58 protein-coding genes, 1 tRNA gene and 5 pseudogenes (2 of these 64 only partly in view) are annotated in these 56,110 nt (G+C 69.3%); 36 read left to right on the top strand and 28 right to left on the bottom strand.

Annotated elements, in window-relative coordinates; genetic code table 11:
* The 5 genes from murJ to GA0074692_RS14000 form a co-directional block, all read left to right on the top strand.
* Window positions 1-854, top strand: partial view of a murein biosynthesis integral membrane protein MurJ gene (murJ, locus tag GA0074692_RS14020; protein WP_091644674.1) — the 3' portion only. Its footprint begins 772 nt before the window's first position; 854 of the gene's 1,626 nt are visible here — the last part of the coding sequence; its start codon lies off the left edge, out of view; its stop codon occupies window positions 852-854.
* Window positions 855-883: 29 nt separating this feature from the next.
* Window positions 884-2,044, top strand: coding sequence for a glycosyltransferase family 4 protein (locus GA0074692_RS14015; RefSeq protein ID WP_091644670.1), 1,161 nt, complete (start codon window positions 884-886; stop codon window positions 2,042-2,044).
* Window positions 2,044-4,323 carry an MFS transporter gene (locus GA0074692_RS14010; RefSeq protein WP_091644665.1) on the top strand — a complete coding sequence of 760 codons (2,280 nt, stop codon included), beginning with the start codon at window positions 2,044-2,046 and terminating at the stop codon, window positions 4,321-4,323. Before GA0074692_RS14015 ends, GA0074692_RS14010 begins: the two co-directional genes overlap by 1 nt.
* Window positions 4,324-4,460: 137 nt before the next feature.
* Window positions 4,461-6,221, top strand: a complete 1,761-nt coding sequence (locus tag GA0074692_RS14005; RefSeq protein ID WP_091644661.1) for a CTP synthase — start codon at window positions 4,461-4,463, stop codon at window positions 6,219-6,221.
* On the top strand, window positions 6,218-6,817 hold the full coding sequence (locus GA0074692_RS14000) for an NUDIX domain-containing protein (protein WP_245730303.1): 600 nt from the start codon (window positions 6,218-6,220) through the stop codon (window positions 6,815-6,817). The genes GA0074692_RS14005 and GA0074692_RS14000 overlap by 4 nt, the downstream gene beginning before the upstream one ends.
* Window positions 6,818-6,915: 98 nt before the next feature.
* Here GA0074692_RS14000 and GA0074692_RS13995 read toward each other — a convergent pair whose 3' ends face one another.
* Window positions 6,916-7,173 (bottom strand): TM2 domain-containing protein, encoded by a 258-nt coding sequence (locus GA0074692_RS13995; RefSeq protein ID WP_091644656.1) that lies wholly within the window; start codon window positions 7,171-7,173, stop codon window positions 6,916-6,918.
* Window positions 7,174-7,459: 286 nt separating this feature from the next.
* Between GA0074692_RS13995 and ald the strand changes: the two genes are divergently transcribed.
* From ald to GA0074692_RS13945, 10 genes are all read left to right on the top strand, one after another.
* The gene (ald, locus tag GA0074692_RS13990; RefSeq protein ID WP_091644651.1) at window positions 7,460-8,575 is read left to right on the top strand and encodes an alanine dehydrogenase; all 1,116 of its coding nucleotides are present in this window, start codon (window positions 7,460-7,462) and stop codon (window positions 8,573-8,575) included.
* Window positions 8,576-8,781: 206 nt separating this feature from the next.
* Window positions 8,782-9,723, top strand: a complete 942-nt coding sequence (locus GA0074692_RS13985; protein WP_091653425.1) for a site-specific tyrosine recombinase XerD — start codon at window positions 8,782-8,784, stop codon at window positions 9,721-9,723.
* Window positions 9,724-10,086: 363 nt separating this feature from the next.
* Window positions 10,087-11,010, top strand: coding sequence for a ParA family protein (locus tag GA0074692_RS13980; protein WP_091644646.1), 924 nt, complete (start codon window positions 10,087-10,089; stop codon window positions 11,008-11,010).
* A gap of 34 nt (window positions 11,011-11,044) precedes the next feature.
* Window positions 11,045-12,163, top strand: a complete 1,119-nt coding sequence (locus GA0074692_RS13975) for a segregation and condensation protein A (RefSeq protein ID WP_425413331.1) — start codon at window positions 11,045-11,047, stop codon at window positions 12,161-12,163.
* 5 nt (window positions 12,164-12,168) lie between these two features.
* Window positions 12,169-13,134, top strand: coding sequence for an SMC-Scp complex subunit ScpB (gene scpB / locus GA0074692_RS13970; RefSeq protein ID WP_091653423.1), 966 nt, complete (start codon window positions 12,169-12,171; stop codon window positions 13,132-13,134).
* Complete coding sequence (locus GA0074692_RS13965) at window positions 13,121-13,891, top strand: pseudouridine synthase (RefSeq protein WP_091644640.1); 771 nt, start codon at window positions 13,121-13,123, stop codon at window positions 13,889-13,891. The genes scpB and GA0074692_RS13965 overlap by 14 nt, the downstream gene beginning before the upstream one ends.
* Before the next feature lie 222 nt (window positions 13,892-14,113).
* The gene (cmk, locus tag GA0074692_RS13960; RefSeq protein WP_091644635.1) at window positions 14,114-14,794 is read left to right on the top strand and encodes a (d)CMP kinase; all 681 of its coding nucleotides are present in this window, start codon (window positions 14,114-14,116) and stop codon (window positions 14,792-14,794) included.
* Entirely contained in the window at window positions 14,791-16,194 is a 1,404-nt protein-coding gene (gene der / locus GA0074692_RS13955) for a ribosome biogenesis GTPase Der (protein ID WP_091644631.1), read from the top strand. The genes cmk and der overlap by 4 nt, the downstream gene beginning before the upstream one ends.
* A gap of 210 nt (window positions 16,195-16,404) precedes the next feature.
* Window positions 16,405-16,478: transfer RNA gene (locus GA0074692_RS13950), tRNA-Pro, on the top strand.
* Window positions 16,479-16,672: 194 nt separating this feature from the next.
* The gene (locus GA0074692_RS13945) at window positions 16,673-17,839 is read left to right on the top strand and encodes an MrcB family domain-containing protein (RefSeq protein ID WP_091644627.1); all 1,167 of its coding nucleotides are present in this window, start codon (window positions 16,673-16,675) and stop codon (window positions 17,837-17,839) included.
* Window positions 17,840-17,887: 48 nt separating this feature from the next.
* On the opposite strand, the gene GA0074692_RS13940 is transcribed toward GA0074692_RS13945, so the two are convergent.
* From GA0074692_RS13940 to GA0074692_RS13875, 15 genes and pseudogenes are all read right to left on the bottom strand, one after another.
* Window positions 17,888-19,084 carry a site-specific integrase gene (locus GA0074692_RS13940; RefSeq protein ID WP_091644624.1) on the bottom strand — a complete coding sequence of 399 codons (1,197 nt, stop codon included), beginning with the start codon at window positions 19,082-19,084 and terminating at the stop codon, window positions 17,888-17,890.
* Window positions 19,084-19,353, bottom strand: a complete 270-nt coding sequence (locus tag GA0074692_RS13935; RefSeq protein ID WP_245730302.1) for a helix-turn-helix transcriptional regulator — start codon at window positions 19,351-19,353, stop codon at window positions 19,084-19,086. The genes GA0074692_RS13940 and GA0074692_RS13935 overlap by 1 nt, the downstream gene beginning before the upstream one ends.
* Before the next feature lie 454 nt (window positions 19,354-19,807).
* The gene (locus tag GA0074692_RS13930) at window positions 19,808-21,367 is read right to left on the bottom strand and encodes a hypothetical protein (RefSeq protein WP_091644622.1); all 1,560 of its coding nucleotides are present in this window, start codon (window positions 21,365-21,367) and stop codon (window positions 19,808-19,810) included.
* Complete coding sequence (locus GA0074692_RS13925; protein ID WP_091644618.1) at window positions 21,364-22,344, bottom strand: bifunctional DNA primase/polymerase; 981 nt, start codon at window positions 22,342-22,344, stop codon at window positions 21,364-21,366. Before GA0074692_RS13925 ends, GA0074692_RS13930 begins: the two co-directional genes overlap by 4 nt.
* Entirely contained in the window at window positions 22,344-22,637 is a 294-nt protein-coding gene (locus tag GA0074692_RS13920) for a hypothetical protein (RefSeq protein WP_091644615.1), read from the bottom strand. The genes GA0074692_RS13925 and GA0074692_RS13920 overlap by 1 nt, the downstream gene beginning before the upstream one ends.
* A complete protein-coding gene (locus tag GA0074692_RS13915; RefSeq protein WP_091644611.1) occupies window positions 22,634-22,936 on the bottom strand; it encodes a hypothetical protein in 303 nt (100 codons plus the stop codon). The genes GA0074692_RS13920 and GA0074692_RS13915 overlap by 4 nt, the downstream gene beginning before the upstream one ends.
* Complete coding sequence (locus GA0074692_RS13910) at window positions 22,933-23,208, bottom strand: hypothetical protein (RefSeq protein ID WP_091644607.1); 276 nt, start codon at window positions 23,206-23,208, stop codon at window positions 22,933-22,935. Before GA0074692_RS13910 ends, GA0074692_RS13915 begins: the two co-directional genes overlap by 4 nt.
* A 188-nt stretch (window positions 23,209-23,396) precedes the next feature.
* Window positions 23,397-25,529: an FtsK/SpoIIIE domain-containing protein gene (locus GA0074692_RS36515; protein ID WP_091644603.1), complete on the bottom strand. Its 2,133-nt coding sequence runs from the start codon at window positions 25,527-25,529 to the stop codon at window positions 23,397-23,399.
* A gap of 94 nt (window positions 25,530-25,623) precedes the next feature.
* Window positions 25,624-25,854, bottom strand: coding sequence for a hypothetical protein (locus GA0074692_RS13900; RefSeq protein WP_091644599.1), 231 nt, complete (start codon window positions 25,852-25,854; stop codon window positions 25,624-25,626).
* A 94-nt stretch (window positions 25,855-25,948) separates the two neighbouring features.
* The gene (locus tag GA0074692_RS13895; protein WP_091644595.1) at window positions 25,949-26,413 is read right to left on the bottom strand and encodes a DUF3307 domain-containing protein; all 465 of its coding nucleotides are present in this window, start codon (window positions 26,411-26,413) and stop codon (window positions 25,949-25,951) included.
* Window positions 26,414-26,515: 102 nt separating this feature from the next.
* Entirely contained in the window at window positions 26,516-26,680 is a 165-nt protein-coding gene (locus GA0074692_RS34740; protein WP_176738450.1) for a hypothetical protein, read from the bottom strand.
* Between the two features lie 80 nt (window positions 26,681-26,760).
* Entirely contained in the window at window positions 26,761-27,615 is an 855-nt protein-coding gene (locus tag GA0074692_RS13890) for an ABC transporter permease (protein ID WP_091644592.1), read from the bottom strand.
* A 161-nt stretch (window positions 27,616-27,776) separates the two neighbouring features.
* Window positions 27,777-28,436: pseudogene (locus GA0074692_RS13885) on the bottom strand (NUDIX domain-containing protein); the annotation flags it as partial.
* The gene (locus GA0074692_RS13880) at window positions 28,433-28,759 is read right to left on the bottom strand and encodes a hypothetical protein (RefSeq protein WP_245730301.1); all 327 of its coding nucleotides are present in this window, start codon (window positions 28,757-28,759) and stop codon (window positions 28,433-28,435) included. The gene GA0074692_RS13880 and the pseudogene GA0074692_RS13885, both read right to left, overlap by 4 nt.
* Window positions 28,760-28,784: 25 nt before the next feature.
* Window positions 28,785-29,174 carry a DUF6284 family protein gene (locus GA0074692_RS13875; RefSeq protein WP_091644585.1) on the bottom strand — a complete coding sequence of 130 codons (390 nt, stop codon included), beginning with the start codon at window positions 29,172-29,174 and terminating at the stop codon, window positions 28,785-28,787.
* A 399-nt stretch (window positions 29,175-29,573) separates the two neighbouring features.
* Here GA0074692_RS13875 and GA0074692_RS13870 point away from each other — a divergent pair, with 399 nt between their 5' ends.
* A complete protein-coding gene (locus GA0074692_RS13870; RefSeq protein WP_091644581.1) occupies window positions 29,574-30,404 on the top strand; it encodes a sigma factor-like helix-turn-helix DNA-binding protein in 831 nt (276 codons plus the stop codon).
* 3 nt (window positions 30,405-30,407) lie between these two features.
* On the top strand, window positions 30,408-31,223 hold the full coding sequence (locus GA0074692_RS13865) for a protein phosphatase 2C domain-containing protein (protein ID WP_342672840.1): 816 nt from the start codon (window positions 30,408-30,410) through the stop codon (window positions 31,221-31,223).
* Window positions 31,224-31,451: 228 nt separating this feature from the next.
* Here the strand turns inward: GA0074692_RS13865 and GA0074692_RS33985 are convergent, their stop codons facing one another.
* The 5 genes from GA0074692_RS33985 to GA0074692_RS13850 all read right to left on the bottom strand — a co-directional run bounded on the left by GA0074692_RS33985 (window position 31,452) and on the right by GA0074692_RS13850 (window position 35,781).
* Window positions 31,452-32,096, bottom strand: a complete 645-nt coding sequence (locus GA0074692_RS33985) for a hypothetical protein (protein WP_141725285.1) — start codon at window positions 32,094-32,096, stop codon at window positions 31,452-31,454.
* 200 nt (window positions 32,097-32,296) lie between these two features.
* Complete coding sequence (locus GA0074692_RS36955; protein WP_218106666.1) at window positions 32,297-32,557, bottom strand: AAA family ATPase; 261 nt, start codon at window positions 32,555-32,557, stop codon at window positions 32,297-32,299.
* A gap of 11 nt (window positions 32,558-32,568) precedes the next feature.
* Complete coding sequence (locus GA0074692_RS33980; RefSeq protein ID WP_141725284.1) at window positions 32,569-33,618, bottom strand: hypothetical protein; 1,050 nt, start codon at window positions 33,616-33,618, stop codon at window positions 32,569-32,571.
* Window positions 33,619-34,152: 534 nt separating this feature from the next.
* Entirely contained in the window at window positions 34,153-34,845 is a 693-nt protein-coding gene (locus GA0074692_RS13855) for a site-specific integrase (RefSeq protein ID WP_218106665.1), read from the bottom strand.
* 117 nt (window positions 34,846-34,962) lie between these two features.
* Window positions 34,963-35,781, bottom strand: coding sequence for an NYN domain-containing protein (locus GA0074692_RS13850; protein ID WP_091644568.1), 819 nt, complete (start codon window positions 35,779-35,781; stop codon window positions 34,963-34,965).
* A gap of 8 nt (window positions 35,782-35,789) precedes the next feature.
* Between GA0074692_RS13850 and GA0074692_RS13845 the strand changes: the two genes are divergently transcribed.
* The gene (locus GA0074692_RS13845) at window positions 35,790-36,017 is read left to right on the top strand and encodes a TauD/TfdA dioxygenase family protein (RefSeq protein ID WP_281199118.1); all 228 of its coding nucleotides are present in this window, start codon (window positions 35,790-35,792) and stop codon (window positions 36,015-36,017) included.
* 154 nt (window positions 36,018-36,171) lie between these two features.
* Here the strand turns inward: GA0074692_RS13845 and GA0074692_RS13840 are convergent, their stop codons facing one another.
* Window positions 36,172-36,552, bottom strand: coding sequence for a winged helix-turn-helix transcriptional regulator (locus GA0074692_RS13840; protein ID WP_091644565.1), 381 nt, complete (start codon window positions 36,550-36,552; stop codon window positions 36,172-36,174).
* A gap of 112 nt (window positions 36,553-36,664) precedes the next feature.
* Between GA0074692_RS13840 and GA0074692_RS13835 the strand changes: the two genes are divergently transcribed.
* A complete protein-coding gene (locus GA0074692_RS13835; RefSeq protein ID WP_091644561.1) occupies window positions 36,665-37,084 on the top strand; it encodes a VOC family protein in 420 nt (139 codons plus the stop codon).
* Between the two features lie 48 nt (window positions 37,085-37,132).
* Here GA0074692_RS13835 and GA0074692_RS13830 read toward each other — a convergent pair whose 3' ends face one another.
* On the bottom strand, window positions 37,133-39,193 hold the full coding sequence (locus GA0074692_RS13830; RefSeq protein ID WP_091644558.1) for an FAD/NAD(P)-binding protein: 2,061 nt from the start codon (window positions 39,191-39,193) through the stop codon (window positions 37,133-37,135).
* Window positions 39,194-39,353: 160 nt separating this feature from the next.
* Here GA0074692_RS13830 and GA0074692_RS13825 point away from each other — a divergent pair, with 160 nt between their 5' ends.
* The 8 genes from GA0074692_RS13825 (at window position 39,354) to GA0074692_RS13790 (ending at window position 45,858) form a co-directional block, all read left to right on the top strand.
* Window positions 39,354-40,316: a methionine ABC transporter ATP-binding protein gene (locus tag GA0074692_RS13825; protein ID WP_091644556.1), complete on the top strand. Its 963-nt coding sequence runs from the start codon at window positions 39,354-39,356 to the stop codon at window positions 40,314-40,316.
* Window positions 40,316-40,978 carry a methionine ABC transporter permease gene (locus GA0074692_RS13820; protein ID WP_091644553.1) on the top strand — a complete coding sequence of 221 codons (663 nt, stop codon included), beginning with the start codon at window positions 40,316-40,318 and terminating at the stop codon, window positions 40,976-40,978. Before GA0074692_RS13825 ends, GA0074692_RS13820 begins: the two co-directional genes overlap by 1 nt.
* A 42-nt stretch (window positions 40,979-41,020) precedes the next feature.
* Window positions 41,021-41,839 carry a MetQ/NlpA family ABC transporter substrate-binding protein gene (locus GA0074692_RS13815; RefSeq protein ID WP_091644550.1) on the top strand — a complete coding sequence of 273 codons (819 nt, stop codon included), beginning with the start codon at window positions 41,021-41,023 and terminating at the stop codon, window positions 41,837-41,839.
* A 45-nt stretch (window positions 41,840-41,884) separates the two neighbouring features.
* A complete protein-coding gene (locus tag GA0074692_RS13810) occupies window positions 41,885-42,244 on the top strand; it encodes a tautomerase family protein (protein WP_091644547.1) in 360 nt (119 codons plus the stop codon).
* Window positions 42,245-42,362: 118 nt separating this feature from the next.
* Window positions 42,363-43,361, top strand: a complete 999-nt coding sequence (locus GA0074692_RS13805) for an aldo/keto reductase (protein ID WP_091644544.1) — start codon at window positions 42,363-42,365, stop codon at window positions 43,359-43,361.
* On the top strand, window positions 43,358-44,614 hold the full coding sequence (locus GA0074692_RS13800) for an amidohydrolase (protein WP_218106664.1): 1,257 nt from the start codon (window positions 43,358-43,360) through the stop codon (window positions 44,612-44,614). Before GA0074692_RS13805 ends, GA0074692_RS13800 begins: the two co-directional genes overlap by 4 nt.
* A gap of 27 nt (window positions 44,615-44,641) precedes the next feature.
* On the top strand, window positions 44,642-45,265 hold the full coding sequence (locus GA0074692_RS13795) for a CMD domain protein (RefSeq protein ID WP_091644541.1): 624 nt from the start codon (window positions 44,642-44,644) through the stop codon (window positions 45,263-45,265).
* Complete coding sequence (locus GA0074692_RS13790) at window positions 45,262-45,858, top strand: alkylhydroperoxidase domain protein (RefSeq protein WP_091644539.1); 597 nt, start codon at window positions 45,262-45,264, stop codon at window positions 45,856-45,858. Before GA0074692_RS13795 ends, GA0074692_RS13790 begins: the two co-directional genes overlap by 4 nt.
* A gap of 283 nt (window positions 45,859-46,141) precedes the next feature.
* On the opposite strand, the gene GA0074692_RS13785 is transcribed toward GA0074692_RS13790, so the two are convergent.
* Window positions 46,142-47,710, bottom strand: coding sequence for an ISL3 family transposase (locus GA0074692_RS13785; protein WP_091644536.1), 1,569 nt, complete (start codon window positions 47,708-47,710; stop codon window positions 46,142-46,144).
* A 311-nt stretch (window positions 47,711-48,021) separates the two neighbouring features.
* On the opposite strand from GA0074692_RS13785, the gene GA0074692_RS13780 reads away from it, so the two are divergent.
* The 4 genes and pseudogenes from GA0074692_RS13780 to GA0074692_RS36945 all read left to right on the top strand — a co-directional run.
* A complete protein-coding gene (locus tag GA0074692_RS13780) occupies window positions 48,022-48,801 on the top strand; it encodes an IS110 family RNA-guided transposase (RefSeq protein WP_342672839.1) in 780 nt (259 codons plus the stop codon).
* Between the two features lie 12 nt (window positions 48,802-48,813).
* Window positions 48,814-49,966 (top strand): annotated as a pseudogene (locus GA0074692_RS13775) (IS3 family transposase).
* A 45-nt stretch (window positions 49,967-50,011) separates the two neighbouring features.
* Window positions 50,012-50,134, top strand: a complete 123-nt coding sequence (locus GA0074692_RS36950) for a heme-binding protein (protein ID WP_091644533.1) — start codon at window positions 50,012-50,014, stop codon at window positions 50,132-50,134.
* Between the two features lie 200 nt (window positions 50,135-50,334).
* Window positions 50,335-50,437 (top strand): annotated as a pseudogene (locus tag GA0074692_RS36945) (IS5/IS1182 family transposase); the annotation flags it as partial.
* A gap of 98 nt (window positions 50,438-50,535) precedes the next feature.
* Here the strand turns inward: GA0074692_RS36945 and GA0074692_RS13765 are convergent.
* From GA0074692_RS13765 to GA0074692_RS13755, 3 genes are read right to left on the bottom strand one after another with little or no spacing between them, the layout of a single operon-like run.
* Window positions 50,536-51,270, bottom strand: coding sequence for a hypothetical protein (locus GA0074692_RS13765; protein WP_091644530.1), 735 nt, complete (start codon window positions 51,268-51,270; stop codon window positions 50,536-50,538).
* The gene (locus GA0074692_RS13760) at window positions 51,267-52,055 is read right to left on the bottom strand and encodes an ABC transporter permease (RefSeq protein ID WP_091644527.1); all 789 of its coding nucleotides are present in this window, start codon (window positions 52,053-52,055) and stop codon (window positions 51,267-51,269) included. The genes GA0074692_RS13765 and GA0074692_RS13760 overlap by 4 nt, the downstream gene beginning before the upstream one ends.
* On the bottom strand, window positions 52,052-52,765 hold the full coding sequence (locus GA0074692_RS13755) for an ABC transporter ATP-binding protein (protein WP_091653412.1): 714 nt from the start codon (window positions 52,763-52,765) through the stop codon (window positions 52,052-52,054). Before GA0074692_RS13755 ends, GA0074692_RS13760 begins: the two co-directional genes overlap by 4 nt.
* A 131-nt stretch (window positions 52,766-52,896) precedes the next feature.
* On the opposite strand from GA0074692_RS13755, the gene GA0074692_RS13750 reads away from it, so the two are divergent.
* Both GA0074692_RS13750 and GA0074692_RS13745 read left to right on the top strand, forming a co-directional pair.
* Window positions 52,897-53,769 (top strand): sensor histidine kinase, encoded by an 873-nt coding sequence (locus tag GA0074692_RS13750; protein ID WP_091644525.1) that lies wholly within the window; start codon window positions 52,897-52,899, stop codon window positions 53,767-53,769.
* Window positions 53,766-54,431 carry a response regulator gene (locus GA0074692_RS13745; RefSeq protein ID WP_091644522.1) on the top strand — a complete coding sequence of 222 codons (666 nt, stop codon included), beginning with the start codon at window positions 53,766-53,768 and terminating at the stop codon, window positions 54,429-54,431. Before GA0074692_RS13750 ends, GA0074692_RS13745 begins: the two co-directional genes overlap by 4 nt.
* A 229-nt stretch (window positions 54,432-54,660) precedes the next feature.
* Here the strand turns inward: GA0074692_RS13745 and GA0074692_RS34735 are convergent.
* Window positions 54,661-54,927 (bottom strand): annotated as a pseudogene (locus GA0074692_RS34735) (IS1634 family transposase); the annotation flags it as partial.
* Between the two features lie 175 nt (window positions 54,928-55,102).
* Here GA0074692_RS34735 and GA0074692_RS36510 point away from each other — a divergent pair.
* The 3 genes and pseudogenes from GA0074692_RS36510 to GA0074692_RS13730 all read left to right on the top strand — a co-directional run.
* Window positions 55,103-55,192 (top strand): annotated as a pseudogene (locus GA0074692_RS36510) (TIGR02679 domain-containing protein); the annotation flags it as partial.
* A 6-nt stretch (window positions 55,193-55,198) separates the two neighbouring features.
* Window positions 55,199-55,507, top strand: a complete 309-nt coding sequence (locus GA0074692_RS13735; RefSeq protein WP_281199114.1) for a DUF2399 domain-containing protein — start codon at window positions 55,199-55,201, stop codon at window positions 55,505-55,507.
* A gap of 577 nt (window positions 55,508-56,084) precedes the next feature.
* Window positions 56,085-56,110: the 5' portion of a DUF2336 domain-containing protein gene (locus GA0074692_RS13730; protein ID WP_141725283.1), read on the top strand. The gene runs 883 nt beyond the window's last position; 26 of the gene's 909 nt are visible here — the first part of the coding sequence; its start codon is at window positions 56,085-56,087; its stop codon lies beyond the right edge, outside the window.

The following is a 56,110-nucleotide window of genomic DNA, read 5'->3' as shown; positions in this document are numbered from 1 at the left end:
TCACCGCGCAGCAGGTCGCCCTGCTGGTGATCCTCAACCGGGTCACCGGCGGCCCCACCGGTTCCCCCCAGGTGTTCAACCTGGCGCAGACCATGTACCTGCTGCCCTGGGCGGTGCTGGCGGTGCCGCTCGCGGTGGCCGCGTACCCCACGCTCGCGGCGGCGTCGGCCGGTGGTGACGAGGACGAATACCGGCGGACCCTCGCGCCGACCGTCCGGGGGGTGCTGCTGTTCAGTTGCCTCGGCGCGGCGGCGCTGGTCGGCACGGCCCTCCCGGTGGGGCGGTTCTTCCCGCTCGGCGCGGACGCGACCGCCGCCGCGATCGCCGGGTTCGCGCCGGGACTGCTCGGGTACGGCCTGTTCGCGGTCCTCTCCCGGGCCCTGTACGCACGCGGCGACACCCGGCCCGCGACCGTGGCGATCACCGTCGGGTGGCTCGCCGTGCCGGTGGCCGCGCTGCCGCTGGCAGCGGCTCTGCCGGTCGGCGACCGGGTGCTGGCCGTCGCCTTGGCCAACAGCGCCGGGATGCTGCTGCTGGGCGGGCTGCTGCTGGTCGCCGTGCGCCGCGCGGCGGGACCGGCCGCGCTCGCCGGCAGCCTGCGCGCCGGAGCCGCCGGGGTGCTCGCGGCGACCCTCGCCGCGCTGGCCGGAACAGTGGTGGCCCGAACCCTGGCCGGGACGGGTGCCGGCACCCCGACGACACTCGGGGCGGCGCTGGAGGGCATGCTGTCCGGAGTCGTGGTGGGCGTGGTGTTCCTCGCCGTGGCGTACCCGGCTGACCGGCGGGACGTGCGACCGCTGCTGGCGGGACTGCTGCGCCGGCTGCCCGCTCGAGCCCGCGCCGACCGTCGGTGAACGGGCCCCGGAGGACGGAAGGTGGATCGGTGAGTGCCAGGAGTGGGGCCGGGTGGCAGGGCACGGTTGCCCTCCTCCTCGCGTCGAGCACGGGCGGGGTCGGGCAGCACGTCCGGTCGGTGACCCGGGGGCTGGTCGCGCAGGGCGCGTCCGTGCTGGTCTGCGGTCCGGCCGCCACCCACGAACAGTTCGACTTCGTCGGCGCGGGCGCCCGGTTCACCCCGGTGGAGATCCCGGCGAACCCGACCCCGGCCGACGCGCGCGCGGTGGTCGCGCTGCGCCGTGCCCTGGCCGCCGAGCCGGTCGGCGTGGTGCACGCGCACGGGCTGCGGGCGGGCCTCGTGGCGGTGCTCGCCCGGCCCACCGCTCCGCTGGTGGTCACCTGGCACAACGCCGTCCTCGCCCGGGGGTTGCGGGGGCAGCTCTCCGGTCTGGCCGAGCGGGTGGTCGCCCGTCGGGTCCGGGTCGCGCTGGGCGCGTCGAGCGACCTGGTCGACCGGGCCGCCGCGCTCGGCGCCGCCGACGCCCGGCTCGCTCCGGTGGCCGCGCCGGCCCTGCCCGCGCCGCGCCGCCGGCGCGCCGCCGTCCGGGCCGAGTTCGCCGTCACCCCCGATCAGCCGCTGATCCTCTCCGTCGGGCGGCTGCACCCGCAGAAGCGCTACGACGTGCTGGTCGACGCCGCCGCCCGGTGGCGCGACCGCACCCCGCCGCCGGTGGTGGTCATCGCCGGGAGCGGTCCGGCCTACCTGTCGCTGGCCGCCCGCATCTCGGCGGCCCGCGCGCCGGTGACCCTGCTCGGCCACCGCACCGACGTGGCGGACCTGCTCGCCGGGGCCGACCTGGCCGTGGTGACCAGCGACTGGGAGGCCCGGCAGTTGTTCGCGCAGGAGGCGCTGGGGGCTGGCGTACCGCTGGTGGCGACCGCGGTGGGTGGCGTGCCGGACCTGGTCGGCGACGCGGCGGTGCTGGTGCCGCCCGGCGACGTCGACGCGGTGGACCGGGCGGTGCGCGAACTGCTCGACGACGAGCCCCGCCGGGCCGACCTGGTCCGCCGGGGCACCGTCCGGGCGGCGACCTGGCCGACCGAGGCGGACACCGTCGCCGAGCTGGCCGACCTCTACGCCGACCTGACGGCGGGCAGCACCGGGCCGGCCACCCCGGACGCCGGGGCCACGACGGGGCGTGGTTGATGCTGCGCCGCCTCGCACCGCTCCTGCTCACCCTGCTCGCCGTGGTGCTCGGGGTGACCGCGCTGGCCGCCGAGCCGGACGGCGCGTCGCGCCGTCCGGACGCGGACTTCGTCGTCATCGTCGGCGTGCCCGGACTGCGCTGGGACGACGTGGACCCGGAGACCACGCCGACGCTGTGGCGGATGGCCGAGAACGGCTCGATCGGCTCGCTGTCGGCCCGGTCGGCCCGCCGGCCCACCTGTCCGGTCGACGGCTGGCTGACCCTGGGCGCGGGCAACTTCGCCGCCTGGAACACCAACCGGCCCGCCGGCACCTGCCCCGACGTGGACGTCGAGGTGGAGCAGCCCGACGGGTTCGGCGCCAACCTGCCCGAGCAGGAGGCGGTGGTCCTGCACAACCAGGAACGGCTGGCCTGGGGGGCGGTGCCGGGCGCGTTGGCCGAGTCGGTGCGCTGCACCGTGGCGGTTGGCCCCGGTGCCGCGGTGGCCGCCGCGCGCCCGTTCGGCCGGGTCGACCGGTACGCGCCCACCCTGCCCGCCGACCCCGCGCCCCTGCTGGGCTCCTGCGTGCTGAGCATCGTCGACCTGGGCACGGTCAGCGGCGAGGACCAGGCGACCCGGGACGTCGCCGCGCGCCGTGCCGACGCCGACCTGGCCCGGGTGCTGGCCGCCCGACCGCCCCGTTCGCTGGTGCTGGTGGCGGGTGTCTCGGACACCGCCCAGCCGTCCCGGCTGCACGTGGCGGTCGCCGACGGGCCGGGCTGGGAACGGGGCTGGCTCACCTCGGCCAGTACCGGCCGGGACGGCTACCTGCAACTGGCCGACCTGGCGCCCACCGCGCTGACCGTGCTCGGCCGGCCACTGCCGGAGCGGAACTTCATCGGTCGGGCGGCCACCCCGGTCGACGACCGGCCGACGGACCTGCGGGCCGCCGTCGACGTACCGACCGACGCCGACCGGGAGGCCAGTGCCCAGGGGCGGGTGGCCCGGTGGTTCTTCGTCCTGCTCGCCGCCTTCCAGGTGCTGCTCGCCGTCGCCGTCCTTCCGCTGCTGCGCCGGGCCCGCCGGCACGCCGGCCCGGTGGGGCCGACCCCGGTGCCCCGATTCGTGGTGGGGACCGTCGAGGTGCTGCTGGTCGCCGCCGCGCTGGCCATCCCGGCGGCCCTGGTCGCCGACCTGGTGCCGTGGTGGCGGGGACAGCACGCCGGCTGGCACTTCGCCGTGGTGACGGTGCTGCTGCTCGTCGGCGTGACCACGCTGGTCCGCTTCGCGCCCGGCCACGACCGTACGCTGGGACCACTGGGCGCGGTGGCCGGGCTGACCACCCTCGCGGTCGGCGCGGACGTGCTCACCGGCGCCCGCCTGCAACTCAACGGCGTGGTGGGCTACTCGGCCCTGGAGGGCGGCCGGTACGCCGGGCTCGGCACGGTGGGGCTCGGCGCGTTCCTCGCCGGGGTGCTGCTGACCGCCGGGTGGCTGGCCCAGCGGGTCGGTCGCCGGTGGCGGCCGACCGTGGTGGTGGCCATGGGCACCGCGGCCGTGGTGGTTGTCGGCAGCCCGTACTTCGGCTCGGACTCGGTCGGCGCGATCGCGCTGACCGCCGGTGTGACCGTCGCCGCCGTGATCTGCACCGGCGGCTGGCTGACCCTGAACCGGCTGGCCTGGGCGACCATGACCGGCCTGGCGGCCACCATCGGGCTGGGCCTGCTGGACCTGCGCCGACCCGCCGCCGATCGGGGGAGCCTCGGCCGGTTCCTCGCCGCCCTCGGGGAGGGCCGGGCCGGGTTGACCGTCCACCGGTCCAGCGGCGCGAACTTCGACACCCTGGTCGGCAGCCCGCTGACCGTCATCGCCGTGGTCGGCGCGGTGCTGGTGTGGTTCGCCCTGTTCCAGCCCTGGGGTGGCCTGATGCGGCTCTTCGGGATCTATCCGGCGATGCGGGCGGTGATGGCCGGTACGGCGGTAGCCGCCGTCATCGGCGGGCTGCTCGGCGGTTCGGCGCTGGACGTCGCCGGAGCGGCCGGGGCGCTGGTGGTGCCGATGGCGGTACTGGCCTCGCTGCGGGTGCTCGACCACGCGGCCGACCGTACCCAGCCGCCGGGCAACCGTCCCCAGGACTTCGTCACCGGTACGCGGAGCCCCGAGGACGGTGACGCGGACGACGCCGTCCCGGGCAACCCGCCAGCGGCCGGCGAGGGGCGTACGGCCGGGGAGACCGCCGGTCCGGAGGAGGCGACCGACCGGGTGTCCCGGACGTCGACCGAGGTCGCGACCGCCTGACCGGGGTTCGGTCCGGTGGGTGCGATCCGGGACGGATCTGGGCGAGGTGTTACCGTGGAATCCCGTGGATCGCGTGATCAGTTGGCTGATCGGCACGGCGGTCTGCACGACCGCAACGGACGACACGGGAGCAGGCCTTGGCCCCATCAGCACGGACGACCAGGCACATCTTCGTCACCGGGGGCGTCGCCTCCTCGCTGGGTAAGGGCCTCACCGCCTCCAGCCTCGGCAACCTGCTCACCGCCCGGGGGCTACGGGTGGTGATGCAGAAGCTCGACCCGTACCTCAACGTCGACCCCGGGACGATGAACCCGTTCCAGCATGGCGAGGTGTTCGTCACCGAGGACGGGGCGGAGACCGACCTGGACGTCGGCCACTACGAGCGCTTCCTGGACCAGGACCTCTCCGGCAAGGCGAACGTCACCACCGGGCAGATCTACTCGGACGTGATCGCCAAGGAGCGGCGCGGCGAGTACCTCGGCGACACCGTCCAGGTCATCCCGCACATCACCAACGAGATCAAGTCGCGCATCCTGGCGATGGCCGACCCGGACGCCGACGGCAACGTCCCGGACGTGGTGATCACCGAGGTCGGCGGCACGGTCGGCGACATCGAGTCGCTGCCCTTCCTCGAGGCGATCCGGCAGGTCCGGCACGACCTGGGTCGGGACAACTGCTTCTACCTGCACGTCTCGCTGGTGCCGTACCTGGCCCCGTCGGGGGAGCTGAAGACCAAGCCGACCCAGCACTCGGTGGCGCAGCTGCGCAGCATCGGTATCCAGCCGGACGCGTTGGTCTGCCGCTCCGACCGGGACATCCCGGACAAGCTCAAGCACAAGCTGTCGCTCTACTGCGACGTGGACCGGGAGGCGGTCACCGCCGCCCCGGACGCGCCGAGCATCTACGACATCCCCAAGGTGCTGCACCGGGAGGGGCTCGACGCGTACGTGGTGCGCCGGCTCGGCCTCTCCTTCCGGGACGTGGACTGGACGAGCTGGGACGACCTGCTCGACCGGGTGCACCACCCGCGCCACACGGTCACCGTCGCGGTGGTCGGCAAGTACGTCGACCTGCCCGACGCGTACCTGTCGGTCAGCGAGGCGATCCGCGCCGCCGGGTTCGCCCACCGGGCCCGGGTGCAGCTGCGCTGGGTGCCCAGCGACGACTGCGTCACCCCGGCCGGCGCGGCGGCGGCCCTGGCCGGCGTGGACGGCATCCTCATCCCCGGCGGGTTCGGTGTCCGGGGCATCGAGGGCAAGATCGGCACCGCGCGGTACGCCCGGGAGAACGGCATCCCGCTGCTCGGTCTCTGCCTCGGGTTGCAGTGCATGGCCATCGAGGTGGCCCGTCACCTCGGCGGTCTGGACGGGGCGAACTCGCTGGAGTTCGACGAGGAGGCCGTCCACCCGGTGATCGCCACCATGGCCGACCAGGAGGACATCGTCGCCGGCCGGGGTGACCTGGGCGGCACGATGCGGCTCGGGGCGTACCCGGCGAAGCTGGCCGAGGGGTCGATCGTCGCCGAGGCGTACGGCAGCACCGAGGTCAGCGAGCGGCACCGGCACCGGTACGAGGTGAACAACGCCTACCGGGACACGTTGACCAAGGCCGGTCTGCACATCTCCGGCACCTCGCCGGACGGCCGGCTGGTCGAGTTCGTGGAACTCGACCGCGAGCTGCACCCGTTCTTCGTGGCCACCCAGGCACACCCGGAGCTGAAGAGCCGGCCGACCCGGCCGCACCCGCTCTTCGCCGCCTTCGTGCACGCCGCGGTGACCTACTCCGAGGCCGACCAGCTTCCGGTGGAGCTGGACGGTGGCGCGTCGCGCCGACCGGCCCCGGAGGCGGGCGAGGCGTCCCGGGACGACGCCGCGGCGACCGCGGCCGCCACGTCGTGACCGGGCACCGCTACGAGCTGAAGAACCGGACCGAGCGGTACGCCGGCCGGGTGTTCCAGGTGGTCACCGACGAGGTGGCCATGCCGGGCGGCGGTACCGCCACCCGCGACGTGGTCCGGCACGTCGGCGCGGTCGCCGTGGTGGCGCTGGACGAGGCCGGCCGGGTGGTGCTGGTCCGCCAGTACCGGCACCCGGTCGGCGAGTACCTCTGGGAGCTGCCGGCGGGGCTGATGGACGTCGACGGGGAGGACCTCGCCGCCGCGGCGCTGCGCGAGCTGGCCGAGGAGGCCGACCTGACCGCCGGCCGGGTCGACCTGCTGGTCGACCTGCACAGCTCACCTGGCTTTTCCACCGAGCGGGTGCGGATCTTCCTCGCCCGCGACCTCGTCGAGGTGCCGGTGAGTCAGCGGCACGAGCGGTACGAGGAGGAGGCGGACATGCAGGTCGTCCGCGTCGACCTGGACGAGGCGGTGGGCCGGGTACTGGCCGGGGAGATCACCAACGCCTCCTGCGTGGCGGGCCTGCTCGCCGCCGCCCGGGCCCGGGACGCCGACTGGGCGCCGCTGCGCCCGGCGGACTCCCCGTTGCCCGGCTGATCCGACCTGTGCCGGATCCGGCCCTGGAGCTGAACCGGAGCCCGACGTGACGACGGGGGCCGTGCGGTACGCCGCACGGCCCCCGGCTGTCGGTGGGGTCAGTCGCGCAGCGGTCGGCCCTGGCCGTCCACGCCCCCGTTGATCAGGATCAGGATGCCGTCGACGAAGCCCCAGATGCCGCCGATGCCGCAGGTCACCAGGCTGACGATGAGCTGCCAGACGCCGGTCTTGGTGTCGCCCATGTAGAACCGGCCGGCGCCGAAGCCGCCGAGCACGATCCCGAGGATTCCGGCGACGACCTTGCTCTTGTCGGAGACACCGCCGTCGGGGTACTGGTACTGAGGAGGGTAGGTCATGAGGCGACACCCTAGTGATCGACTTTCCGGCTGTCCGCAGCGAGGTGGGGCTGATCGGACGATAATGGGCGAACACTGTCCCAACGGCCGAGGCCGACTCACGTTGTTGGCCAGGCATGCCTGACACACCGTCAGGAGAGCCGTGCACGGGGTGTCACTCTGTTGGCTCTCCACCAGTGCCGGCGGCCCTAGACTGCGGCCGACAGGAGCGGTGGGCCGCGACGGCAACGGAGCCGTCGCGCACCGAGCGTACGGGGCAGTGCCGCCCCGAGGAGAGGGTGTCGTCGTGAAGGTCGGAATCCCACGCGAGGTCAAGAACCACGAGTACCGCGTGGCGATCACGCCGGCGGGTGTGAACGAGTTCAGCCGCAGCGGTCACCAGGTCCTGGTCGAGTCCGGCGCCGGTGCCGGCTCCAGCATCACCGACGAGGAGTTCGCCGCCGCCGGAGCGAAGATCCTGTCCACCGCCGACGAGGTGTGGGACAGCGCCGACCTCGTGCTCAAGGTCAAGGAACCGATCGCCGAGGAGTACCACCGCATGCGCGCGGGGCAGGTGCTCTTCACCTACCTGCACCTGGCCGCCTCCAAGGAGTGCACCGACGCGCTGATCGACCGGAAGGTCACCGGCATCGCGTACGAGACGGTCGAGCTGCCCGACCGGTCGCTGCCGCTGCTGGCCCCGATGTCCGAGGTCGCCGGCCGGCTCGCCCCGCAGGTGGGCGCGTACCAGCTCCAGCGGCAGGGCGGCGGGCGGGGCATCCTGATGGGCGGCGTCTCCGGCGTGTACGCGGCCAAGACCGTGGTGATCGGCGCGGGCGTGTCGGGCATGAACGCCGCCGCCATCGCCCTCGGCCTACAGGCCGAGGTGCTGCTGCTGGACAAGAACGTCGGGCGGCTACGCCAGGCCGACGCCATCTACCGGGGCCACCTGCAGACGGTCGCCTCCAACGCGTACGAGATCGAGCGGGCCGTGCTCGACGCGGACCTGGTCATCGGGGCGGTGCTGGTGCCCGGCGCGAAGGCCCCGATGCTGATCTCCAACGAGCTGGTCTCCCGGATGAAGCCCGGCAGCGTCCTGGTGGACATCTCCATCGACCAGGGCGGCTGCTTCGAGGACTCCCGGCCGACCACGCACGCCGAGCCGACCTACCGGGTGCACGACTCGATCTTCTACTGCGTGGCGAACATGCCCGGCGCGGTTCCGCACACCAGCACGTACGCGCTGACCAACGTCACCCTGCCGTACGCCCTGGAACTGGCCAACCACGGCTGGCGGGAGGCGCTGCGCCGGGACCCGGCCCTCGCTCTCGGCCTGAACACCCACGAGGGGCAGGTCACCTACGGCCCGGTCGCCGAGGCGCACGGCATGGCCACCCTGCCCCTGGCGGAGGTCCTCGGCTGAGCGGCGGGCCACCGGCCGGCGCGGCGGTCACGGACACCGCCGGTCCGATCCCCGCGCCGGCGGTCACGGACACGGCCGGTCCGGTCCCCGCGCCGGCGGTCACGGACACGGCCGGTCCGGTCCCCGCGCCGGCGGTCACGGACACGGCCGGTCCGGTCCCCGCGCCGGCGGTCACGGACCCGGGCGACCCGGCACCCGCGCCGGCCCTGCGCCGGGCCGTGCGCGGCTACCTCGACCACCTGACCGTCGAGCGCGGGCTGTCGGCGAACACCCTCGCCTCGTACCGGCGGGACCTGGACCGCTACCTGGCCACCCTGGCCGCCGCCGGGGTGACCGACCTCGCCTCGGTCGGGCCGGGGCAGGTCGAGGCGCACCTGGCCGCGCTGCGGGCGGGCGACGCCGGGCACCCGCCGCTGGCGGCCTCGTCGGCCGCCCGGGCGGCCAGCGCGGTACGCGGCCTGCACCGCTTCGCGTTGCGCGAGGGGCTGGTCGGCGCGGACGCCAGCCGGGACGTCCGACCGCCCACCCCACCCCGCCGACTACCCCGGGCCCTCCCCGTGGACGACGTGGTCCGCCTGTTGGAGGCGGCCGGGTCGGTACGGGCGGCCGGCGAGGGCGCCTCCCTGGCCCTGCGGGACCGGGCGCTGCTGGAGTTCCTGTACGGCACCGGCGCGCGGATCTCCGAGGCGGTCGGCGCGGCCGTCGACGACCTGGACCCGGCGGAGGGGACCGTGCTGCTGCGCGGCAAGGGCGGCCGGTCCCGGCTGCTGCCGGTCGGCGGGTACGCCACCGAGGCGCTCCGCGCCTACCTGGTCCGGGCCCGGCCCGGGCTGGTCGCCGCCGGTCGGGGTACCCCGGCGGTCTTCGTCAACGCCCGGGGCGGGGCGCTGTCCCGACAGGGCGCGTGGACCATCCTGCGGCGCACCGCCGAGCGGGCCGGGCTGCCGGTGGACGGGCCGGGCGCGGTCTCTCCGCACACCCTGCGCCACTCCTACGCCACGCACCTGCTCGACGGCGGGGCGGACGTCCGGGTGGTGCAGGAACTGCTCGGTCACGCCTCGGTCACCACCACCCAGGTCTACACGTTGGTCACCGTGGAACGGTTGCGTGAGGTCTACGCCACCGCCCATCCCCGGGCCCGCGGCTGAGCCGGCGCCTCCACCGGCTCCCGCCGGCCGAGCCGTTCGCCGGCTCCCGCTGCCTGCGCTGTCCGTCGGCTTCCGTCGGCCGACTCCTCCGCCGGCTCCTGCTGTCCCGCCCTCCGGTGGCTCCCACCGGTCGCGTCCGCCGGCAGCGACTGTGTCGATCGTCACCCCGGCCTACCCCGGGCCGGTGGCGACCGCCGACCGGCCCGACACGCCGACCCGGTGCCGACCGGCCTGCTCGAACGTGGCGTACAGTCGGGATCGGCGCGGACCTCCTGGGGCGACGGACCGGGGTGCGCAGCGGCGCTGCAGAGGGACGTCGGACGGCTCCGACGCCGGGTGGTCGTCGGGAGGGGGCAACAGGACATGGCTGGCAACGGCGACCGTGCCGAGACGTGGACGTCCGAGCTCCGCGAGCAGCAGGCCGCGCTCGGTACGGACCTCGGTCCGGCGGACCCGGCCGCGTACACCATGCGCAAGCCCATCCCCGAGCCGATGCCCACCGACCGGCACGGTCCGGCGCGGATCATCGCGATGGCCAACCAGAAGGGCGGCGTCGGGAAGACCACCACCACCATCAACCTGGGCGCGGCCCTGGCCGAGTACGGCCGCAAGGTACTGCTGGTCGACTTCGACCCGCAGGGCGCGCTCTCGGTCGGCCTGGGGGTCAACCCGCACAACCTGGACCTGTCCGTCTACAACCTGCTGATGCAGGACGACGTCACCGCCGAGGACGTCCTGATCAAGACGGACGTCGCCGGGCTGCACATCCTGCCGGCCAACATCGACCTCTCGGCCGCCGAGATCCAGCTGGTCAACGAGGTCGCCCGGGAGATGGCGCTCGCGCGGGTGCTGCGTACCATCCGCAAGGAGTACGACTACATCCTCATCGACTGCCAGCCCTCGCTCGGTCTGCTCGCCATCAACGCGTTGACCGTCGCGCACGGCGTGCTGATCCCGCTGGAGTGCGAGTTCTTCAGCCTGCGGGGTGTGGCGCTGCTGCTGGACACCATCGACAAGGTGCGCGAGCGGCTCAACTTCGACCTCGAACTCGAGGGCATCCTCGCCACCATGTACGACAGCCGCACCACCCACTGCCGGCAGGTGCTCCAGCGGGTCGTCGAGGCGTTCGGCGACAAGGTCTACCAGACCGTGATCACCAAGACGGTCAAGTTCCCCGAGTCGACGGTGGCCGGGGCGCCCATCACCACCCTCGACCCGGCCTCGTCCGGCGCGCGCAACTACCGGCAGCTCGCGCGTGAGGTGATCGCCGCCCAGGCGGAGCGGTAGTCGGGGCATCCGGGACGTGGACTACGGTCGTCCGGTGACCGCACCACCGCTCGACCCCGTCGCCGCCGCGCCGGCCGACCCGGCCGCGCCCGCTGCCGGCGCCGCCGTCGCGGTCACCGCCGGTGTCGAGTCGGGGTCTGCTGCTGATGTCTCCGGGACTGGTGTCGGTGTCGAGTCCGGGGCTGCCGGGGAGAGCGGCGGCTTCACGGTCCGGCTGGCCAACTTCACCGGCCCGTTCGACCTTCTGCTGCAACTGATCGGCAAGCACAAGCTGGACGTCACCGAGGTGGCCCTGCACCAGGTCACCGACGAGTTCATCGCGTACATCCGGGCGATGGGCGACCAGTGGGACCTCGACGAGGCCAGCGAGTTCCTGCTGATCGCCGCGACCCTGCTCGACCTGAAGGCCGCCCGACTGCTGCCCGCCGCCGAGGTCGAGGACGAGGAGGACCTGGCCCTGCTGGAGGCGCGGGACCTGCTCTTCGCCCGGCTGTTGCAGTACAAGGCGTACAAGGAGGCGGCGGCGTACATTGCCGCGCTGGAGTCCGAGGGCGGGCGACGCTACCCCCGCGCGGTCAGCCTGGAGCCCCGGTACGCGCAGGCCTTGCCCGACCTGGTGCTCGGCATCGGGCCCGAGCGGCTACTGAAGCTCGCGGTGAAGGCGATGACCCCGAAACCAGTTCCTGTGGTCTCCATCGACCACGTGCACATGGTCCGGGTCAGCGTCCGGGAACACGCCCAGATCCTCGCCAACCGGCTACGCCGCGCCGGGACCGCCACCTTCTCCCTGCTCTGCGCCGACTGCGCGGTCACCCTGGAGGTGGTGGCCCGGTTCCTGGCTCTGCTGGAGCTGTACCGGGAGGGGCTGGTCGCCTTCACCCAGGAGCAGGCGCTCGGAGAGCTGACCGTACGCTGGACCGGCCCGGCCGACGGCGACACCGACCTCCAGATCGACGAGTACGCCGGCGCGCCGTCCCCGGCCGACGGCGCTGCCCCGGCGGACACTGTGGCACCGGCTGAGGCTGTGGCACCGGCCGACAGGACCGTACCGGTCGACGACGCGGTATCGGCCGACGATGCGGCATCGGCGGACGCGGTTGCCTCGGTCGACGGCGGTGGGCCGGGCGTCGCCGGGACGACGACGGAGGAGTGACCGGGATGAGCAACGAGGAGCGCGGCGGATCCCTCGCCGATCAGGCCGCCGCGTGGGTTCCCCCGTGGGAACGTCGCCCCACTCCGGTCCCGGACCCCGCCCCCGACGCCACAAGCGACGCCGACGCCGAGAGCGACGCCGACGCCACCCCGTCCACCCAGCCGCCGGCACCGCGGGCTCCCGCCGAAGCCGAGGTCACCCTGTCGCCGGCCCCCGTCGAGCTGCCCACACCGCCGTCGACCCCCGTCGAGGCCGGGCTCACCCCGCCGGGCGAGCCGTCGCCGCCATCCGCCCCGGCCGCCCCACCGGAGCCGACCGCTGCGGATCGTGGTGGAGAAGCGCCCCTGGCGGGGCCGGTCGCCACCACGACCCCGGGCAGAGGTGGTCGTGCGGCGCGGGAGAGCGTCCCGACGGCGACCCCGATGGACGAGGGAGAGCTACGTGCGGCGCTGGAGGCGATCCTGCTGGTCGTCGACGAGCCGGTCAGCGAACTGACCCTCGCCCAGGTACTGGAGCAGCCGGCCGAACGGGTCGGCGCCGCCCTGGACCGGATCGCGGCCGGCTACACCGAGGCCGGGCACGGGTTCGAGCTGCGCCGCGCGGCCGGCGGCTGGCGGCTCTACACCCGCCCCGACTACGCCCCGTACGTGGAGCGGTTCATCCTCGACGGGCAGACCGTCCGGCTCACCCAGGCCGCGCTGGAAACCCTGGCGGTGGTCGCCTACAAGCAGCCGGTGACTCGTTCTCGGATCTCCGCCATCCGCGGTGTCAACTGTGACGGGGTGATCCGTACCCTGGTCTCCCGCGGTCTGGTCGAGGAGTGCGGCACCGAGCCGGAGAGCGGCGCGTTCCTCTACCGGACGACCACCCTGTTCCTGGAGAAGCTCGGCCTGAACAGCGTCCACGACCTGCCGCCGCTGGCCCCGTTCCTCCCCGACGACGTAGAAGAGTTTGCCGATGCCACGCGATGACCGCGCCCCCCGCCCCGACGCACCCGTCTACGAGGGGCCCGAACGCCTCCAGAAGGTGCTCGCCGCCGCCGGCGTGGGCTCCCGTCGGGCCTGCGAGGACCTGATCTTCCGACGTCGGGTCACCGTCAACGGCCGGGTGGCCCAGCTCGGTGACCGGGCCGACCCCACCCGGGACGTCATCAACGTCGACGGCGAGCGCCTCCAGGTCGACACCCGCCTGGTCTACCTGGCGATGAACAAGCCAAGCGGGGTGGTCTCCACGATGGCCGACGAGAAGGGGCGCACCGCGCTCGCGGACTTCCTCGGCAACCGCGTCGAGCAGCGGGTCTACCACGTCGGGCGGCTCGACGCGGACAGCGAGGGCCTGCTGCTGCTCACCAACGACGGCACCCTCGCGCACAAGCTCATGCACCCGTCGTACGGGGTGCAGAAGACGTACCTCTGCCAGGTCACCGGGCCGATCCCGCGCAACCTGGGCAAGCGGCTGATGGCCGGGGTGGAACTGGAGGACGGCCCGGCGAAGGTCGACTCCTTCAAGGTGGTGGACACCCTGGGCAAGACCGCCCAGGTGGAGGTGACCCTGCACGAGGGGCGCAAACACATCGTCCGGCGGTTGCTGGCCGAGGTCGGGCACCCGGTGAGCCGGTTGGTGCGTACCTCGATCGGGCCGATCCGGCTCGGTGACCTGCGCGCGGGTCGGACCCGGCGGCTGACCAACGCGGAGGTCACCGCGCTGTTCCGCGCGGTGGGTGACTGAGCCGGCGGTTCGGGAAAACGGTCCCGGTAGGCTCCCAGGCGGCCCGCGGGTCGGGCTGTCCGCCGCGTCGCGGCACCTGGGCGGCGGGTGGCGCGGATCGCCCGGTGGCGGTGCCGGCGGGGGCGGGTCGGACCGCCAGGCATGATGGACCACGATGGGTAACCGCTCGTCGAACGTCGGGACAACGACGGTTGGCGGGGTACGGGCTGAGGAGGACACACGGTGGCGGAGAACGTACGGACCGGGCGATGTGTGGTCGCTGTCGACGGGCCATCCGGTTCGGGCAAGTCCACCGTCTCCCGGCGACTGGCTGCCGGGCTCGACGCCCGTTACCTGGACACCGGCGCGATGTACCGGGCGGTCACCTGGGCGGTGCTGCGCAGCGGCGTCGACCCCGCCGACGCCGAGGCGGTGGCCAAGGTCGCCGGTGAGATCGACCTGCGCATCGGCACCGACCCCCAGGGGTACGGGGTGACCGTCGACGGAGTCGCCGTCGACGCCGACATCCGGGGCCCCGAGGTGACCGGCGCGGTCTCCGCGGTGGCCGCCGTACCGGCCGTCCGGGCGCTGCTGGTGGCCCGCCAGCGGGAGATGATCACCCACGCCGGCCGGATCGTGGTCGAGGGGCGCGACATCGGCTCGGTGGTCGCCCCCGAGGCGGAGCTGAAGGTCTACCTGACCGCCTCCGAGGTGGCCCGGGCGCGGCGCCGCAGCGCGGAGGACGCCGCCGACGAGGCCGCCACCGCCGCCGACCTGGCCCGCCGGGACCGGCTGGACTCCACCCGCACGGCCGACCCGTTGCAGCAGTCGGCGGACGCGGTCGTGCTGGACACCACCGAGCTGGGCATCGACGAGGTCGTGGCCCGACTCCGGGAACTGTTGACCGAGCGGGGTGTGGCATGACCGACGACAACGGCTGGGTGGAGCTGCGCGAAACCGACGTCGACGAGGAGGCCCCTTCCGGGCCGCAGCCCGTGGTGGCTGTGGTCGGCCGCCCCAACGTGGGCAAGTCGACGCTGGTCAACCGGATCATCGGCCGGCGGCAGGCGGTCGTCGAGGACGTCCCCGGCGTCACCCGGGACCGGATCCCGTACGACGCCCAGTGGACCGGACGGCAGTTCACCGTGGTGGACACCGGCGGCTGGGAGCCGGACGCGAAGGACCGGGCGGCGGCCATCGCCGCGCAGGCCGAGACGGCGGTCGCCACCGCCGACGTGGTGCTCTTCGTGGTGGACGCGGTGGTCGGCTCCACCGATGTGGACGAGGCGGCGGTACGGATGCTGCGGCGCAGCGCCAAGCCGGTCATCCTGGTGGCGAACAAGGCCGACAACGCGGCCGTCGAGGTGGAGGCCACCTCGCTCTGGTCGCTCGGCCTGGGGGAGCCGTACCCGGTGTCGGCACTGCACGGGCGTGGCTCCGGCGAACTTCTCGACGCCATCATGGACGCGCTGCCCGAGGCCCCGAAGATCGTGGAGGACCGGCCGCGCGGCCCCCGTCGGGTGGCCCTGGTCGGCCGCCCCAACGTCGGCAAGTCCAGCCTGCTCAACCGGTTCTCCGGTGAGGAGCGGGCGGTGGTCGACTCGGTCGCCGGCACCACCGTCGACCCGGTGGACAGCCTGGTCCACATCGGCGGCGAGACCTGGCACCTGGTGGACACCGCCGGACTGCGCAAGCGGGTTGGCAAGGCCAGCGGCACCGAGTACTACGCCAGCCTGCGCACCGCCTCGGCGATCGAGGCGGCCGAGGTGGCGGTGGTGCTGCTCGACGCCAGCGAGCCGATCAGCGAGCAGGACCAGCGGATCCTGTCGATGGTCAGCGAGTCCGGCCGGGCGCTCGTCATCGCCTTCAACAAGTGGGACCTGGTCGACGCGGACCGCCGGTACTACCTGGACAAGGAGATCGAACGGGAGTTGCGCCGCATCCCGTGGGCACTCCGGCTGAACCTGTCGGCGATGACCGGGCGGGCGGTGGACAAGCTCGCCCCGGCGTTGCGTACGGCCCTGGCGAGCTGGGAGACCCGGGTGCCCACCGCGCACCTCAACTCGTGGCTCACCGCGCTGGTCCAGGCCACCCCGCACCCGGTGCGCGGCGGGCGGGCCCCGAAGGTCCTCTTCGCCACCCAGGCGGGCACCTGCCCGCCGCGCTTCGTTCTCTTCACCACCGCGCCGCTGGACGCCGGTTACCAGCGCTTCGTCGAGCGTAAGCTCCGCGAGGAGTTCGGCTTCGAGGGAAGTCCGGTGGAGATCTCGGTACGCCCGCGTAAGAAGCTTGGCCCGGGTGGCCGGGGCAAGGCCCACGGCTGACCCTTCCTCGTCAACAGCGATACCGAACGCCGGGCCGGGGACCCTCCCGACCCGGCGTTCGCCGTACCCGCCCCTGGTTCCCGCACCCACCTATCCTCCTAGGACGCCTAAGAGGGTGTGGCGGCGCTCGCCGAAGGGGCCCATGCGTACCTCGGGAAGATCCTGCGCTAAGCTGTACCGGCTGCCGCAGGGGAGACCTGGCGGTGGCATCGGGACGTGGCGCAGCTTGGTAGCGCACTTGACTGGGGGTCAAGGGGTCGTCGGTTCGAATCCGGCCGTCCCGACAGTAGACGAAGGGTCGTCACTGGGGTTATTTTCCCAGGTGGCGGCCCTTTTCTCGTGAGTGCAGCAGGCTGTTACGTCGGGCAACTACCTCCCTGGTTGGGGACCATCTGGGGACCAACGAGCGCCGAAGGCGGCTGGATCGCAAGCGATCGGTGGACCTTTCATGTCGTCCACCGCTCTAGGATCCGCTGTTATGGATCTCGGGGAAGCCCTGCGCGGTGTTCACATGCACGCTTACGGACACCTGAAGGGGAAAGAGCAGCCAGCGCAGAAGCACCTGGAGCAGGTGTGGCGCAAACTGCCGTCGCTTGTACCGCCAGGGATGAACGTTCGTGTGAGCGGGTCTAGTCAGTCGCTGCCCCTCGTGCCTTGGATCGCGGTCCTTGACCCAGAGGTGACGACGACGGCACAGGAAGGGCTCTACGTCGTCTACCTGTTCCGCAAGGATCTTCCGCGGGTTTACCTCAGCATGAATCAAGGTGCGACGCAGCATTACCAGAACGCTCAGAAGAAGAAGGAGAAGGGCGAGGAGGATCTGGAGGGCGTTACCTGCAAGGATTTGGCTTTAGCTGCTCTGCGGGAAGAGAGTGCCCTGCTGCGGAAGCACCTGAGCGACGAAGCGCTGACCGGTTTGGTCGCGGCGATCCAACTCGGGGCGCCGCGGAAGTACTTCCTACCTTCAGGGTACGAAGAGGGCAACGTCGCCGCGATCGAGTACGACCCCACGCAGTTGCCGGCCGAGGAGACGTTGCGAGCCGACCTCGCTCGTTTCCTTGCGCTGTACGAGGCCTGTGTCGCCATCAAACGAGAAGTCTTGGCGAGTCAGCCGGGTCTGATCAGCACCACCGCAGAGTCGAAGAGTGCCAAGCTTGAGTTTAAGCCAAAGCCACCTGCCTTCCGGCCGAAGACGCCCGCGGACTACATGGCTCATGTGAAGGATCATGTTCAGGAGCGAACGCGGCGGCATGAGGCGTTGCTCAACGACTTCGTGGAGCGGGCCAAGAAGGCTGGGTTGATATCGGCCAACAACGCGCACCCCTGCGACTTGACCGTCAGAGGGCAGGGCCAGCATTGGCTTGTGGAGGTAAAGACAGTTCGGATCAACGCTGAACATGCTGTCCGAGAGGCTATCGGTCAGCTCTTCTCCTACCGGCACTTCTGTTACCGGGAGGCTGGCCGCCCTGATCCCTCGCTGGTGGCGTTGTTCTCCGAACCAGTCGGTGACGCGTTGGTGGACCTGCTGATGTCGCTTGGTATCGAAGCGATCTGGCGCCAGGGCGCCGAGTGGGATGGACGCGCGCCTGTTGGCTCTCATAGCCTGCTGGCGGCGTCGGCGCCTCCCGAAATCAGCACGACCTAAACGCACAGCGGCGCCCGCCAGCCCGCGAGGCTGGCGGGCGCCGCGTAGTTAGACCACGCGTAGCTGGGTCGGGCGCCTGCGAGCGAGATGGGCGCTGAGAGCGGTACCGGCTTCTGTGATTGACTGCCGGTCGGGGTGTAGGTACCGCTGCGTCGTGGTCAGCGAACCGTGCCCTGCAATCTTGCGGAGCACGTGCACCGGTACCCCGGCGTCAGCCATCCACGTCAGGCCGGTGTGCCGCAGGTCGTGCCGTCGTAGATGCTCGTAGCCCAGCTTTGTCACCACCTCATCCCAATGTGTCGCGTCCCGGAGCACGGCCGTGCTGATCCGGCCACCGCGCGGACCGGTGAACAGTCGAGAGTGCGGCTCTTTGACCGAGTCCAGGCGGCCCGTCACGATCGGCCGTATCTCCTCGATCAGCGGGACCGTGCGTGCGCGCTTACCCTTGGTGCCCTTGTCGACCAGGCCACCGGGGCTGGGCGTGGTCTGTCGACGTACCGTCCACATCCACGTTTCCCGGTCGATGTCCTCGGCTCGCACGCCGGATACCTCGCCGATTCGCGCCGCTGTGCAGGCGGCGAAGATGACCACGTCTCCCCATCCAGGGAAGGTGTTCGCGGACCGTTCCACCAGTGCGGCGGCGAGCGTGGTCAGCGATTCCCAGTCCGGCAGGGCGAGCGTGCGCGGGTCGTCCAACTCGTCTTCTGCCCGCTGATATTCGCGCTGCCAACCGGTCACCTGCGCGGGATTCCGTGGAATGATGCCGTCCCGTACGGCCTGCTCCATGACGCGGACCAGTACGGCAAGGCTGTTCTTGACCGTGGAGCGGCTGCACTCGTCGGCAATCCAACCGTGCACGGCGCGGTCAACGGCACCGTTGGTGATCATCCTTACCGGGATGTGGCCAAGGGCAGGTACCACCCGCTTACGCCACCCGGCCAGGTAGGGATCGAGCGTCTTCCGTTCCAAGCCGCGGAGTGCCAGCGTCATTACGCCATCGCCGTACTCTGCCAGGCGCTTTGTCGCGGCGAGCGGGTCGACACCACCTTGTGCCGCACTGACCATGCCGTCGATCCACGCTTGCGCTTCCTCCGCCGTGGCGACCGTCGTGGACTTGGATAGCCGCCGCTTGGTCGTCGGGTCGACCCATCGGACGCGCGCCCGGTAGGGGCGGTCCCTGCCGGCCCGGAACTCCACATCGGAGCCGAGCGTGACGCCGATCGGTGGTTGCTGGGGAGCCGCCATCAGGCCGCCCTCGGGACGACTCGGCGCGCGGACAACCACCGCTCCACGTCGGCCGTCGCGTACTTCACCACCCGGTCAGAGATCGGGATGAACGGCGGACCCTGCAAGGGTGGGACGGTACGCCAACGCCGGATGGTCGACGGGTCGACGTCGAGCAGCCCGGCAAGCTCCTCGGTGGACATGAACGGCTTGGGCGAGAGTTGGATGATCTCGCCTCCTTCCTGCGGGGCGGGCACGTCTGGTGAGGCATTCTGCGTGACGAGTCGCACGATGCGCGCCTTTCGCTTGTTGGGTGGCTTCTATGGAGGAACCGGGATGGATCGCCGCAGAGCGGCTTAGCGCGGCCCGCTGAGAGCGCCGTAGGGCCAAGATTTCGGGGCGGTTGGTGTTAGGCCATGAGTCCGGTCGTCTGTGTGGCTCTCAGCGGGCGCGCTACGTCGATCGGTTGCGGTAGCCGGTGCGCGCTGTGCGTGGGAGGGCTGAACCATCTCGGCATCTCGGCATCTCGGCAAAGTTGCCGTTGAGCTGCGGAAACGCTTGCCGAGATCGTTGAAGCTCCGCTGTCCGATCTCGGCAATCAGGGTTTATCTCGGCAGGCTGGTTGCCGAGATGCCGAGATTGATTTTCATCGACTGGTTGATCTCGGCAGGCTGTTGTCCCTGGTAGCTGGCCGGTTCCGCCGAGATGCCGAGATGCCGAGATGCCGAGATGGTTCAGCGGGTTTTACCCTTGGTGGTGCTCGACCCAGAACACGGCCCGGTTGCCGCGTTCGTGTTTGCCGGCCCGGATGACGTGGTCACCGCGCCATCGTCCGGCCTGCCCGGTGAGCAGCCTGCCGAGTTGCAGCGGGTTGGGTAGCCGGCCGTTGTGGGTGGTGATGAACTGCCCATCCCACGGGTCATGCTCCGTGCTGCCGAGCTGCACCGGTTCGGCGTCCTTACGCAGGTCAGCGGCAGTCAGAGCCCGCCCACCGTGGCGCTCATGCCAGGTAGTGAGGAACGCGCGCCAGCGCGTTTCGTCTTCATCGATCTCCCGCACGTCGGCGGCGTTGGTGAGGAACCCGTCGATGCCGTGATGGGCGAGGAACCCCCCGAGGGCTTGCGCCCACGGCGTGAACTGCCGCATCGACAACCCCGACACCCGTGGTGCTCCCTGCCGGGTCCAGTCCAGCACCAGGACCAGGAGGTGCCACAGCACGGTGAGTTGGTTCGTCGGGTCGGTGATCCACTGGTCAAGGTGCGGGATGCCGAACCCGGACTGATCACGTGACTCGGGCCGGGGCATGTTCGGGTCGAGATGCACCCGCACCGTCCGCGACGCCATGTCACCGCCAACCTGGAGGTTGTTGCCGGTCGCCATCCACAACCGGTCATTGACCGTGGCGACGTTGCGCGACGCACCCAACTGCCGGTCGGACCACACGCCGCTGGTGACCAGCTGCGCGAGCACGGCGGAGTCAATGACGGTGCCCTCGGCGAGGTTGTCCCAGATCACCACCCCGACCTGCTCAGCGAGCACAGCGGTGATGGACTTCCGTAGTTCCTCATCGGAGTAGGCCCAGGTCATGACGCGCTGGCCGTAGAGCATGCCGGGTCCGGCGGTCAGGATCGTCTTCCCCGATGAGGGCATGGTCGCGTCGATCAGCGCGAACGGCGTCAACGATCGGGTGAAGTGCCGCAGGATCGGCGTCGCCAACAGCGCGACGTAGTTCGCCCGGTCCGCCACGCTGGCCCACGGGAAGTCGCGCAGGAACCGGCCGAGCAGGAACGTGCGCGCCTCCGCCACCTGCTCTGCGGTGGGTTCGTCCGGCACCGGGGGCAGGGCGACTTTCGACGCGAGGTACAGGCCGGTGGCGGGGTCGTAGCCGGGCCGCTGCAACAGGGTGCCGTCGCGGCGCAGCACCGGGGCACCGATGATCCCGCGTAGCGGCGCCACACCCGGCCACGTCTTCCCGGCCAGCACGGAGGACAGGATGTCGCGCTGCGGTGTGGTCTCTTCCTCGTACGGTTCGGGGTTGCCGGCGTCGTTCTTGCGGCTCTTGAGCCGGTAGACGTAGGCGTGTTCAGCGAGCAGGCCGGCAAGCCCGGCCGGCGTGACCGTGCTGGCGGCGACGGGCAGCGGGGAGTCTTCGTCGGCGGCGGTGGTCAGGCCACCGGAGACGGCTTCCATGTGCACCAGCGACCCGGCCGACACGTACGTGTCCGGCAGCAATCCATCCACGAGTGCGCTCTTGAGGGTGCGGATGGTTTCCGGGCCGGTGCCGATCTGCAAGCGGGTACTCATGCTGCCTTCCCAACCGTGCGGGGGTTACGCGCCCCGGTCCGCAGACCAGACGCGATGGTGCGGGTGATCTCGCCCTGCCGCAGCCCGATCGACAGGGCAGCGGGCTCCAGGACGGCGGTCACGTCGTCTTCGGTCAGCGAGCCACCGGCGGCCAACTGCCCCAGCGCGACAGCCGAGGTGAACAGGGCATGATTCCGCTGGCCGTCCGGCGCGGCGGTCAGGTGGGCCACCTGACGGCGGATCGCGGCAGCGATATACGGGCCGTGCCGGTCCACCGGCAGCGCCACCACCGCCGACCGGTGCGCGGGACGCGGGGCGGGGGCGAGGAGCCCGGTCAGCCACGCGGGCAGCGGTGCCGGGTCGACGTCCAGCACCGCCTCGTAGGGGCGGCCGGCAACGGTGCTGCCGGCGGCGACGACGTAGCCACCGTGGGAGCGGGTGTCGACCTTCCACCCGAGTCCGCCCCGGTCGCCGGTGGTGTTGCGCAGTTCGGGGCCGTTGGTCGGGTGCTGGTAGTAGAGGTGGCTGCCGCCTCGGCCGGTGGTCACGGTGTACGTCGGTCCGATGGTGCCGCTGTGCCGGTCGGCCAGGGCGGTGAGCACGTCCACACCATCGGTCGCGTCGGTCCACTGCGGGGGCGGGGTGTCGTCGGCGTGCTTGGGCACGTCCAGGTCGACCACGACAAGGCGGGACGGGCCGCACGCGATCCCGATGCCGTAGGGGCGGGCAGTCCATGCGCGGCGGATGCGGGTCGGGTCGGTGGTGGAGCGTTCTTCCCACCCGACGTGCCGACCGGCGGCGCGGCAGCGCGGGTCGGTGCGGTCGCACCGCTCGGCGGTGCAGCGGTTCGGGAACGCGGGCCGCTTGGCTTCGTCTTCGTCGCTGGTGTCCGGGCGGTCGGGGCGCAGGGGGAAGACGTGCCAGCCGCGCGCCGCGTGGGCGAGCGCGGCGGCCAGCAGATCGGGGTTGGGCAGCATCAGGCGGCCCCTTCCGGCGGGTAGCAGGTGGGGCAGGCCAGTGCGCCGAGGTGGTCGGCCCATCCGGCGGTGTACTCGGCCCACCCTCGGCCGGCGTTCGGGTCGGCGGGGTCGGGGTCGGGCTGGCAGGCCGGGGTGGTGATGTGCCGTGCCCGCTTGCCCTGCTCGCTCGTCGGGATGGTGTGCCGGGCGGGGTGGTGGGCCAGCGCGCCGAGGGCGAGTCGGACGGGAGCGCAGACCATCAGGCCGGCGCGCTGGGAGTTGGTGAAGCGGATCGCGGTCGTGGTGGTCATGGGTTGGCCCTCCTTGGGCGGGGGTAGGCGGCGATGGCCGCGCGGGTGACGGTGTGCCGGACGTCGCCGAGCAGGCCGAGCAACTGCCGGCGGGCGGCCGACTCGACCGGGGCCAGGGCGACGCGGATACGGATTTCGGCGTGGTCCCGGCCGGAGGCGGTGCGCACGCGGGTCAGGACGGCGCGAGCGCGGCCGGGAAGGTCGACCACCATCTCTTCCGACCGGTGTTCGTTGAGGTTGCAGCGATGGTCCCGGCCGCACCAGTCGGTGTGACCGGTGCGGCCGGTGCGGCGGTTCATCGGGTGGCCTGCCGGCGTAGCCGGCGGAAGTGGTTGAACGCCCGGCGACCGATGCGCAGCCGCAATCCGGTGCCGGTGCAGCGGCGGCAGTCAGGACGGCCGTGCAGTGCGCGGGGGCGGGTGGTGCGCCGCAGTAGCCGCTCCCACAGCCGGGGCGGGGCGATACCGGTGCCCGTACACCGCTTACAGGCAGTGAACGGCCGGACCCAGCACGCTCCGGCGTAACCGACAGCGACGATAAGGGCAATTCCGGCGAACAGGACTACGGACATTTCGGGCACGTTTGTGCTGGTAGCGGCCACGATGGGGGTCACGGGAGGCTCCAAACGGGGGTTACCGGCGGTAGGCGGGGTGCCGCTCTACCGCTACCGGTGGCTGTTGGTGCAGGTGGGGCCGGTAGCGGCCCGGGTAGAGTTCGCTCTACCTTTGCCCGGTCCGCTACCGGCCGCGCTACCGGTTCTCAGCCGGCCGCGCCGCCGCGCTCGGCGAGCGCCTTGGTGAGGTGTTCGAGGTACAGCCCGGACCGGTTGGAGCCCTTCACCTTCACTTGGCGTGAGCACTCCACCTTCTTGCCGCGCACGAGCGCGGACAGCGCGTCGGGGGTGAGGGACCCATAGGCTTCGGGGGACCAGTCGGCCAGTCGGGCGGCCAAGACCTCCCAGTGCTGGCCGCGTTCGTCGGCCACCCATACCGCCCGCAGGTCGTCGAGGATGTCGCGGGCGGCGGGCAGGTCGGCGGGGCCGGTGATGCCGCCGCGCAGGGCTACACCGCGCTGGCAGATCTTCTCCACGGCGGCGCGGTCGAGGTACGCGGCCCGTACGGAGGCCATCGGGCCGTAGCCGACCCGCACGCCCCATCCGGCGTCTACGCCGATCTCGAACTGCGTCGGTCGCGCGCCCTGCCGGTACGCGCCCGTACCAAGTGCGAGATCGGTTTCGACGTGCGACGGCACGGCCAGGCAGGTCCGAACAGCGATGTTGGACGTGACGCCCTTGGGAAGGGACTCCTTGTCGATGCGCTGCGTCATCATCACCAGGTGAATCCCGAGTGCCCGGCCACGCTTGACGATGCTGGTCATCGCGGCGGCGGCCGACTTGCCGATCTCCGGGTCGGTGATCAGTTCCTGCACCTCATCGATCGCGGCGACGATCGGCCGTAGCCGGGCGTCCTTGGCGGCGATCGCCCGGTTCAGCTTGTTCTCGGTGTTCATGCCCTGGGTGGCGTAGTGCTTGATGCGCGGGCCGCGCACGTCGCACTCTTTGAGCAGCCACATCAGCATCCGGTAGGCGTTCTGCTTCGTGCCCTCATCCGCTCCGCTGCCGAACAACTCCGGCGCGCACAGCGGTTCGAACGCGTCGAAGTCACCACGCCCGGCCAGGTCGAACACCGCGAACTGCACCAGCGGGTCCAGCGCCATCCCCGCGAGCACCACCCGCGCGGACAGCGACTTACCCGAGCCAGGGAACCCGGCGAACAGGCTGTTGCGCTCATCCATGCGGTACTCCACCGGCCGCATACGCGGGTCGAAGCCGTACACGAACGGCTTGAAGTAGTCCGTCTGCCCGCCGCGCAGCAGCGGCCACGGCGGCTGCTTCATCGCCGACACCGGACGGTCGGCCACCCACAGCGCCAGCCGCGAGGGGTGCTCCCGGGGCATCACCTCGGGCCACACCTGATCCATTGGCAGCCGCAGCCCACCGGCCAGCTTGTCTCGCGCCTCCACCACGTCGACCGCGATTACTCCGTCGGGGAGGTCCACGATCGCCAGGTAGCCGGGGCCGTCGCGGCGGATTTCGCCGACCCCGGCGGGGAACACGATGTCTTCCGGGCGTTTCACCAGGCCGGTGGCCATGATGCCCTTGCGGGTCAGTTCCGCGGTGAGCTTCCGATACGCGGCGCGAACCACGGTGCGGGCGATGATCGGCTTGTCCAGGGGGCGACCGTAGCGGGCCAACCCCACCAGACCGGCAGCCAGGATCGGTGCCTTAACCCACCACGGCGTGATGTCGGAGGCCACCACGATGCCGGCGGCGCTGGTCGCGAGGGTGCCAGCCCCGGTGACCCACCAACGCCACGACGCCTGACGCATCCGGTGCCGGTCCAACTCCAGGAACGTCTTCGCGTCGTTGCGGTTCGCCGCGTCCTGCCGCAGATGCCAGTTCCCAGCCTCCGCGCTGGTCCACACCAGCACCCGCGACACCGCGCGGGCCGCACCTTTCGGCGCGTACCACGCGACCTTCCCGGCGTAGACCGGCGACAACACGAGGTGCGTACCGACGTGGTAGCCGGCCGCGTCAACCGCCCGGCGTAGCATCTCTCGCCGCTGGTAACGGTCGGTCAGCCATACCGGCAGCACCGGCCCGCCACGCCGGTCCAGCACCTCCGCCAAACCCGCCGGGCGGTCCGGCGGGTCCACCGGCCCACCAGCCGCCACAGGCTCCGGGGCGACCGTCTCCACGTCCGCCACGTCAGCAGCGGACAAGCCCTGCGCTGCGGCGGCCCGGTCCGCCCGCCGCTGCGCCAAATTCACGATCCGGGCCGCCTTCTCATCCGGCGGCGACCCGGCGGGGTCGATGATGGGAGCGCTGGTCATGATGGGATTCCTCCGTCTGATCCGTCACGGGTCGGGGATGAGGGCCGGCGGCACAGCGGGTTTCCTAGGCCGTGTGCTGTGCCGCCGGACGGGGCTACCGGTTGCGGCGGCGGAAGGTGCCGGTGTGGCCAATGGCCACCGTGCCGTTACCGATGGCGGACACGCCGTTGGTGCTGACGCGTCCGGTGCTGATCGCACCGCCGTCGCTACCGGAGTCCTCGAAGTTCCAGTGGCCGCAGACGCAGACCGCGAGGGTTCCGGTGCTGTCGACAGAGGTGCGCTTGAAGGTGGTGCCCTTGCACTTCTCGCACTGGCTGATCGCCACGGTGGTTCCTTCCTGGTAGGGCTGCCAGCGGGTCTGGCCTGCCTCCGCGCCCCACCGGACCGGCCAACGGTCAGGCCGGTGGGGACGGGGGCGGTCAGACCGCGCAGAACAGGGCGGCGATGAACAGCCAGGCGTGGTGCCACGACTGGTCAAGGGCGTAGGCGCCGGTGCCCAGCGAGAGGTTGTCGTCGCGGCCGGGACGCGGGGTGCCGAGGGCGTAGAACCGGGCCGACCCGAGGGCGGTAGCGATGCGCTTGAGCGGGGTGCGCCGGTCGGCGATGTAGTGCGTCACCGCCGACACGGTCAGGCCGACCGTCACGCCCCACGGGTCCAACCGCAGCCCGGTACCGGCGGTGAGGAAAGCCAGGGCGAGCAGGGCGGTGAGGGTGTAGGTAGCGACGTGCGCGGCGCAGGCGATCCGGCCCGGCCAACCGGGCATGCCCTTACGGTCGGACTGGTGCTGGGTCTGCACCCAGTGATCGCCCACCTGGTGAGCGACCCAGAGAGCGGCGAACACGGCGGCGAAGGTGGCAGCGTTAGCGGTCGAGTCTGTGAACACGGGGGCGTCTCCCTCACGTCCTTTGGGCGAATGGGGCAGGGCCGGCGGCACGGCTTTCCGGCCGTGCCGCCGGGCAGCGGGCAGGGTCAGCGGGGGGCGTGCTCAGCGCCGCGTGGTCCGGGCGTCGATCCGGTCGGCGGCCTTTTGCCCGGCGCTACCGGCCGGGAGCCGGGCTTCCCGGGTCGCGGTCACGGCGATGCTGGGGCAGTAGCCGCACTTGCCGGCGTTGTTGCACGTGCACGACGGGGGTTGGGTACGGTGGAACATCCGACGGACCTCCTTGGTCCAGGTAGGGCCGGCGGCGCAGCACTGGTTTCCAGGCCGAGAGGCTGTGCCGCCGGGCGTAGCTACTGATCGGCGTGCATCAGGTGCGCCAGTGCCGCGCCCATGCCGAGTACGGCCACGGGCAGGCAGGCCACGAGGGTGGTGATCCACCACGGGGCGGACGTGATGCCGGCGGCGATGAGCAGGTGATAGGCCACCTGACCGAGCGCGCCCACCAGCAGTGAGGCGATGGCGGACCACTTGGCGAACCGGGCCGCCCGCGCGGGCACCCGACCGGACAGCCACACGTAGAGCGCGTACGCGCCGTACGTCTCGACACCGATGGGCAGGGTGATCGCGGTGTCGATGACCCACCCGGACCCGATACCGGGGAGCAGGTTCACCTTCCCGAACCCGGTGAGCTTCCCGAGTCCGACCCAGCCGCCCCAGATGGCGACGAACGCGGGCAGCGCGAGGAGGATCACGGGCCACACCACGGCCCGCCGGGTCGGCGTGGGGGTGATGTTGGTGTCCGGGTATTCGACCGTCGTCACCTGCTCGACCTGCTCGGCGACCGGGGTCGGCGGGGCGGGCGTCGGGTCCGGCGCGGGTTCCTCGGCGGGCGGCGGCGTGTCCGGGTCCGCGTCGCGGGTGTCGACGTCCGGGGTGGGGTCGACCGGGAACAGGGCCGGCCGGTCGGCGAGGCTGCCGCGTACCAGCATCGCGGCGTGCAGCGTGTTCACCCGTTCCTGCTGGGCACGCTCATCGGCCAGCCGGGCCAACAGGTCGTTGGCCTTCTTCGGCCCGATCCGGAACTCCTTCATCAGCCGGTTCCGCGACGGCAGGTCGTTCAACTCCTGGGTGAGCTTGCGCGCCTCCGGCAACAGGTCGTCCACCGGCTGCGGGAACGTGGTGCCGTTGATCGTGGGAGCGGTCATCGGTTGCTGTCCTCTCGGATCGTGTCGGTGTCTGGGGCGTAGCAGCACAGGCCGATCGGGGCGGGGCAGCCGTACAGGCAGGGTGGACATCCCTGGTCGTTGCAGTACTCCCCGGTGTCGTCGGCGGCGCAGGTCACCGGGTCGCAGATGCAGCAGGGCGGGGTGAGGGCCTGCCGCAGCATGTCCCGGTGCGCGGGGAACACCTCGCCGCCGTATGCGGCGGTCAGGTGGGTGGTGAGCTGGGTGTAGGTGTGGGCGGGAACCCAGGCGGCCCGGCGGGCGTCATCGCCGCCCACCACCGGGGGCATGTGCTGCCAGTCGGAGTACTGGCCGATGTCGTTGCGGGCCAGGACGGTGACCATCCACGCCTCATCGGAGGCGCGGGGGTCGGGCACGTAGCGGGGTGCGTCCAAGCGCCACCCGCCGTAGGTGACGAGTAGGCCGGTTTCCTCGGCCAGTTCCCGGGCGGCGGCGGTGGCGGTGTCCTCACCCGGTTCGACGTAGCCGCCGGGCAACGCCCAGCCGTGCCCGTCGCCGCGCTCCACCATCACGATCCACCGGCGGTCGAGACGGTCGACGGCGGACACGAGCGCGTCAGCGCAGACCTGCTCTCCCCAGTGCCCGAGTTCGTTGCGGCCGTGGCGGATGCCGGTCGGCGCGTACGGGTTGACCGGGCGTCCGTCCACCAGGGGGAACGGGATTGCGGCGGCGGCGCGGCGGGCGGTCCAGTCGATGCGGGTCGGGTCCATCTCCGGGTCCGCCCACGCCGCCCCGGCGGCGATGCCGTCCAGGACACTCGGGTGGGTGAAGTTGACGGTCATCGGGCCGCCGCCGTCAGGAACTCGGCCGGGGTGTCGGTGGTCGGCTCGCAGCAGTGCAGCCGCACCCGGATGCCGCGCCAGTCGCCGTGCACGTTGGTCAGGACCTTCGGCACGTCGTCGTGCTGGTAGGGCTGGCTGTTCCACCGGTCGACGGGCAGGCGCATGTGCCGCGCCCAGCGGCGCAGCTCCGTGTGCGTAGCCAGGTTCAGTTCCAGCCCGTACGCGGGCGACGCCTCCACCTTGGCCGGCAGCGGCAGCGCGTTACGGGCCATCGCGTCGGCGACGGTGAACAGGACAACAGGGATGCTCGGTGGGGTCTTCACAGGGGCTCCTTCCGGTGATGGGGTGTCAGGCGATGCGGTGTACGGGCTTGCCAGCCGGGCAGCCGTACGCCGACCAGTGCGTGACCTGCTCCGCGCCGCAGTCGCGGCAGGCCATGACCTTGCAGCCGTAGTCGCACTCGGTCGTCAGCCGCACCTCGCGCAGCGTGTGCGGCTCGCAGACGTGCGCGGACTGCCGGGCGGTCACCTCGGCGGCGGCGCGAGTGACACGGGACTCGGCCCGGCGCAGTCGCCGCCAGTCCAGGACGGTCGGCCCGCCGTGGTCCTCGGCGTAGAGCAGGGTGATCTCGGCGTCGAGCACGTCCAGTTCGGCCGCGATCAGCGGCCATTCCGCCTCGATCGCAGCCAGGTCGGCGGCGGACGGCTCGGCGGTGACAAGGGCGAGGCGCTTCCTCACGGAAACCTCCGGTTGAGTTGCTGTAGCGGGAAAGGCCGGCGGTGCGGACCAGGAACGACCCGCGCCGCCGTGCCATGACAGGGATGAGATGCACGGACCTTGGCCGTGCGGTGGCCACCTTTTCCGGGGAGGTGACGGCCCATGTGTTGTCAATGAACAGCTGCACGGCAGTCCGTAGGCGCGCAGCGCGGAGCGCTGCCTTCCTCGGCGTCTGACCGGCTGTTCAGCCCCCTTAACGTCCCCGTTCAGGGGGCTGGTGGCGAACAGTTGAGCATGCGCGACTAGCCGTCGTCAACCCCCCTTAACATGGATGTTGGCCGGGGTTGCTGATCCCGGCAGTGTTTGGGCCGGTCAAGCGGCCTCCGGTAGAGTTAGCCCCCTTGACGAAGGGAGCCCAGGGTGAAGGACCCTGCATCGGTGGCAGGCGTGGGTGATGCTCGTGAGCGCGCGCGGGCAGCCCACGGGCTGATCGATGACTACCAAGCGGCGATCGGCGAACTGTCGCGGATTCGCCGTGAGGCGCTTGAGCAGCTACTGGCGGGCGGCATGACGCAGGCGCAAATCGCCGAGCTGCTAGAGATGTCTCGATCGCGGGTTTCTCAGCTACTATCCGCCGGAACGCGGCCCGAACGCGCATTCCTCGGCACGGGCCGGTTGACGGTCGCAATCGGCGGCAAACAGGAAGCAGGCCGCCGCGACCCCGGAGACGTGCTCTCGGCTGAAAGCTTTGCGGCTTACAACGCTCTAGCGGAGCTAGCTAGGAGCGTCGGATTGGACGCAAGCTACGAGGTAGTTCCGCCGCCCGGATTTGTGCATCTCAACCGTCCGAATCTCATCGTTCTCACCTCGCCACGCCTACTGCCGTTTGTCGGCCAGGTGATGGAATCCGATCCCCACGTCCGCTTTGCATCGGATGATCGCGGCTGGTACCTCATGGATGGCGAGACGGAATATCGGTCACCTCGGGATGATGGCCATTCGGCAGATTACGGCTACATTGGCCGCTTGCCACGCCCCGACAATAAGGGGTCGTTCCTTTATCTTGCTGGCACCCACGCCCAAGGAACACTCGGCGCTGCACAGTTCGTCGCCGACAATCTCGCTCAGCTACACAAAGAATTGAAGAACCGCCGGTTTTCGACCATCATCCGCTGCGAATACGACGCCAACAACCCAAGGAAAATCCTTGCATGTGAGCGTGTGACGCCACTCTACCGGCACGAAAGCTGAGCGATGATGCGCATCCTTGCAGCGTCCGAACCATCCAAGGCAGACAAACTCAACGAGGACTGGTTTTCAGCCTCGCCGAACGTGGTCGTAGTGCTGGACGGCGCTACAGCACGCACCGATACAGGCTGCGTCCACGGCGTTTCCTGGTATGCGGCCCAACTTGGCGCATCGCTGTCTGCACAGGCTAGTGACGCTTCAATGACGCTGCAGGCGGCACTGGCCGCAGCGATCGAGCATGTTGCCAACCAGCACCAAGAGTGTGATCTAACTAGCCCCGGCACCCCCTCGGCTGCCGTGGCAGTTCTCCGCCGAAACCAGAGTCATCTTGAATATCTGGTGCTCGGAGACGTGGGTATCATCCTTGATGCCGATTCGGACCTAACTGTCATCATTGATGACCGGGTGGATAAGACTGCACAACTAGAGCGACGGGCCGCGGATGCATACCCCATTGGGTCCGCAGAGAAGGCTGAGGCGCTCATCAGAATGAAGCATGCCGAGTTGGCTGCACGGAATGCCCCGGGTGGATTTTGGGTTGCCGCTGCCGACCCGGCTACCGTCGACCATGCCCTTATTGGCAAGGTGGCAGTCGACAGCATAAATCGATCAATTGTGCTAACCGATGGTGCGGCGCGGCTTGTCCGAATGTTCAATGAGGCTAGCTGGAATAGCATGCTGGAACTGCTGGAAAGCCAAGGGCCGAGCGAAGTGCTGCGCCGAGTGCGTCAGCTTGAGTTGTCCGATCCCGTTGGGTTTAAGTGGCCACGAAATAAGCAAAGCGATGACGCCACCATTGTCTATATAGCGAGTCTTGTATAAGTCGCATTGCGGAATGCTGGCGAGTTGGGGCCGTGGTGGTGACGTTGCGGCCCCGACTTCTGCCCGGTGCGCCGAACGGGCCACCAAGGCAAGCACCCCGAGCACTAGCAGACGCATGTGCCCATCATGCCGGCTGGCCGGCTAGTCATCAGCCGGCGGTACTGCTGGCGGGCTAATACCACCAGAGATGCTTGCTTGGCGACTTGCCGGTGGAATCGATTGTGCGGGTTAGGTGTTAGAGCTCAGTAGTTCCTGCAACTCCTCGCTCCAGGTGGAGTTTGCGAACTGTTGGCATCCGATTGCCCGCAATATTCGGGCGAGGTGCTCGCTGCCGGTAGTCGATTTATCGCAGGAGCCGATTTTCTTTCGAAGGGCGACGCCTGCGGCGGCGAGTAAATCTCGACCACGATAGTAAGGGTTAGACCCGCGTGGGCATTTCGGCTCGTACGGAAGTTTGGCTCTGCCGGTCGCAAAGGAAAGGAGAACTTGCTTGGGGGGAGGGTCGGGGTTCTTCGAGATCAGCGCCGAGCAATAGCCGTCAAGGTTGAGGGATAGGGTGCGGATATCGATCTTATCCGCGAGGTCAACTTTGTCGAATGCCAACCCCCATCCCATTGCGGCATTGGCTGCGCGAAGCCGGGTAATGGGGGCGACGATGTCCTGAAGAATGCAAGTGACTGCTTCCGCCCCTCCCATGTAAACAATCTTATCTTCGCTTCCTAGTTCGAGAAGAAGTGCGCGGAATGCGTTCATCCTGGTAAGCATCGCTTCGAGGTCGGCATTTTCGTATGGGTGCAGCGGCAGGGGCCCGGACTCGTATTCCTCCAAGTCGTTGCTGAAATCTCGGTCGACAATACACGCGAAGTTCGGCATCTTCCATTCATGAAGCTTGAGTGCGGCCTCGATTGCGGTAGAGCGAGTGCCGGTCGGAAACGATGCGTACGCACCCGAGTACGCCTCACGTATTAGGCGAGCGTCTGACGGGCCCTCTACCACGACAACCGGCCGGGAATCTGCTTGCCGATGTTGACGAATGCGGTCTGCGGGCCGGTCGTAGTCGCGGAGAGAACCGTTCATCCCTCACCACGACCCATGATTGCTAGCTCCTGCACCAGGTCCCAGCGGCCGTTGATAATGCCGCTTGAGTGAGTGGCTAGTACAACTTGCAAATTGGCGATTGCGGCGACGTCGGTGATGTCTGTCAGAAAGGCGTGCTTCCAGGCTGCATGCAAAGATATCTCCGGCTCATCGATGAGAACGATAGAGCCCGGACTCGTTGAGAATAGTAGCATTGTGAATAGTGCGAGAATGTGCTGTTCGCCCGATGATAGCAAATTTACCGGGATTATCTCATTTTCGCTGCCAGTGGTAAAAGCGAGCCCCCCGACTTGTCGAGACGGAGGCTCTTCTCGATAAATTTATCGTTGATGATCCGACGTAGAATCTTCAGCTTATCATTGACGGGAAGAAGGGGGGCTAGCTTGTTTCGCCAGTCCTCGATAAAAAGGGCTAGGACTCTGCGTTCTGTCGGGTCGGTGTCATTCGAAGGAAACTTGACATCAACCTGTGCTTCCGATAGGCCGCTTCTGTACAGTTCGGCGTTTTGTTCCGCGATCTCCTCGTAGCGGTGCTTAAGATCTTGCTCTCGGATCGCGCGCCCGGATCGCTCAAGCACGCGCTTGGCAAAGCTGCGGTCCGCTGCCTGTGACGCCGCCAGGGAGGCTGCGCGAGCTTCAGTAACCTGAACTCTCACCTGCTCAATATATTCGTCGATGCGTGAGCGGATCGGTTCTTGAGGACGATCGCTTGATTGAATTCGCGTGTCGAGCCGCTTTGTGTCAATCAGGATCGGGGCTCGGCCGTAGAGAATTTCAGTAAGCCAGCGGGGATGTTCTTTTCTGGCTCTTCGGAATTTGTCAAACAAATCTGTGCTGTGAGAGTAGTGGTTGGCTTCGTCAAATAGAGCCTCGAAGAGATTGAGTTGGTTGAGTGACGACATGTCCGAGATGGCAGTTGGGAGATTCGGAGGGCCGGGAGGGCGCTTAACTCCATGCCATAGATCAGCTACTCCCGTGGATAAAATCTGCACTCCAAGTACGCGGCTCCCTTGGCTGAAGCCCGTGATTTCCACGTCGGTTTTTCGCCTCGATACGGCCAGGCTTCTTCCGTCTGAGAATTTGAGGACTGCCCGAGCGAAGGGGATATCTGCGATGGTCTGCCCATCCGCCTCCAGGATTGCAGTTATCAATTTCAGGATGTGAGTCTTGCCGATTCCATTGGGTCCCGCGATGATGGTAACGGGAGTGTCGCCGGAGAAGTGGATTGTATGCGATATTTTGCCAAACAGGCCTTCTACGTGGAAGCTGTGAATTTGCATCCTATCTACTTCCTTCACTCAAGCACGCTTCCCAGCGTGGCGATGACTGGCGCTGCAAGCGCCAGTAGCAAGGTGACGAGCACGAAGAGCAAGCGCCGGTGTTGCACATCACCACAGTGGACCACATCTCGCTGTGCCCTCGTCACGAGGCGTACACCCCCGTGCAGCGCGTTCGGACAGCCGGGCAGCAGGCGTAGCTACCGCAGAGGTGGTTGAGGCTCACGCGGGCTGGCGCCGGCTGCCGCACCGCATCAGGGTTTGCCACCTGCCCCCACCTGGCCTGGGGACCAGGTGGGGACCACACGTCATACGTGATGCTGGACGTTGGGCCTTCCGCCGAACAGCTTGACCGTGGGCATAGCGTGCGTGACGTGCGTGGACGTGTGGCGGTTCGTCCTGGGGGTCAAGGGGTCGTCGGTTCGAATCCGGCCGTCCCGACAAAGTTTGAGCAGGTCAGAGCCTTGATTCACCTACGTGGATCAGGGCTCTCTCGCTGTTTCGTCTCACAATTAATCACGTACGCCCGTACTGTTGAAATCCGCAGTCCTGGCGTCACCCGAACAGGCCTGTCTCGAGGTGGTCGGCGGCCACCCTGAGGTGGCTGCTGTCGGGGTGGACGTAGACCCGCTTGGCCAGCGCGCCGCCGTCCGAGTGGCCGGCCCAGGCGGCGAGCACGACGTCGGGTACGCCGACCCCGGCGAGGTGCGTCAGGCAGGCGTGCCGGGCGTCGTACGGCCGGACCTTGCGCATCCCGAGCTTGGCCATCAGTTCGTACACCCGGCGGCGCAGCCAGTCGGTGCGCTGCGGTCGGCCGAGTTCGTCGACCAGGACGTAGCCGCTGGCGATGTAGGCGTCGCTGGCCTGGAGGCGATTCTTCTTCTGCCTGGTGTGAAAGGCCTTCAGCGCCTTCATCACCGTGGCCGGCATCGGCAGGCCGCGTCTGCCCGCTGCCGACTTGGCCTCCTTCTCCTCAATCTCGCCGTCAACGAGCGTTCGCGTGTTGTCGCCGGCCGCGATCGTGCCGGCCTCGAAGTCGATGTCGGACCATCGCAGCCCGCACACCTCTGCGGGTCGTAGGCCCATCAGCGACAGAAGGCAGACGGCGTACAGGCGTTCGTCCGTGATGCCGGTTAGGAAGGTCTTCACCTCTTCCTGCGTCCAGGGCTTGCGGGCGGCCTGTGCTTCGAGGGCGGCCTTGGCTGCGTTCCGGGGGATGGTCACGAACGCCGCGGCGTTGCGCACCACGAGCTGGCGGCGTACCGCGACGTTGAGGGCAGTGCGAAGCCGACCCAGAGTGAGGCGTCGTCGAGGCCGAGCGCCACGACCCGCGGCAGGCACGATCTCGAAGACTGATTTCTGCGTTCAGCCGGCGGTCGTCGAGGGCAAGGCGCTGTCGGTCGCCGGGGCTACGCGCGATTTCGGAGTGCTTGCTGATGGCCGGCGTTTGTCGCGGACGTAGATGACGCCGGGCTTGCCGCCGCCGGGGATGCGGCGCTCCATGTCGAACAGGGTGGTGGCGGTGACAAGGTCGCTGAGTTTGCCGTAGCCGTAGCTTCGAGGGTCGAAGTCGGGGCGCTGTTTGAGGATGATGTTGCCGACGCTGGCCAGGGGCGCCCAGCCGTCGTCGTCGGAGGCGGCCTCGACCGCGTTGCGCAGAAGGACGACAAGGGCGGTGTCGCCCTTGAGTTGGGCGGCGGTCGGGGTGGCTTTCGTCGGCGCGACGTCCGTCGGGGCGGGGCTGCCGGTGTAGTTCAGGTTCTCGGTGTAGACAAACTTGTCACAGGCGGCGACAAACGGCTTCGGGGTCTTGCGTTCGCCGAAGCCGTACACCGTGAGCCCGGACTCGCGTAGCCGCGACGCCAGGCGGGTGAAGTCGCTGTCGCTGGACACGATGCAGAAACCGTCGAAGCGTCCGGAGTACAGCAGGTCCATCGCGTCGATGATCAACGCCGAGTCGGTGGCGTTCTTGCCGGTGGTGTAGGCGAACTGCTGGATCGGCTGGATCGACTGGGCGAGCAGCATGTCCTTCCAACCTCGAAGGCTGGTGCCGGTCCAGTCGCCGTAGGCGCGCTTGACATGGGCCGTGCCGTACTTGGCGACCTCGGCCAGCAACGCCTCCACGGCCACCGGTTGGGCGTTGTCCGCATCGATCAGTACAGCGAGTTTAGCGGCGGTCTCCATCGCGTCCTCTGATCTGGTGTCTCGTCGGGGTTGGCTTACCGGCCCGCGCCCAGTGCTACGCCCACCTGACGAAGCCTGAACACATCGTGCGGCATCGCTGGCAGCCGGGCGACGTGGCCATGTGGGACAACCGCAGCACGGCGCACTACGCCAACCGGGACTACGGCAACCAGCGCCGCGTCATGCACCGCATCACGCTGCGCGGTGACGTTCCGGTAGGACCGACGGGACGGTGACCTCAACGGGTGGTGCGTGCTCACCGAACACCACCACCCACGTCCATCCCGCCGTACGCTCCACGTCAACGGGCCAGCACCGTAGCCAGGCTCGACGCCGACCGTAAGCCACCCGTGGGTGTCCGAGTAACGCGGTGTAATCGGTCTGCGGGTGTCAAGCCTGCTCGAACCGGTGGCGTGCGGCAAGGATCTCGTCCAGGTGGTGGCGGCTCCACCGACAGAAGCCGTTGATCGTGCTGTGCAGCTCTCGGCCTGCGGGGGTGAGCCGGTACTCGGTGCGTGGCGGCACGGTGGGATGGACGGTACGGTCGACCACCCCGTGCCGCTCCAACTGTCGCAGCGTGGCGGTGAGCAGCCGGTGGCTGATGCCGGCGACCTGCCGGTGCAGCTCGCCGAAGCGGCGCGCATCGGTGCCGATGGCCTCGATGACCGGTACCGCCCACTTGGTGCCGACCACGTCGAACACCTCGCGCGCCACCGCGTGCACCCGTTCCACGTCGGTCGCCGTCGGCGTGCCGGGAAACGACTCGTCCACTCGCCGTTCCTCGCTTCGAGTGTGCCTCTTACCAAAAAGTGCGTACTTACCCCATCCGCAGCCATCGTCCTACGGTCTGGTTGGCAAACCTCAACGTACAGGAGTGGTGGGTATGACCATCTTGAAAACGTACGCCAGGCTTTGGGTGGACGACCTCGACGCCTCGCTGCCGTTGCTGCGGACCCTGGTCGGCGCGGAGCCGGATCTGCGGTTCGCGTTCGACGCGATCGAGTTGGCCGCGGTCGGCGACTTCCTGGTGATCGCCGGCCCACCCGAGGAGCGGTCCCGTTACGGGCACGCCTCCGCCACCGTGATCGTCGATGACCTGGACGCGGTCGTCGCCCGGCTGGTCGCCTCGGGCGGCGAGGTCACCACCCCGGAGGCGACCAGCGCGACCGGTCGTTACCTGTACGCCCGGCATGCTGGTGGGGCCGAGGTCGAGTACGTCGAGTGGGTGCCAGAGTTGGTCGGCCGGATTGTCGACCCCTGGCTGACCCGAAATCGGTCAGTGAGCTGTTCTCCACCTGAGTAGATGCTGCTCCTCGACCAGTTGAAGTCGGAAGCTGGGGAGACGCCATTGTCAACCGTTGAACGTCGGCGAAACGCGGTTTCCCCTCGACGTACGGACGGAGGTGGCGGCATCGGCCGCCACCCGCAGGGCGCTACGGGCCACGCGGTCGGTCTCCCGCAGCGTCGTGGGATCGGTGCGCGGCATCGGGCTGATGATCGTGTCGCCCATCACCTCGTCAAGGGGGATGCCGGCGACGTGGAACGCGGTGTCGCGTGTGCCGTCGGGATGGACCAGTAGCCCCGTCTGGGGGTCGACGTCGAATCCGCCGGTGCGGTGCCGACGTCCGTCCCGTCCACGGACGCTGAACGGACGCATGCGGCCCGCCGCCGCGAGCGAGTGGGTGAGGGTGTCGGCGCTGGCCGTGACGTCGTGCGCGTGCATCCACGCGTCGATGAGCACGGGACTGGTGACGGCGGAACCGGCGACGGCGGGCGACTCGGCGCGGAAGAGGCCGAGTTCGTCGTCGGCGACGACGTGCGCCGCGGGGCCGATGAACCTGACGAGACCGGCGTCCACGAGGGCCAGCAACTGGCGGCTGCGAAAGGCCGGTGGGCCGCTGCCGACCATGCCGCCGAACGCCTGCAGGGTGCGGAAGCCGCTCGCGCGCGACTCGGCGTCGAAGCCGCCGAACGTTCCGATGGCGTTCGCCAGCTGTCGCGCCGCGCTGATCGACCACAGTCCGGCCTTGATGGCGCTGTCCCGTCCCTTCGCCGACTCGGTGAGGTCCTCGGCCATGTAGTCGGCGACCCGGTCGGTGAATGTCTCGGGATTGGGGAACGCTCCGCGGACCGGCGACATCGCTGCCGGCAGGTCGAAGCGGTCCGTGGCGTCCGGAACGTGTGGCGCTATCGCGGCGTCGAGTGCCGACGGCACGCCTTCGGTGGTGTCGATCGTCGCGAGGACCGTGGTCAGGGGGGCGGCGAACGCTTCGGGGCGTACGCGGTGAAGCGTCTCGTAGTAGTCGACGAACGCGTCCTTGACGATGAGCGGCCACAGCTGACGGTCGAAGTCGATGGGACGTGGGATCGTCGACCAGTCGACCGACCGCAGGTAGCGCTGCGGTGCCGAGGGCGGCAGTGAGCCGTAGAGCGACTTCGCCCGGTACGGGACGCCCCGGTGAGAGGTGACGTACATCTTCGGTTCGCGTCCCGACGGTTCGTAGCGCACGCCCGCCCGCGTCAGCGAGTCGTCGACGAATCGCCCCCCGCGGCCGATGGTCAGCAGCGTCATCGTGTCGAAGAAGCCCATCCCGAGCCCGCGTACGATCGCGGTCGCCCCGTCCGGAACATCTTCGAGGGCCTGGTCGATCGGGTTGTCGGGACGTACCCATGTCATCTCGGAATGCCTGGCCAGCACCGCCAGGAAACCGTGTTCCTCGTCGGTGTGGTCGCGCGGCATCCACCCGGTCGCGGCCACGACGGCATCGCACGCGAGCACCGCACCGGTGCTGAGTTCGACGAGCTGGCGCCCGCCGTCCTCGCGTACGCCGACGGCTCGCGCCAGGTGGGTGGCAACGGTCACGCGCTCCGGCAGGGTGTGGAGTGCCCGCTCGAAGCACCAGCGGATGTACTCGCCATAGAGTGATCGGCTTGGATGTGATGCGACCGTGATCGCCTCAAGCTCGTCGCGGTAGTCGTCGACGAAGCCCGGGCGGACAGCGATGGAGGCGAACGCGGCGCGGTGGGCCGGGTCGATGTCCGCCACCTGGATCGCCGACGACGGCGACGGGTGCGCGGTGTCGAGTGCGAGCCGGCACCACTCGAACAGCGTGGGTCCGGGTGCGACCGGGCCGGCCATCGTCACGGTGTCGTCGGTGAAGAGTGTCACGGCCCCCGCGAGGGTGTTCATGCACATCTGGCGTGTTTGGTCGGTGCGCCAGATACGACCCGCACCGAGCTCGGTGTCGTCGATGACATGTATGTCGAGGTGGTCGATATCGGGGAAGTTTGCGAGATTCGCGCCGATCCGTTCGAGCAGCGACACCCCCCGGGGGCCTGCGCCGATGAGCGCGATGGCAGGGCGGGCGGGGCGAAGTGTCCATAGTGGATTAATGCCTATGAATCGGGTCACAGGCTTACCCTACCTGGTCGCTAGGTTTAGTAGGGTTCGGCGTGGCGAACTTGCTGGTCATCCGGCACACGGGGCCAGTCACCACACCGGCGTGCTGTCGCCTGCCCTGTTCCGAATGGTGTCGAGACTGAAATGAGCGTGGGAAGGAAGTGCAGCGACGGTGATCGAGTTCCGCGACCTGAAGAAGTCCTACGGCGATCACGTCGTGCTCGACGAGATAAACCTGCAGATCGGCCAGCGGGAGATCTTTGGCCTGGTGGGCGTGAGCGGCGCGGGGAAGTCCACGCTGCTGCGGTGTATCAACCGGCTCGAGAAGATCGACAGCGGCAGCATCGTCGTCGACGGCACGGACATACGTACCATCAGCGATCGGGACCTGCCGCAGTTCCGCCGCCGAATCGGCATGGTGTTCCAGCAGTTCTCCCTGATGGAGCGCAAGAACGTATACGACAACGTGTACTTCCCCCTCAAGTGCCAGGGCGTACGCAGATCAGCAGCCGACCGGAAGGTGCGCGATCTCCTCGACCTCGTCGGACTCGGTGAGAAGCTCAAGGCGCTGCCCCGGGAGTTGAGCGGCGGGCAGAAGCAGCGGGTCGCCATCGCGCGGGCCCTGGTGAACGATCCGACGATCCTGCTGTGCGACGAGGCCACCTCCGCGCTCGATCCGAACATCACCGAGGCGGTCCTCGATCTCCTCAAGCGCATCAACGGCGAGCTCGGCCTCACGATCGTCGTGGTGACCCACGAGGTGGCGGTCATGAAGTCCGTGTGCACCCGGATGGGCCTGCTCAGCGACGGGCGCCTGCGCGCGGAGGGATCCGTCGAGCACTTCTTCCTGGAGAACCCGGAGTTGCTGGGGGACTTCATTCGCGAGGCTGGTCGTCGTCCGGACGTCTCGCCCGGCACCTCGCTCGTCCGGGTCGTCCAGCGGGACGCCGCGGGGACCAGCCTGCTGTCGCAGCTCGCCATCCGCACCGGCGTGCCGTTCGAGATCTCGTGGGGTGGGCTCGACCGCTACCGGGACCGGGTCTCGGGATCGTTCCTGCTCCAGGTGGCCGACGCCGATCTCCGCGCGGTGTGCGACGGCCTGACCGCTCTCGGGGCCGACTGGAAGGAGATCTGATGTACCAGTACGAGTTTTCCGAGCTCTTCGAGCGGATCATCCTGCCCGGGCTGCTCGACACCATCATCATGCTGCTCGGCTCGTTCGTCACGTGCACCCTTGTGGGGTTCACGCTCGCCCTGGTCCTCGTAACGACCGATACGCACGGGCTTCGACCCAACCGGACGGTCCACGAGATCGTGAGCACCGTCATCAGCATGCTGCGGTCGGTGCCGTTCATCATCCTCGCCATCTCGATCATCCCGCTGACCCGCCTGGTAGCCGGCACGTCGATCGGCGTGTGGGCGGCGGTCTTCGCCATCACGTTCGCGGGCAGCCCGCTGATCGCGCGGCTCCTCGAGAGCGCCTTCAAGGAGGTCAATCCGAGCCTCATCGAGGCGGCACGGTCCTTCGGCGCGAGTGACCGGCAGATCACCTTCCGGGTCATCGTCACCGAGTCGGTACCGGCGGTCGTCTCGCAGATGACGCTCGGCGTGATCTCGCTGCTCGGCTTCACTGCGGTGGCCGGCACGATCGGCGCGGGCGGCCTGGGTGCCGTCGCCCTGACCTACGGCTACCAGAACTTCAATGACCAGATCATGTACGGCACCGTCGCCATCCTGGTCGTCATGGTGATCGGCATTCAGCTCGGCGGCAACGCCCTCTACCGCAAACTCCGGTAACCCCAGCCCCATCACTTGCCCAGCGCGAAAGGCAGCACCCCCATGCGAAACCCCCTCAGGAGAGCGATCCCGCTCTTCACCGTCGTCGCCCTGGCCGTGTCCCTCGTCGCCTGCTCGTCCGGCTCCGACTCCGGAGGCGACGGCAAGACGGTCACGATCGGCGTACTCGCCCGCGAGGAGCCCGACCTGACCTTCGTGGCCGAGCATCTGGCTGAGCAGGGCTACACGATGAAGGTCCAGGTGTTCGACGACAACATCGCCATGAATCGGGCCACCGAGGACGGCAGCATCGACGCCAACTTCTTCCAGAACGCCAACTACCTCAAGAGCTACAAGGACAGCAACGGATCATCGCTCGTCACCTACGGTCCCTGGCTGCAGACCACGGCCGTGCAGTTCGTCTCGAGCAAGCACGGCTCGGCCGACGCCCTTCCGAACGGCGCGCGCATCGGCATCGCCAACGACTCCGCGAACCGCGCCCGCGAGCTTCAGCTCCTCGCCGCCAACGGCCTCATCGAGCTCGCGGAGGGCGTCGAGGCACCCACGGTCCTCGACGTCACCGCCAACCCGAAGAACCTCCGCTGGGTCGAGGTCAACCCGCGCAGCAAGGCCGCAGCGTTCCCCGACCTGGACGCGATGACCGCTCCGTCGATCACCGTCCACCTGATGAAGGACCCCTCGATCAAGGCCCTCTACGAGGAGACGCCGGAGGTCTACGGCACCTACGGAGGCACGCTCTGGGTCGTCAAGGAGGGCTACGAGAACACCGCCTGGCTCGACGTGGCGGTCTCGTTCATGCAGTCCGCGGACTACAAGACCTGGATCGCGAACACCTACAAGGGCCTCAAGAAGACGCCCTGAGTCCTCGCCGGCCCATCGAACCACGACCCCCAGGAAGGGAACACCATGGTCAGCGTCGTCGGCATGACCGATCTCCCGCTCGACAAGGTCGATCTCCCCACGTTCGTCGACGAAATCGGGCGTGCGGCGCAGACAGCTTTCGAGTTGCCCCCGCACATGCGCAGCGTCTACCTCGTGCCGCTGCCACCCGAGAACTGCACGGTGAAGGACGGCTACGAGATCACGTTCTTCCTGTACACGGCGCCCGGCAAGAGCGTGGAGCTCAAGCGACGGATAGTGAAGGCGCTCAACGATGTCGTCCAGGCCATCGACTGGGGCGACACCGTCAAGGTGGTGGTCATCATCAAGGAGCATGCCGCCGAAAACGTCGGAGTCGGCGGGGTTCTTCGCCTCGACATGACCTGACATCGGCCGACCGTGCCGTTGCCGAGTAGGGGCGCCGTCAATTGGGCGATACAACCCCATCAGCCCAATTGACGGCCGACCCATCTCGTTGATCGAGTTAGTTCGAGAGGAAGATCGCATGAAGTACCGCCCGATCGGCCGGACCTCGCTGAAGGCGTCCGTGATCACCTTCGGCGCCATGGGCATCGGCGGCGGATTCCGCTACCCGGATGCCGACGACGCGGTGTCGGTCCGCGCCGTACGCGCCGCCCTCGACCGCGGTATCAACGTCATCGACACCGCCCCGGTCTACGGATTCGGCCACAGCGAGGAGGTGATCGGCGAAGCCATCCGCGGTCGTCGCGATGACGTCATCATCGCGACCAAGTGCGGGCTGTGGTGGGGCGACGACGAGGGCAGCTACCGCTTCACGTGGGACGGACACGCCGTCAAGCGCAACCTCAGTCCGCGGACCATCCGGATCGAGGTGGAGGAGAGCCTGCGCCGGCTCGGCACCGACCGCATCGACATCTACTACACCCACAACCCGGCGATGCCACCGTTCATGACGCCGATCGAGGACACGATCGCGACGCTCATTGCGCTGCGCGACGAGGGAAAGATCCTCACGATCGGCGCGTCGAACTGTCCTCCCGAGGACGTCGAGACCTACCGCGCGCACGACGCGATCGAGATCGTGCAGCGCAGGTACAGCCTCCTTGCCCGCGAGGTACGTAACGACATCCTGCCGCTGTGCGCGTCGACGGGGCTGTCCCTGCACGCCTACTCACCCCTCGCGAACGGGCTGCTCACCGGCACGTTCACCAGGTCCGCGCCGCCGGCGCGCGAAGGCTCCCGGCGTGACGACCCGCTGTTCGGCGACCGCTTCGGACCGGCCATCGACCTCGTCGAGGGGCTGACCGCCGTCGCCTCGTCCCTGGGCACCACCCCCGGTGCGCTGGCGATCGCCTACCTCCTCGCGTCGTCGGACGCCGTCAACGTCATCTGCGGCATCCGGCGTGAGTCGCATCTGGACGACGTCATCGCGGGTGCCGAACTCGACATCGACGCGAGCGTCACGGCCACCCTCGACGAGTTGGCGCAGGACTTCGAGGCCACGGCCCCGGTGACGGCGTGAACCGGTCGGCGCGGACGGCGCGTCCCGCGGGTGCCGTCCTGAGCCGGCTCTGGAGTGCGGGACGGCTGGCTCCGGCGCTGTCCGTCTACCACCACCTGCATGCCCATCCCGAACTGTCCGGGCAGGAGCACCGGACCGCCGAGTTCGTCGAGGCACGACTCGCCGACCTGGGCGTCGAGACGTTCCGGTGCGGCGGTACGGGCGTCGTCGGCATCCTGCGCAACGGGGAAGGACCGGTCGTGGCCTACCGCGCGGACCTCGACGGGCTCCCGATCCAGGAGGAGTCGGGCGTGGCCTACGCGAGCACCGGCAGGGGCCAACTGCCGGACGGATCGGTGTCCGGGGTGATGCATGCCTGCGGCCACGACCTCCACATGACAGTCGCGCTCGCGGCCGCCGGCGTGCTGGCCGAGAACCGGGCCGCCTGGGCCGGCACCGTCGTGTGGATCTTCCAGCCGGCCGAGGAGACGGCCGCGGGGGCGGCGGCGATGGTCGACGACGGGCTGTGGGAGAAGGCCCCGCGTCCCGAGGCGGTGCTGGCGCAGCACGTGACATCCCTGTCGAGCGACCAGGTGCGGATCGGCGTCGGGGACGTCATGAACCTCGGCGACTCGTGGCGCGTGCGACTGCGTGGGCGCGGCGCGCACGGGGCCCGCCCGCACGAGTCCATCGACCCGATCGTGCTCGGTGCCCACCTCGTCACCCGCCTGCAGACCGTCGTCTCCCGGCAGGTGGAACCCGGATCCCCGGCCGTGCTCACCGTCGGCACCTTCCATGCCGGCACCAAGGAGAACATCATTCCCGACGAGGCGACCCTCTCGCTCAACATCCGCACGCCGGATGCCCAGACGCGGGAGACCGTCCTCTCCGCTGTCCGGCGCATGATCGCCGCCGAGGCGAGCGCGAGCGGCGCGCCCGAGCCGACGATCGAGGAGATCAGCCGCTTTCCCCGGTGCTTCAACGCGCCGGAGCAGGCCGGCGAGGTGGCGGCGGCTCTCGATGCCGTCTTCGGGTCGGACAACGTCGCGCGCGACCTGCGGGCGACCGGCAGCGAGGACGTGGGTTGGCTCGCCGACGCGATCGGCGTACCCCTCGTCTTCTGGATGTTCGGCGCCTACCGCCCCGGCCGAGAACCCGGCGACATGCCGTCGAACCACACGCCGCACTTCGCCCCGGAGCCCGAGTACGCGATTCCCGCAGGGGTGCGCGCCGCGCTCGCAGCTCTCGGCACCCGTCTCGACGTTCCGTCCTAGCCCCCCGCACCACCGAAAGGACCGCCCGTGTCGGCCAGCACAGACTTCGACGTCGTCGACCATCTCGTCGGCGTGCGGCCGGACGATCGCATCTCGGCCATCCGCGACAACCGGCCGGAAGCGCGTGAACATCTTCAGGGCAGCTTCCGGGCCTTCTTCGAGCCGCGCGACGACTCGCAGTTCACGCTGCGGGAACGCTTCGCCGTCGCCGCGTTCGTCGCCTGCCTCCATGGCGTCGATGCCGCGACGCGGTTCTACACGGACCGTCTGCTCGACAGCGGGGAGGGCTCGGCAACCCTTCTGACCGTCGTCCTCGCCGAGAGCCGCCGCGGTGCGACCGAGGGGCCCTACGGACAGTTCCGGCTCGAACTCACGGGCGAGAGCACAACCGGAAGCGAGTACGTCATCGACTCCGTCGGAAGCGTCGACGTACTGGGCGAGCGGCTGGTCGCGGCACTCGAACACACCCACCTCCTGGTGTTCCACCCGCAGGACGCGAGCCGCGCCCGGCTGCAGGCGCTGCTCGACGCCGGGTGGTCGACGACGGGGATCGTGTCGCTGTCGCAGCTCGTCGCGTTCCTGACCTTTCAGATCCGTGTCGTCCAGGGGCTGCAAGCCCTGAGGGCGAGCCGTGAAGGAGACCTGTCATGAGCGAGACACTCACCCCCGAGGTGGAGATCGTCGGGCCGCCACGGTTCACCCAGGACGTCCTCGGCTGGCATCCGTGGCTGCATCCACTCGACGAGTCCGAACTGACCGAGGAGCACCTGGAGTCGTTGGTACAGGCATCGCGGGCCAAGAACCCATACTTCCGGTTGCTCGCGCGGGATCCTGCGGCGCTGCTGGAACGGACGAAGACCGACTTTGACATTTTCTACAACACCAAGGCCGGTCTGCCGCGCGCCGACCGTGAGCTGGCGGCGACGGCGGCGTCGAGGCTGAACGGCTGCGTCTACTGCGCCTCGGTGCACTCGGCGTTCGCGTCCCACCACTCCAAGCGCCGAGAAGAGGTGCAGCGCCTGCTCGACGAGGGAGTCGACGCCGATCTCGGCGCGCGGTGGAACGCCATCGTCCGCGCGACCGTGGCGCTCACCCGGATGCCGGTCCGGTTCGGCGAGGCCGAGATCGTGCTTCTGCGGGAGGCAGGTCTCGACGAGCTCGAGATTCTGGACGCGATCATGAGTGGGGCGTTCTTCAACTGGGCGAATCGGCTCATGCTGTCGCTCGGCGAACCGACTACCTGACGGCACGGCGGCCGGCGTTCTGCGACGGCCAGGACGTTCGCCGCAACTTTCAGGGCGCGCCCCGTCGAACGGTCGAGTGCCGACACACCGTCGCGCGCAGCGCCGGCGCCTGCAGCGAGTCGCGAGACGATGAACCAATCGGCGACCACCATCGCCCAGGCCCGGCCACCGCCTCGCTGGCGTGAACAACGCCCACTTCCTTGATCGGGCGCGGGCTTCCCACTGTCGGCTCCGCCTGAAAACTGGCTCTGGCACACATTCTGTGATTGATCTTGGCAGCGGATCACGGGGTGGCGAGGACGCGTTTGCGGAGGAGGTCGAGGTTCGCGCGACCGTACATCTGTCGCTTGATCGTTTTGATGCGGTTGACCTGGCCTTCGACCGGGCCTGAACTCCAAGGTTGGGCGAGGCCGGCGACGACGGCGTCGCGGTCGCTGGCCAGGCCGGCGGCGAAGCCGCGGATTTCGGGGTATCCGGCGTGCCGGGCCCGGCCGATCCAGGCGTCGAGGTTCTGGCCGCTGCCCTGGTGGCGGACCAGTGCGGCGAAGCTGCGGGCGAGGCCGGCAATGGTGTCGAGGTCGGGGCAACGGCTGCGAGCGTCGGCGAGATCAGTGCGGTCGTCGTCGGTGAGTTTGTGGCCGGGGCGCATGATCCAGGCGGTGATCCGCCGAGCCGACGGCACCCGGACGACCACAGGGGTGGGTCGGGCGCGGTTGGTGGTGAGCCAGTCCCGCAGCACGCGCAGGCTGCCCTGGTAGCCGCGGGCCAGGATCTCGGCGTGCAGGGCGGCTGTCTGGTGGACGCCGTCGGTGAGGCGTTGCCGCAGGTAGGCGTGGAACGGGGCCAGGACGCTGGGTCGGCTGCTGGCGTTCGGGCCGATCAGCGCCTCGGCGGTGGCGGCCCGGGCGTACTTGCGGGCGGTTCTGACGTTCATGTCGAGCCGCCGGGCGGTCGCGCTTATCGACAGCCCTTCGGCCCGCAGGGCGTGCATGGCCGCGTGGCGTCGGCGGGTGTTCGCCGCCCGACGTCCCGCCCTGACCGGCTCGGCCGGAGGCGGCGCAGACAGGGCGGGTGTCGGATCGGTGTGCGCTCGTAGGCACCGGCGGTGCCCACGCACGACCTTCTCGACGGCGTCGCTGAGGTTCTTCAGCAGGTGCCACCGGTCGGCGACCTGGACCGCGTCGGGTGCACCCTTGCGGGCGCCGTCGGCGTAACTGCCACCGCGATCCCGACAGATGACCCGGACGCCGGGATGCTCGCGCAGCCATTCGGCGAGGGTGTCGGCGGTGCGGTCGGGCAGGACGTCGATCGGCCGGCGGCTGTGCATGTCGATCAGCACGGTGGCGTATCGGTGCCCGCGACGGCGGGCGAAGTCGTCCACGCCCAGCACCGTCGGCGTCACCGGCGGCGGGTCGGGCATACGCCGGATCATCCGGATCAACGTCATCCGCGACACCGACACCGCCAACCGCTGCGCCAACCGACTGCCCGCCCGACCACCCAACGCCACCGCGACGGCTTCCAGATCACCCGCCGCCAGGACCGTGTGACGGGCATGCCGACGAGTCAGCCCAGGCACCTGCTCGACGAACGTCCGCCGCCTGCAGTCGCTGTTGACGCAGGCGAATCGGCGGACCGTCAACGCGACCAGCACCTCATGGCCACCCAACCTGACATCGGCCAACCGCCGCACATAGCGACCATGCACAGTGGCCGACCAGGTACCGCACGCGCCGCACTGCGCCCGCACCGTCTGTGTCGCCGCCTCGATCCTGACCCCGACACCCCGGACCACCACCGCCTCCAACCGCAGGCCCACCAGATGCGGAAGCAACGCCGAGATGATCTCCATCCGGGCAACCAACCCGAACTAACGACGAGCACGACTCACAAAATGTGTGCCAGAGCCTCGCCCTCCATGGAGCTTCGGGGGTGTGCAGTTGTAGCAGTCAGTAGTCCGCGCGCCTAGCGGCGTGACCCCGATCGGGGTGAAAATCGGGCTGGGCCGTCCGGATGTCGTCGTCTCGTCTTGGTGCTGTGAGCCCGTCTGTCAGTAGGACGCTGAGGATTTTGATGACAGGCACCCGGAACTGTTGCTTCGAGCACGCGTGTCAGACTCTTCAGCCTGGTTGATCCTCCCGGATGGCCCGCCCCTGATGGCTGGTGAGGGAAGGAGCCGCCGCCGTGGATGTGGTCCATCGTCGATGCGCGGGCATCGACATCAGCAAGACCGACGTGAAGGTGTGTGTCCGCACGCCGGGGCCGGGTCAGCGTCGTCGTCGGGAGGTCCGTACGTTCACCACGATGACCGCGGACCTACTGGTGATGCGGGACTGGCTGTTGGCTGAGCAGGTCACGGTGGTCGGTATGGAGGCCACCGGCGCCTATTGGAAGCCGGTGTTCTACCTGCTGGAACACGATATGGACTGCTGGCTGCTCAACGCCCGACACATGAAGGCGGTGCCTGGACGTAAGACCGACGTCAAGGACTGCGAGTGGATTGCCCAGTTGGTGGAGCACGGTCTCGTGCGGGCCAGTTTCGTGCCTCCGGAGCCGATCCGACAGCTACGAGACCTGACCCGCTATCGCACGGAGATCATCAGGGAGCGGACGCGGGAAGTTCAGCGCCTGGAGAAACTTCTGGAGGACTCGGGGGTCAAGCTGTCGGCGGTGGTGTCGGACCTGACCGGTAAGTCCGCCCGAGCGATGCTGGAGGCGCTGATCGCTGGCGAGCGTGACCCGGCGGTGCTGGCCGAGCTGGCCATGGCCAGCATGCGCCGCAAGCGGCCGCTACTCACCCAGGCGCTCACCGGCCGTTTCGGCGCCCACCACGCGTTCCTGGCCCGTGCCATGCTCGGCCGGATCGATGCGTGCACCGCCATGGAACAGCGCCTCAGCGACCATGAGGTGTACCAAGGATCTTGGACATGTCCTCCGAGTTGAGAGGATGAGTCCATGCCCGAGCAGCGTCGTCGGTTCAGCCCGCAGTTCAAGGCCGAGGCTGTGCAGATGGTGATCGAGACTGGTAAGCCGATCGCGGTCGTCGCGCGTGATCTGGGGATCCATGACGGCACGTTGGGTAACTGGGTCAACGCGTGGCGGCGTGAGCACGCTGTGGCTGGGGAGAACAGCACTCCGGTGGAGGCCGCCCGCGTGAAAGAGATGGAAGACGAGATCCGCCGGTTGCGGATGGAGAACGAGTTCCTGAAAAAAGCCGCGGCCTTCTTCGCCCGGATGCACCCGTAGCGCTGCGGTGCGCGTTGCTCGACGCGGAGAAGGCCACCTACCCGATCGCGTGGATGTGCCGACTACTGGGTGTTTCCCGTTCCACGTACTACGCGTGGCGTGGCCGGGCCGAGACTGCCACCGCCGTTCGACGCCGGGACCTGGCCGTACATGTGCGGCGGATCTTCGACGCTGCCCGGGGCGTCTACGGCTGCCGGCGGGTCACGGCGACGCTCAACCGGCAGGGCATCGCGTGCAGCGTCGGCCTGGTCGCTGACCTGATGCGTGAGCTCGGCTTGCGGGCCTGCCAGCCACGGGCGTACAAGCGGACCACGCTGCCCGGTCAGGATCCGGTCGTTTCCGCTGACCTGATCGGCAGGGACTTCACCGCCCCCGTCTCGTCGGTGACATCACCTACCTGAAGACAGGTGAGGGCTGGCTGTATCTGGCCACGGTCATCGATCTGGCCACCCGGATGGTCGTCGGGTGGCAGACCGCCGAGCACATGCGGACCAGCCTCATCGTTGACGCACTCGCCATGGCCCAACACCACGGGCATATCCGCCCCGGCGCGGTGTTCCACTCCGACCGCGGAGCCCAGTACACCTCCGCCGATTTCGCCCGCTACTGCGCTCGAACCCGGATGCGCACGAGCGTGGGCCGTACCGGTGTGTGCTGGGACAACGCCGCCGCCGAATCGTTCTTCGCCACCCTCAAGAACGAGATGTATCACCGGCAACGCTTCGACACCCGAGCCCGAGCCCGATTCGCCGTCGCCGAGTACATCGAAGTGTTCTACAACCGGCAACGGCTGCACTCCGCCCTCGACTACCGAACCCCAGCCGAAGCCCTCGCCGAACACCAGACCCCGATAGCAGCCTGACCAGCAAACCTACGAAGACCTGTCCAAGATCCTTGACACAGCCCAATCGCGGGCGTCGTGCCGATCCGGCACGACGGCCGAGTGATCGGCGCGCTGGGCATCGGTGGGGGAGCGCCGGGTCAGGACCACGCGATCGCCGTCAGGGCAGTCGTCGACCTTGCCGGCTGAGCGGGAGGCGCGTAGGGCGGGGCCCCTGTCGAATAGGCGCCGCTGCGGATGATCGGCGTCATCGGCGGAGGAGGCGGGGGAGGGCCGCCTCGCGTGGTCCTCCACTACCCCGGGCGGTCGGACAGATCGAACCGGCGGTCGCCGGAGCGCCCGAGCCGCAACCGAGCTTGTATCGGCGGGCCGTTGACGATGTGCCGGTGGTGTGTCGTGGTGAGCTGACCGATGAGGCGTGGACGGTGGAGGGATCACCGGCCGGTCATCAAAGGGATCTCTTGGAAGTTGCACCCGGGCCCGGATCCCTGGCCGCGGCGCAGTCCGCGAGGAGGGCACACCCGTGCGGTGGGCGATCATGGGAGCCGTCGCGAGGACACTGAACGTCGCCGGCTTACCGGTGACGGTATTCATGGTTCGTGCCGGATGAATCGTGCGATCGCGATGCTCCCGATTAGGACGATCCACGCGAGGCCGATGAGAGCGCCGGTACCCGGGGTGAGTGCGGTGTCCGTATTGTCGTATAGCTGTGCGATGGCGCGGTCGGGGAGCCAGCGGGCGTGTTCGGTGACCCCGGCGAGCACGGGTGAGACGATGAGCACGAGGCTGAGCGTTCCGACGAGTGCGGGCACGAGGTGTCGCACGAGCAATGCGACGGCGTGGGAGAGCAGGCCGATCAGCGTGAGGTAAGCTGCCGCGCCGGCGAGAAGCCCCGGCTCGCCGTCGTCGGCAGGAGACGGGACGTCTGTCAGGTGCTGCGCGATCGTAGCGGCGGCGAGGCTTGCGCCGATACTCACTGCCGCGGTGACGGCGACGACGAGGAGCGCGGCAACCGTCTTGCCGGTGACCAACAGGCCGCGTTTCGGCACGGACGTGAGGGTCGTGCTGAGCTGGCGGCCGGCGTGCTCGTGCGTAGCGGGCAGGATACCCAGCAGAACGAACCCTGCCTGCGCGAACGGCACCGTCTGGAGGGTGATGTCGACGGCTGATGCCTGCGCGCCCTGAGCGACTGCGGAGGCGGCGAGGGCTGCGGCGATCACGATGCCGGTGGCGATCGCGCCGATGGCGGTGAGCGTCGTTGCGGGCAGGGTGCGGAGCTTGTCGAGTTCGGCCGTGGTGACGTTTCCGATGCGCACGATATTCACGCGTCTCGACGGCGGAAGACGACTGTGGCGACGATGAGCAGGGCGAGTGTCCAGCCACCCATGACGAGCGCGCCCGGTACGGCGTCCAGCCCGCCCTCGATGGTGTAGAGGCCGCCGAAGAGCCTGCGGCCGGCCATATCGGGAAGCCAGTGCGCGAGCGGGGTGAGGTTCGTCAGCAGCAGCGAGAACGACACCACAGAGCTGTTCACGATGAGAACGATGAGCGGGATGATGCCGCTGCGGGTCAGCACAGTGATCGCAAACGCGATGAGCCCGGTGAGAGCCCAGTAGAGGGTGCCACCGAGACAGCGCGTCACCGCTTCGTCGAGCGTCACGGTTTCGGTTCCGGCCTCGCCGATGACGGCCCGTGCGATGCCGACGGTGATGGGCAGGGTGACCACGGCAACCACTGCGACGAACACGACGATGGTGGCCGCCTTCGCCGCGAGGAGGCCCACCCTGCGCGGAGATGCGGTGAGGGCCGCAGTGATCTGCCGGCCCCCGCCGGCATCGGTGCTGTTGGCCATGTACTCGCTGCTGAAGACGATCACCCCGATGACAACCGCGCCGACGGTGCCCAGCGGCATCGCGGCGAACGCCGTCTCGAACGGGGAGGTGAACGCTCGGGTCTCCGGCTGGCCCGCGTCGAGCGCGGCACGAGTCGAGAAGGCGTTCAGTAGCGTGATCGCAACCGATCCGAGCAGCGCCACTGCGACCCCGGCCCACGCGGCGGGCAGGGTCGCGGTCTTCCGCAACTCCGCTGCGAACGTGTTCCATGCGTTCATTGCCCGACTCCGTTTCCGCCGCCGGTGAGGGCGAAGAAGGCGTCCTCCAGGCTGCCGTACCCGACGGTCACCTCCGCCAGAGTCCCGGCCTTGACGATCCGACCGTCGGCGATGACGACGAGGTCATCGGCGAGTCCTGCGACCTCACCCATCAGGTGGCTGGACAGCAGCACGGTGCCACCGGCGTCAGCGTGGCGGCGCAGCAGCCCGCGAATCCAACGGATGCCCTCCGGGTCTAGGCCATTGACCGGCTCATCCAGCACGAGCGCCTCTGGCTCGCCCAATAGCGCCGTCGCCAGCCCGAGCCTTTGCCCCATGCCCAGCGAGTACCGGCCGACGCGGACCCTGGCGGCGTCGGCCAATCCGACCTGTTCCAGCACTTCCCCGATGCGGCGGCGCGGGATGTCGTTGCTGCGCGCCACCCAGGCCAGGTGGTTTCGCGCCGTGCGGGAGCGGTGTGCGCCGGAGCCGTCGAGCATCGACCCGACCGTGCGGAGCGGATTCCGCAGGCTCCGGTACGGGCGGCCGCCGACGAGGGCGCTGCCGCCGTCGGCGCAGTCCAGTCCGAGCAGGATCCGCAGCGTGGAGGACTTACCCGCGCCGTTCGGGCCGAGGAACGCGGTCACCCGCCCCGCTCGCGCTTCGAAACTGACGCGGTCGAGAACGGTGCGGGAGCCGTGGCGTTTGACGAGTTGTTCGACCAAGAGCATGACCAACATCTCAGACCGATCACGTCGCGCAGGCATCGGCCCCGAGTCGGGACTTCGCCGTGCTCTTCTGACCGTGGTCTGTCGGACTCAGGTCCGATGCGCGCAACGGCAATAAACCTAGACTTGGACACGTGGAATCCACTGATCGGCCCGTGCTGCGCTCACGCGTGTGGCTGATCACCGCCCTCCTGCTCGCGACCCTTGTCCTCGCGCTGTCGACCATCGGCGTTGTCCAGCCGGCCGAAACCCTTGCCGTCCTGCTCGCCGCCGCCAGCTGCGCTGTTTCGGTGCTGGCGTGGGCGCTGCTTCGCACCCGCCGGCAGCGGCGCATCTACGAAGACGAACTGACCGCCTGGGCAGCCGAACGGGCCGCGTACGCCGAGCGGCTGCGCATCGCCCGCGACCTGCACGACCTCGCCTCCCACGGGCTTGGACTCATCACCGTCCGTGCCACCGCCGCACGCACCCTCACCGGGCCAGCCGGTGACGCGGAACGCGTCGCCGCGCTGACCGACATCGAACGCGCTGGCCGCCAGGCCACCACCGAGTTGCGGCGCCTGCTCACGGTGTTGCGCACCCCCGGCGACGACGCGCCCCTGCGACCCGCCGAGACCCTGGACGACCTTCCCCACATCCTGCACTCCGCCCGCACCAGCGGAGTCACCGTGACCCTCGACATCGGCGATACCGGCGAGGTGTCCGCAGGCGTGCAGCTCACCGTATGCGCGATCGTGCGCGAGGCCCTCGCCAACACCGCCCGACACGCCGGACCCACCAGCGCCCACATTGCGGTCCACCGCGACAGTGACGCGATCATCGCCACGGTCGCCGACGACGGGCCCACCCCCGGCTGGGTGCCCCACCCCGGCGCCGGAGCGGGCCTGGCAGGCCTACGCGAGCGCGTCGGCGCGTTGGGCGGTAGCTTGCATGCCGAACGCGCCGGCCACGGCTACCGAGTCACCGCACGCCTGCCTGAGACCGCTGACCGGGCGGAGCGCCGATGAGCGTGCAAGTGCTCGTCGTTGACGACCAACCCCTCATCCGCCACAGCCTCCGGCTCATCATCGACAGCGCACCTGACCTCGTTGTCGCCGGCGAGGCGGACACCGGCGAGGCGGCCGTCGCCCGCGCCGGGCAACTACGCCCCGACGTCGTGCTCATGGACATCCGCATGCCTGGCGGTGACGGCATCGACGCCACCCGCCGTATCACCGCCGACCCTGCCTTGACCAGCACCCGCATCGTCGTGCTCAGCATGTTCGAGCTGGATGAATACGTCCACGCCGCACTCCGAGCCGGAGCCAGCGGCTTCCTCCTCAAAGACGCCGAACCCGGCCAGCTCATCGACGCGATACGGCGCACCCATAGTGGCGAGTCGCTGTTCGCCCCGAGCATCCTCACCCGTCTCGTAAAGCACTACCTCGACCAGTCCGCACCGAGAACAGCGCGGACTCAGAGTGTGCTCACCGATCGAGAGACGGAAGTGCTCACCCTCGTCGGCCGTGGCCTGTCCAACCAGGAGATCGCCCAAGCCCTCAGCATCTCGATGGGAACCGTGAAGACCCACATCGGCAGCCTCCTGTCCAAGCTGCACGCCCGCGACCGCGCACAGCTCGTCATCGCCGCCTACGAACGAGGGCTCGTCTCCACACCCCAACTACGATGAGGGTGGCTTCGTATCGGACGACGAGTTCGGCGTAGCGGGAGCAGTCTTGCCGGTACCCGGCCCGCCCTGTACGCACAGCGAGCGCTGCTGGTTCGGCGCGGACATCGCCCGCTGCGTAGCCCGGATGCCGTCGACGAGTAGCGACGACGCCCGCGCCCACGGGGGTGGGCGCTGCCCAGCCGAATCATGGCCGCGGGCAGGACAGGCGCCCGGATCACGATCGCGTCCAGCAGTCCCCGTCGAGCAGGTGCCCGGCGCGGGTGGACGTGATCGGCAACGGGCCACCCCCGTTGGCCGGGCCGCCCGGCAGCCACAGGTCCAACTCGCCCTGCCCCACGGCCATCCGCTGCCGCGCCACCGCCTTGAGCAGTTCCAGGTCCGCGTCGGTATGCGCCGACCCGATGCGCTCGATATTCCGCGACCCCCGCCGCTGAGAGTGCACGATCTGCACCGCCCGCGCCCCGGAAGCCGTCTTCACCGTCCGTACGTACGCCACGACCGCCAACGATAGAACCCGACCCGTTTAGTGCGTGCCTCCCGACACAACACCCCAGGTCACAGCCCCGCAGACCCCCAAATCACCCTCGTGCACGGTTGACGGTAGAAGGAGCAGCGCCGTCTCATCGAACGTGGGGCGTGGCGGGTAGGGCCTCGGCGCCGCCGCGGCCGCGGCCGGCACTGCGTTGAGTGCCGACGGATGGCGGCAGTTGTGGGCGAGCGTCGGCGTTAGCTGCGACGAAGTCTCGGCGACTGTCCTCGTCCTCAACCTGCCTCTGGCCGGCTCCGGTGCCGCAGCGGCAATCACCGCCGCAGCCGCCGAGACCGGTGAGCCAGTCTGGCTGACCGCCCGGTCGCTGCGCCGCGCGTGGGAACCCGGACCCGGCCTTCACACCGTCAGGGTGTGCGAGAACCCGGTCGTGGTCGAAACTGCGGCGGCACAGATAGGCCCCCACGCTCTGCCGCTGATCTGCGTGTATGGGCGCCCAGGTGTTCATTCATCAACAGGACTAGATCGACACCGTCTATTAGCTCAATTCGCTGGTCATTCGCGGCGAAAGCCAATGCGGCCCGCGTGATTCACGCGGCGGTTATGGCGGGGACCGGCACCGATCACGACATGGTCGCAGAAACATCAAAGGTGACCGGCGTTTGCTGTTGTCTTAGCGAGAGGGCTCAGTCTGTGGGCGTCGGCGACTGATCGACCCTGCTGGCCTGAGGGCGCTGGACGTTGCTGCCCAGCGCCCTCACCCACCGGAATCTCTCACAACCGTCTCACGGACGGTCGGGGACGGGCCGGCAGAGATCGGGAGTCACCTGGCCATTGACCTGCACATCCGTCACGGTTTGGCATCGTCTGGTAGGTGCCGATAGATCGGCTGGATCTCTGGGGGTCAAGGGGTCGTCGGTTCGAATCCGGCCGTCCCGACGCAGGTCAGAGGGCTGATCCGGATATAGGGTCGGCCCTTTTCGGCGCTCTGGGGACCACGCCGGTCAAGTTCCACAGGAACCAAGTCGCCCCGCTCGTGCCGCTGCGGCGGGAGCCGCGCGTCGGTGTCGACCTGCCGGGGATCCGCGGTAGTGACGCTCCGATCACCGTCAAAGCGCTAGTCGGGGCTCGCGGTTCCCCGGTCGGCCCGTGACATGATGACGCCCATGGGGAAACAGCAGGATGTCGGCGG

The organism is Micromonospora pallida, from assembly GCF_900090325.1.
Lineage (GTDB): Bacteria > Actinomycetota > Actinomycetes > Mycobacteriales > Micromonosporaceae > Micromonospora > Micromonospora pallida.
This window is presented reverse-complemented; position numbering and strand designations above follow the sequence as displayed.

Bases quoted from the DNA above. Each gene is read 5' to 3' on its own strand.
- GA0074692_RS14010 (WP_091644665.1), top strand. From the start codon at position 2,044: ATGCTGCGCCGCCTCGCACCGCTCCTGCTCACCCTGCTCGCCGTGGTG.
- GA0074692_RS13995 (WP_091644656.1), bottom strand. From the start codon at position 7,173: ATGACCTACCCTCCTCAGTACCAGTACCCCGACGGCGGTGTCTCCGAC.
- GA0074692_RS13980 (WP_091644646.1), top strand. From the start codon at position 10,087: ATGGCTGGCAACGGCGACCGTGCCGAGACGTGGACGTCCGAGCTCCGC.
- scpB (WP_091653423.1), top strand. From the start codon at position 12,169: ATGAGCAACGAGGAGCGCGGCGGATCCCTCGCCGATCAGGCCGCCGCG.
- GA0074692_RS13965 (WP_091644640.1), top strand. From the start codon at position 13,121: ATGCCACGCGATGACCGCGCCCCCCGCCCCGACGCACCCGTCTACGAG.
- der (WP_091644631.1), top strand. From the start codon at position 14,791: ATGACCGACGACAACGGCTGGGTGGAGCTGCGCGAAACCGACGTCGAC.
- GA0074692_RS13945 (WP_091644627.1), top strand. From the start codon at position 16,673: ATGGATCTCGGGGAAGCCCTGCGCGGTGTTCACATGCACGCTTACGGA.
- GA0074692_RS13940 (WP_091644624.1), bottom strand. From the start codon at position 19,084: ATGGCGGCTCCCCAGCAACCACCGATCGGCGTCACGCTCGGCTCCGAT.
- GA0074692_RS13930 (WP_091644622.1), bottom strand. From the start codon at position 21,367: ATGAGTACCCGCTTGCAGATCGGCACCGGCCCGGAAACCATCCGCACC.
- GA0074692_RS13925 (WP_091644618.1), bottom strand. From the start codon at position 22,344: ATGCTGCCCAACCCCGATCTGCTGGCCGCCGCGCTCGCCCACGCGGCG.
- GA0074692_RS13920 (WP_091644615.1), bottom strand. From the start codon at position 22,637: ATGACCACCACGACCGCGATCCGCTTCACCAACTCCCAGCGCGCCGGC.
- GA0074692_RS13915 (WP_091644611.1), bottom strand. From the start codon at position 22,936: ATGAACCGCCGCACCGGCCGCACCGGTCACACCGACTGGTGCGGCCGG.
- GA0074692_RS13910 (WP_091644607.1), bottom strand. From the start codon at position 23,208: ATGTCCGTAGTCCTGTTCGCCGGAATTGCCCTTATCGTCGCTGTCGGT.
- GA0074692_RS36515 (WP_091644603.1), bottom strand. From the start codon at position 25,529: ATGACCAGCGCTCCCATCATCGACCCCGCCGGGTCGCCGCCGGATGAG.
- GA0074692_RS34740 (WP_176738450.1), bottom strand. From the start codon at position 26,680: ATGTTCCACCGTACCCAACCCCCGTCGTGCACGTGCAACAACGCCGGC.
- GA0074692_RS13890 (WP_091644592.1), bottom strand. From the start codon at position 27,615: ATGACCGCTCCCACGATCAACGGCACCACGTTCCCGCAGCCGGTGGAC.
- GA0074692_RS13865 (WP_342672840.1), top strand. From the start codon at position 30,408: ATGATGCGCATCCTTGCAGCGTCCGAACCATCCAAGGCAGACAAACTC.
- GA0074692_RS33985 (WP_141725285.1), bottom strand. From the start codon at position 32,096: ATGCCGAACTTCGCGTGTATTGTCGACCGAGATTTCAGCAACGACTTG.
- GA0074692_RS13850 (WP_091644568.1), bottom strand. From the start codon at position 35,781: ATGGAGACCGCCGCTAAACTCGCTGTACTGATCGATGCGGACAACGCC.
- GA0074692_RS13835 (WP_091644561.1), top strand. From the start codon at position 36,665: ATGACCATCTTGAAAACGTACGCCAGGCTTTGGGTGGACGACCTCGAC.
- GA0074692_RS13820 (WP_091644553.1), top strand. From the start codon at position 40,316: ATGTACCAGTACGAGTTTTCCGAGCTCTTCGAGCGGATCATCCTGCCC.
- GA0074692_RS13815 (WP_091644550.1), top strand. From the start codon at position 41,021: ATGCGAAACCCCCTCAGGAGAGCGATCCCGCTCTTCACCGTCGTCGCC.
- GA0074692_RS13810 (WP_091644547.1), top strand. From the start codon at position 41,885: ATGGTCAGCGTCGTCGGCATGACCGATCTCCCGCTCGACAAGGTCGAT.
- GA0074692_RS13805 (WP_091644544.1), top strand. From the start codon at position 42,363: ATGAAGTACCGCCCGATCGGCCGGACCTCGCTGAAGGCGTCCGTGATC.
- GA0074692_RS13790 (WP_091644539.1), top strand. From the start codon at position 45,262: ATGAGCGAGACACTCACCCCCGAGGTGGAGATCGTCGGGCCGCCACGG.
- GA0074692_RS13785 (WP_091644536.1), bottom strand. From the start codon at position 47,710: ATGGAGATCATCTCGGCGTTGCTTCCGCATCTGGTGGGCCTGCGGTTG.
- GA0074692_RS13760 (WP_091644527.1), bottom strand. From the start codon at position 52,055: ATGAACGCATGGAACACGTTCGCAGCGGAGTTGCGGAAGACCGCGACC.
- GA0074692_RS13755 (WP_091653412.1), bottom strand. From the start codon at position 52,765: ATGCTCTTGGTCGAACAACTCGTCAAACGCCACGGCTCCCGCACCGTT.
- GA0074692_RS13745 (WP_091644522.1), top strand. From the start codon at position 53,766: ATGAGCGTGCAAGTGCTCGTCGTTGACGACCAACCCCTCATCCGCCAC.